This is a genomic window from Arcticibacterium sp. (genome assembly GCF_055134445.1).
The window spans coordinates 1-54,135 of the sequence record NZ_JBSRVI010000158.1; the positions used below are offsets into that span (position 1 = coordinate 1).

At 39.4% G+C, this 54,135-nt stretch carries 71 protein-coding genes (1 of these 71 only partly in view); 8 read left to right on the forward strand and 63 right to left on the reverse strand.

What is annotated here, in order from left to right:
• From ACTBZY_RS20105 to ACTBZY_RS20290, 38 genes are all read right to left on the reverse strand, one after another.
• On the reverse strand, positions 1–1,478 hold a 1,478-nt coding region (locus ACTBZY_RS20105; protein ID WP_463048167.1), incomplete at its 3' end, for a hypothetical protein.
• Positions 1,479–1,639: 161 nt separating this feature from the next.
• Complete coding sequence (locus tag ACTBZY_RS20110; RefSeq protein WP_463048168.1) at positions 1,640–1,996, reverse strand: hypothetical protein; 357 nt, start codon at positions 1,994–1,996, stop codon at positions 1,640–1,642.
• Positions 1,997–2,208: 212 nt separating this feature from the next.
• On the reverse strand, positions 2,209–2,442 hold the full coding sequence (locus ACTBZY_RS20115) for an Acb2/Tad1 domain-containing protein (protein ID WP_463048170.1): 234 nt from the start codon (positions 2,440–2,442) through the stop codon (positions 2,209–2,211).
• Positions 2,443–2,477: 35 nt separating this feature from the next.
• Entirely contained in the window at positions 2,478–2,927 is a 450-nt protein-coding gene (locus tag ACTBZY_RS20120; RefSeq protein WP_463048171.1) for a hypothetical protein, read from the reverse strand.
• On the reverse strand, positions 2,908–3,351 hold the full coding sequence (locus ACTBZY_RS20125) for a hypothetical protein (protein ID WP_463048172.1): 444 nt from the start codon (positions 3,349–3,351) through the stop codon (positions 2,908–2,910). The genes ACTBZY_RS20120 and ACTBZY_RS20125 overlap by 20 nt, the downstream gene beginning before the upstream one ends.
• Positions 3,352–3,405: 54 nt before the next feature.
• Positions 3,406–3,993 carry a glycoside hydrolase family 19 protein gene (locus ACTBZY_RS20130; protein WP_463048173.1) on the reverse strand — a complete coding sequence of 196 codons (588 nt, stop codon included), beginning with the start codon at positions 3,991–3,993 and terminating at the stop codon, positions 3,406–3,408.
• Positions 3,990–4,520: a hypothetical protein gene (locus ACTBZY_RS20135; RefSeq protein WP_463048174.1), complete on the reverse strand. Its 531-nt coding sequence runs from the start codon at positions 4,518–4,520 to the stop codon at positions 3,990–3,992. The genes ACTBZY_RS20130 and ACTBZY_RS20135 overlap by 4 nt, the downstream gene beginning before the upstream one ends.
• Complete coding sequence (locus tag ACTBZY_RS20140; RefSeq protein ID WP_463048175.1) at positions 4,501–5,340, reverse strand: hypothetical protein; 840 nt, start codon at positions 5,338–5,340, stop codon at positions 4,501–4,503. The genes ACTBZY_RS20135 and ACTBZY_RS20140 overlap by 20 nt, the downstream gene beginning before the upstream one ends.
• A 59-nt stretch (positions 5,341–5,399) precedes the next feature.
• Positions 5,400–5,600, reverse strand: coding sequence for a hypothetical protein (locus ACTBZY_RS20145; RefSeq protein ID WP_463048176.1), 201 nt, complete (start codon positions 5,598–5,600; stop codon positions 5,400–5,402).
• Positions 5,601–5,651: 51 nt separating this feature from the next.
• On the reverse strand, positions 5,652–6,635 hold the full coding sequence (locus ACTBZY_RS20150) for a DUF6712 family protein (protein ID WP_463048177.1): 984 nt from the start codon (positions 6,633–6,635) through the stop codon (positions 5,652–5,654).
• Positions 6,632–8,002 carry a hypothetical protein gene (locus ACTBZY_RS20155; RefSeq protein ID WP_463048178.1) on the reverse strand — a complete coding sequence of 457 codons (1,371 nt, stop codon included), beginning with the start codon at positions 8,000–8,002 and terminating at the stop codon, positions 6,632–6,634. The genes ACTBZY_RS20150 and ACTBZY_RS20155 overlap by 4 nt, the downstream gene beginning before the upstream one ends.
• Positions 7,983–8,321, reverse strand: coding sequence for a hypothetical protein (locus ACTBZY_RS20160; protein WP_463048179.1), 339 nt, complete (start codon positions 8,319–8,321; stop codon positions 7,983–7,985). The genes ACTBZY_RS20155 and ACTBZY_RS20160 overlap by 20 nt, the downstream gene beginning before the upstream one ends.
• A 178-nt stretch (positions 8,322–8,499) precedes the next feature.
• Positions 8,500–8,802, reverse strand: a complete 303-nt coding sequence (locus tag ACTBZY_RS20165) for a hypothetical protein (RefSeq protein WP_463048180.1) — start codon at positions 8,800–8,802, stop codon at positions 8,500–8,502.
• A 2-nt stretch (positions 8,803–8,804) separates the two neighbouring features.
• On the reverse strand, positions 8,805–9,191 hold the full coding sequence (locus ACTBZY_RS20170; protein WP_463048181.1) for a hypothetical protein: 387 nt from the start codon (positions 9,189–9,191) through the stop codon (positions 8,805–8,807).
• A 195-nt stretch (positions 9,192–9,386) separates the two neighbouring features.
• On the reverse strand, positions 9,387–9,758 hold the full coding sequence (locus ACTBZY_RS20175) for a DUF6943 family protein (protein ID WP_463048182.1): 372 nt from the start codon (positions 9,756–9,758) through the stop codon (positions 9,387–9,389).
• A 4-nt stretch (positions 9,759–9,762) separates the two neighbouring features.
• The gene (locus ACTBZY_RS20180; protein ID WP_463048183.1) at positions 9,763–10,152 is read right to left on the reverse strand and encodes a DUF7659 family protein; all 390 of its coding nucleotides are present in this window, start codon (positions 10,150–10,152) and stop codon (positions 9,763–9,765) included.
• Positions 10,149–10,331, reverse strand: a complete 183-nt coding sequence (locus ACTBZY_RS20185; protein ID WP_463048184.1) for a hypothetical protein — start codon at positions 10,329–10,331, stop codon at positions 10,149–10,151. The genes ACTBZY_RS20180 and ACTBZY_RS20185 overlap by 4 nt, the downstream gene beginning before the upstream one ends.
• Positions 10,332–10,416: 85 nt before the next feature.
• Positions 10,417–10,773, reverse strand: a complete 357-nt coding sequence (locus ACTBZY_RS20190) for a hypothetical protein (protein ID WP_463048185.1) — start codon at positions 10,771–10,773, stop codon at positions 10,417–10,419.
• A 329-nt stretch (positions 10,774–11,102) separates the two neighbouring features.
• Positions 11,103–12,749 carry a hypothetical protein gene (locus ACTBZY_RS20195; protein ID WP_463048186.1) on the reverse strand — a complete coding sequence of 549 codons (1,647 nt, stop codon included), beginning with the start codon at positions 12,747–12,749 and terminating at the stop codon, positions 11,103–11,105.
• On the reverse strand, positions 12,730–13,365 hold the full coding sequence (locus tag ACTBZY_RS20200; protein WP_463048187.1) for a hypothetical protein: 636 nt from the start codon (positions 13,363–13,365) through the stop codon (positions 12,730–12,732). Before ACTBZY_RS20200 ends, ACTBZY_RS20195 begins: the two co-directional genes overlap by 20 nt.
• The gene (locus ACTBZY_RS20205; RefSeq protein ID WP_463048189.1) at positions 13,323–13,622 is read right to left on the reverse strand and encodes a hypothetical protein; all 300 of its coding nucleotides are present in this window, start codon (positions 13,620–13,622) and stop codon (positions 13,323–13,325) included. The genes ACTBZY_RS20200 and ACTBZY_RS20205 overlap by 43 nt, the downstream gene beginning before the upstream one ends.
• On the reverse strand, positions 13,603–14,073 hold the full coding sequence (locus ACTBZY_RS20210; RefSeq protein ID WP_463048190.1) for a hypothetical protein: 471 nt from the start codon (positions 14,071–14,073) through the stop codon (positions 13,603–13,605). Before ACTBZY_RS20210 ends, ACTBZY_RS20205 begins: the two co-directional genes overlap by 20 nt.
• Before the next feature lie 10 nt (positions 14,074–14,083).
• Complete coding sequence (locus ACTBZY_RS20215; protein ID WP_463048192.1) at positions 14,084–14,803, reverse strand: hypothetical protein; 720 nt, start codon at positions 14,801–14,803, stop codon at positions 14,084–14,086.
• 93 nt (positions 14,804–14,896) lie between these two features.
• Positions 14,897–15,232 (reverse strand): hypothetical protein, encoded by a 336-nt coding sequence (locus ACTBZY_RS20220; protein ID WP_463048193.1) that lies wholly within the window; start codon positions 15,230–15,232, stop codon positions 14,897–14,899.
• 70 nt (positions 15,233–15,302) lie between these two features.
• Entirely contained in the window at positions 15,303–15,620 is a 318-nt protein-coding gene (locus ACTBZY_RS20225; protein ID WP_463048194.1) for a hypothetical protein, read from the reverse strand.
• A gap of 10 nt (positions 15,621–15,630) precedes the next feature.
• Positions 15,631–16,191 (reverse strand): hypothetical protein, encoded by a 561-nt coding sequence (locus ACTBZY_RS20230; protein ID WP_463048195.1) that lies wholly within the window; start codon positions 16,189–16,191, stop codon positions 15,631–15,633.
• Positions 16,192–16,232: 41 nt separating this feature from the next.
• Positions 16,233–16,667 (reverse strand): hypothetical protein, encoded by a 435-nt coding sequence (locus ACTBZY_RS20235; RefSeq protein WP_463048196.1) that lies wholly within the window; start codon positions 16,665–16,667, stop codon positions 16,233–16,235.
• 48 nt (positions 16,668–16,715) lie between these two features.
• On the reverse strand, positions 16,716–17,687 hold the full coding sequence (locus tag ACTBZY_RS20240) for a hypothetical protein (RefSeq protein ID WP_463048197.1): 972 nt from the start codon (positions 17,685–17,687) through the stop codon (positions 16,716–16,718).
• 26 nt (positions 17,688–17,713) lie between these two features.
• The gene (locus ACTBZY_RS20245; protein ID WP_463048198.1) at positions 17,714–18,943 is read right to left on the reverse strand and encodes a S49 family peptidase; all 1,230 of its coding nucleotides are present in this window, start codon (positions 18,941–18,943) and stop codon (positions 17,714–17,716) included.
• A 101-nt stretch (positions 18,944–19,044) separates the two neighbouring features.
• Positions 19,045–19,269 (reverse strand): hypothetical protein, encoded by a 225-nt coding sequence (locus ACTBZY_RS20250; protein ID WP_463048199.1) that lies wholly within the window; start codon positions 19,267–19,269, stop codon positions 19,045–19,047.
• 1 nt (position 19,270) lies between these two features.
• Positions 19,271–20,764, reverse strand: coding sequence for a hypothetical protein (locus tag ACTBZY_RS20255; RefSeq protein WP_463048200.1), 1,494 nt, complete (start codon positions 20,762–20,764; stop codon positions 19,271–19,273).
• A 15-nt stretch (positions 20,765–20,779) separates the two neighbouring features.
• Positions 20,780–22,819, reverse strand: a complete 2,040-nt coding sequence (locus ACTBZY_RS20260; RefSeq protein ID WP_463048201.1) for a hypothetical protein — start codon at positions 22,817–22,819, stop codon at positions 20,780–20,782.
• 1 nt (position 22,820) lies between these two features.
• Positions 22,821–24,095 (reverse strand): hypothetical protein, encoded by a 1,275-nt coding sequence (locus ACTBZY_RS20265; protein WP_463048202.1) that lies wholly within the window; start codon positions 24,093–24,095, stop codon positions 22,821–22,823.
• 4 nt (positions 24,096–24,099) lie between these two features.
• Positions 24,100–24,687, reverse strand: coding sequence for a hypothetical protein (locus tag ACTBZY_RS20270; RefSeq protein WP_463048203.1), 588 nt, complete (start codon positions 24,685–24,687; stop codon positions 24,100–24,102).
• A complete protein-coding gene (locus ACTBZY_RS20275) occupies positions 24,663–25,118 on the reverse strand; it encodes a hypothetical protein (RefSeq protein WP_463048204.1) in 456 nt (151 codons plus the stop codon). Before ACTBZY_RS20275 ends, ACTBZY_RS20270 begins: the two co-directional genes overlap by 25 nt.
• 633 nt (positions 25,119–25,751) lie before the next feature.
• Positions 25,752–26,156: a hypothetical protein gene (locus ACTBZY_RS20280; protein WP_463048205.1), complete on the reverse strand. Its 405-nt coding sequence runs from the start codon at positions 26,154–26,156 to the stop codon at positions 25,752–25,754.
• A gap of 53 nt (positions 26,157–26,209) precedes the next feature.
• Entirely contained in the window at positions 26,210–26,479 is a 270-nt protein-coding gene (locus ACTBZY_RS20285) for a hypothetical protein (protein WP_463048206.1), read from the reverse strand.
• A 137-nt stretch (positions 26,480–26,616) separates the two neighbouring features.
• Positions 26,617–26,976: a hypothetical protein gene (locus ACTBZY_RS20290; protein WP_463048207.1), complete on the reverse strand. Its 360-nt coding sequence runs from the start codon at positions 26,974–26,976 to the stop codon at positions 26,617–26,619.
• Between the two features lie 128 nt (positions 26,977–27,104).
• Here ACTBZY_RS20290 and ACTBZY_RS20295 point away from each other — a divergent pair, with 128 nt between their 5' ends.
• Positions 27,105–27,290, forward strand: coding sequence for a hypothetical protein (locus ACTBZY_RS20295; RefSeq protein WP_463048208.1), 186 nt, complete (start codon positions 27,105–27,107; stop codon positions 27,288–27,290).
• Between the two features lie 137 nt (positions 27,291–27,427).
• On the opposite strand, the gene ACTBZY_RS20300 is transcribed toward ACTBZY_RS20295, so the two are convergent.
• The 16 genes from ACTBZY_RS20300 to ACTBZY_RS20375 all read right to left on the reverse strand — a co-directional run bounded on the left by ACTBZY_RS20300 (position 27,428) and on the right by ACTBZY_RS20375 (position 35,510).
• Positions 27,428–27,937, reverse strand: coding sequence for a hypothetical protein (locus ACTBZY_RS20300; protein WP_463048209.1), 510 nt, complete (start codon positions 27,935–27,937; stop codon positions 27,428–27,430).
• Positions 27,934–28,128, reverse strand: coding sequence for a hypothetical protein (locus tag ACTBZY_RS20305; protein ID WP_463048210.1), 195 nt, complete (start codon positions 28,126–28,128; stop codon positions 27,934–27,936). The genes ACTBZY_RS20300 and ACTBZY_RS20305 overlap by 4 nt, the downstream gene beginning before the upstream one ends.
• An 8-nt stretch (positions 28,129–28,136) precedes the next feature.
• Positions 28,137–28,424 (reverse strand): hypothetical protein, encoded by a 288-nt coding sequence (locus tag ACTBZY_RS20310; RefSeq protein WP_463048211.1) that lies wholly within the window; start codon positions 28,422–28,424, stop codon positions 28,137–28,139.
• Positions 28,417–28,659: a hypothetical protein gene (locus ACTBZY_RS20315; RefSeq protein WP_463048212.1), complete on the reverse strand. Its 243-nt coding sequence runs from the start codon at positions 28,657–28,659 to the stop codon at positions 28,417–28,419. The genes ACTBZY_RS20310 and ACTBZY_RS20315 overlap by 8 nt, the downstream gene beginning before the upstream one ends.
• Positions 28,631–29,368, reverse strand: a complete 738-nt coding sequence (locus tag ACTBZY_RS20320; RefSeq protein ID WP_463048213.1) for an HNH endonuclease signature motif containing protein — start codon at positions 29,366–29,368, stop codon at positions 28,631–28,633. Before ACTBZY_RS20320 ends, ACTBZY_RS20315 begins: the two co-directional genes overlap by 29 nt.
• Positions 29,361–29,720: a hypothetical protein gene (locus tag ACTBZY_RS20325; RefSeq protein WP_463048214.1), complete on the reverse strand. Its 360-nt coding sequence runs from the start codon at positions 29,718–29,720 to the stop codon at positions 29,361–29,363. Before ACTBZY_RS20325 ends, ACTBZY_RS20320 begins: the two co-directional genes overlap by 8 nt.
• Position 29,721: 1 nt before the next feature.
• Positions 29,722–30,330 (reverse strand): hypothetical protein, encoded by a 609-nt coding sequence (locus tag ACTBZY_RS20330; RefSeq protein WP_463048215.1) that lies wholly within the window; start codon positions 30,328–30,330, stop codon positions 29,722–29,724.
• Between the two features lie 101 nt (positions 30,331–30,431).
• Positions 30,432–30,608: a histone H1 gene (locus ACTBZY_RS20335; protein WP_463048216.1), complete on the reverse strand. Its 177-nt coding sequence runs from the start codon at positions 30,606–30,608 to the stop codon at positions 30,432–30,434.
• A gap of 34 nt (positions 30,609–30,642) precedes the next feature.
• Positions 30,643–30,963 carry a hypothetical protein gene (locus ACTBZY_RS20340; RefSeq protein ID WP_463048217.1) on the reverse strand — a complete coding sequence of 107 codons (321 nt, stop codon included), beginning with the start codon at positions 30,961–30,963 and terminating at the stop codon, positions 30,643–30,645.
• Positions 30,947–31,159 (reverse strand): hypothetical protein, encoded by a 213-nt coding sequence (locus ACTBZY_RS20345; RefSeq protein WP_463048218.1) that lies wholly within the window; start codon positions 31,157–31,159, stop codon positions 30,947–30,949. The genes ACTBZY_RS20340 and ACTBZY_RS20345 overlap by 17 nt, the downstream gene beginning before the upstream one ends.
• Positions 31,159–34,233 (reverse strand): hypothetical protein, encoded by a 3,075-nt coding sequence (locus ACTBZY_RS20350; protein ID WP_463048219.1) that lies wholly within the window; start codon positions 34,231–34,233, stop codon positions 31,159–31,161. The genes ACTBZY_RS20345 and ACTBZY_RS20350 overlap by 1 nt, the downstream gene beginning before the upstream one ends.
• 9 nt (positions 34,234–34,242) lie before the next feature.
• On the reverse strand, positions 34,243–34,434 hold the full coding sequence (locus ACTBZY_RS20355; protein ID WP_463048220.1) for a hypothetical protein: 192 nt from the start codon (positions 34,432–34,434) through the stop codon (positions 34,243–34,245).
• Positions 34,431–34,901, reverse strand: coding sequence for a hypothetical protein (locus ACTBZY_RS20360; RefSeq protein WP_463048221.1), 471 nt, complete (start codon positions 34,899–34,901; stop codon positions 34,431–34,433). Before ACTBZY_RS20360 ends, ACTBZY_RS20355 begins: the two co-directional genes overlap by 4 nt.
• Positions 34,898–35,113: a hypothetical protein gene (locus tag ACTBZY_RS20365; RefSeq protein ID WP_463048222.1), complete on the reverse strand. Its 216-nt coding sequence runs from the start codon at positions 35,111–35,113 to the stop codon at positions 34,898–34,900. Before ACTBZY_RS20365 ends, ACTBZY_RS20360 begins: the two co-directional genes overlap by 4 nt.
• On the reverse strand, positions 35,101–35,244 hold the full coding sequence (locus ACTBZY_RS20370; protein WP_463048223.1) for a hypothetical protein: 144 nt from the start codon (positions 35,242–35,244) through the stop codon (positions 35,101–35,103). Before ACTBZY_RS20370 ends, ACTBZY_RS20365 begins: the two co-directional genes overlap by 13 nt.
• Positions 35,241–35,510: a hypothetical protein gene (locus tag ACTBZY_RS20375; RefSeq protein ID WP_463048224.1), complete on the reverse strand. Its 270-nt coding sequence runs from the start codon at positions 35,508–35,510 to the stop codon at positions 35,241–35,243. The genes ACTBZY_RS20370 and ACTBZY_RS20375 overlap by 4 nt, the downstream gene beginning before the upstream one ends.
• Positions 35,511–35,631: 121 nt before the next feature.
• Between ACTBZY_RS20375 and ACTBZY_RS20380 the strand changes: the two genes are divergently transcribed.
• Both ACTBZY_RS20380 and ACTBZY_RS20385 read left to right on the forward strand, forming a co-directional pair.
• The gene (locus ACTBZY_RS20380) at positions 35,632–35,991 is read left to right on the forward strand and encodes a helix-turn-helix domain-containing protein (RefSeq protein ID WP_463048225.1); all 360 of its coding nucleotides are present in this window, start codon (positions 35,632–35,634) and stop codon (positions 35,989–35,991) included.
• Between the two features lie 86 nt (positions 35,992–36,077).
• Positions 36,078–36,401, forward strand: coding sequence for a hypothetical protein (locus tag ACTBZY_RS20385; protein WP_463048226.1), 324 nt, complete (start codon positions 36,078–36,080; stop codon positions 36,399–36,401).
• Positions 36,402–37,064: 663 nt separating this feature from the next.
• Here the strand turns inward: ACTBZY_RS20385 and ACTBZY_RS20390 are convergent.
• The 4 genes from ACTBZY_RS20390 to ACTBZY_RS20405 form a co-directional block, all read right to left on the reverse strand.
• The gene (locus ACTBZY_RS20390) at positions 37,065–38,369 is read right to left on the reverse strand and encodes a TRAP transporter large permease (protein WP_463048245.1); all 1,305 of its coding nucleotides are present in this window, start codon (positions 38,367–38,369) and stop codon (positions 37,065–37,067) included.
• Between the two features lie 56 nt (positions 38,370–38,425).
• The gene (locus tag ACTBZY_RS20395) at positions 38,426–38,896 is read right to left on the reverse strand and encodes a TRAP transporter small permease (RefSeq protein ID WP_463048227.1); all 471 of its coding nucleotides are present in this window, start codon (positions 38,894–38,896) and stop codon (positions 38,426–38,428) included.
• Between the two features lie 27 nt (positions 38,897–38,923).
• Entirely contained in the window at positions 38,924–39,931 is a 1,008-nt protein-coding gene (locus tag ACTBZY_RS20400; protein ID WP_463048228.1) for a TRAP transporter substrate-binding protein, read from the reverse strand.
• Positions 39,932–40,394: 463 nt separating this feature from the next.
• Complete coding sequence (locus tag ACTBZY_RS20405; RefSeq protein ID WP_463048229.1) at positions 40,395–43,898, reverse strand: family 78 glycoside hydrolase catalytic domain; 3,504 nt, start codon at positions 43,896–43,898, stop codon at positions 40,395–40,397.
• A gap of 244 nt (positions 43,899–44,142) precedes the next feature.
• On the opposite strand from ACTBZY_RS20405, the gene ACTBZY_RS20410 reads away from it, so the two are divergent.
• The gene (locus ACTBZY_RS20410) at positions 44,143–44,289 is read left to right on the forward strand and encodes a hypothetical protein (protein ID WP_463048230.1); all 147 of its coding nucleotides are present in this window, start codon (positions 44,143–44,145) and stop codon (positions 44,287–44,289) included.
• Positions 44,290–44,600: 311 nt separating this feature from the next.
• Positions 44,601–45,743 (forward strand): cation:proton antiporter, encoded by a 1,143-nt coding sequence (locus ACTBZY_RS20415; RefSeq protein WP_463048231.1) that lies wholly within the window; start codon positions 44,601–44,603, stop codon positions 45,741–45,743.
• Between the two features lie 321 nt (positions 45,744–46,064).
• On the opposite strand, the gene ACTBZY_RS20420 is transcribed toward ACTBZY_RS20415, so the two are convergent.
• On the reverse strand, positions 46,065–47,570 hold the full coding sequence (locus tag ACTBZY_RS20420; RefSeq protein WP_463048232.1) for a sulfatase-like hydrolase/transferase: 1,506 nt from the start codon (positions 47,568–47,570) through the stop codon (positions 46,065–46,067).
• A gap of 254 nt (positions 47,571–47,824) precedes the next feature.
• Between ACTBZY_RS20420 and ACTBZY_RS20425 the strand changes: the two genes are divergently transcribed.
• Together ACTBZY_RS20425 and ACTBZY_RS20430 are read left to right on the forward strand one after the other, a co-directional pair.
• The gene (locus tag ACTBZY_RS20425) at positions 47,825–48,172 is read left to right on the forward strand and encodes an L-rhamnose mutarotase (protein ID WP_463048233.1); all 348 of its coding nucleotides are present in this window, start codon (positions 47,825–47,827) and stop codon (positions 48,170–48,172) included.
• A gap of 5 nt (positions 48,173–48,177) precedes the next feature.
• Positions 48,178–49,011 (forward strand): amidohydrolase family protein, encoded by an 834-nt coding sequence (locus ACTBZY_RS20430; RefSeq protein ID WP_463048234.1) that lies wholly within the window; start codon positions 48,178–48,180, stop codon positions 49,009–49,011.
• 21 nt (positions 49,012–49,032) lie between these two features.
• Here ACTBZY_RS20430 and ACTBZY_RS20435 read toward each other — a convergent pair whose 3' ends face one another.
• The 4 genes from ACTBZY_RS20435 to ACTBZY_RS20450 all read right to left on the reverse strand — a co-directional run bounded on the left by ACTBZY_RS20435 (position 49,033) and on the right by ACTBZY_RS20450 (position 52,458).
• Positions 49,033–49,680: a YdcF family protein gene (locus ACTBZY_RS20435; RefSeq protein ID WP_463048235.1), complete on the reverse strand. Its 648-nt coding sequence runs from the start codon at positions 49,678–49,680 to the stop codon at positions 49,033–49,035.
• Between the two features lie 65 nt (positions 49,681–49,745).
• Positions 49,746–51,275, reverse strand: a complete 1,530-nt coding sequence (locus ACTBZY_RS20440) for a PhoX family protein (protein ID WP_463048236.1) — start codon at positions 51,273–51,275, stop codon at positions 49,746–49,748.
• A gap of 372 nt (positions 51,276–51,647) precedes the next feature.
• On the reverse strand, positions 51,648–51,884 hold the full coding sequence (locus tag ACTBZY_RS20445; RefSeq protein WP_463048237.1) for a hypothetical protein: 237 nt from the start codon (positions 51,882–51,884) through the stop codon (positions 51,648–51,650).
• Entirely contained in the window at positions 51,853–52,458 is a 606-nt protein-coding gene (locus tag ACTBZY_RS20450) for an RNA polymerase sigma factor (protein WP_463048238.1), read from the reverse strand. Before ACTBZY_RS20450 ends, ACTBZY_RS20445 begins: the two co-directional genes overlap by 32 nt.
• A gap of 318 nt (positions 52,459–52,776) precedes the next feature.
• Here ACTBZY_RS20450 and ACTBZY_RS20455 point away from each other — a divergent pair, with 318 nt between their 5' ends.
• On the forward strand, positions 52,777–54,135 hold the 5' portion of the coding sequence (locus tag ACTBZY_RS20455; RefSeq protein ID WP_463048239.1) for a hypothetical protein. 90 nt of this gene lie beyond the right edge of the window; the window shows 1,359 of its 1,449 coding nt (coding positions 1–1,359); its start codon is at positions 52,777–52,779; its stop codon lies off the right edge, out of view.

A 54,135-nucleotide genomic window follows, 5' to 3' on the forward strand; every position in this document is an offset into this window, starting at 1 on the left:
GCTACATTGCTAATAAATCCACCTCTAGAATCAAAAAATGCCAACATCGAGTAACTGCCATAACTAGCCCTTAAGCTATACCAGTAATTGCCGCCTCTTTTCAGCTTCAACTTCTCGGTCATTCTCCAAGACGAGTTTGTAGTAATCGCCCCCGAAGGGCTGATATAAGCGAAAACTGGATTAAAGCCAATCTCTACTTTAGTTAATTCTAATGTAGTAGTTACCTCACGTGCTATTTTTGCCCGCTCTTTTTGCAAGTAAAAAGTTGCCAAATTACTATTATTACTACATACAATATAGTACCCCACATTCGCAGGAGCTACCATTTTATAATTTGAAAACGTTTGTCCATTCCCTGCCAGTCCAGATACATATTCGCCTGAGTGCTTGTAAAAAGACAAGACATTTACCCCGTTATTACTTAATCCAGACACCCTGAAAACATCTCCCTGCTTGATGTCAAAATGCTTAGAAGTAGAGTAAGAACCTGCTAATAAATTCCCTGCACTATTTACGTAATATCCTGACACAAAAGACAATAAAACAATCTGCAAATTGTTGTTTTCTACCCTGTCACGGACAGAGTAGTTTTCTTTAAAAACCTTTGAGTCTAATCCGTAGGAGGTGTAACTTAAAGACGAATATTCGCCAGTTGGTATGTTCGCAGGAATTATAACCATACTGCCGTTAATGTGCCTGAGTAGTATAGGTTTATCAGCCGAAACCTCGGTTGTTGTAAATACGGTAGAGGTGCCTATCCAGTCTCCACCTCCTAGATTAGGAGAAGCGTATAATGTAAGAGATAATCTATCAGCTGTTTTTGAAATAGTTGCGAAACTATAATATTTTGTATTGTCATAAGAAGACAGTAACCCTAAATCTGCACTTAGTATTGCTGTTTTTATCCAAGGCTTATCTCCGAAATTCGCAGTGGCGTGAAATGGGTAGTTCTGTATATTAGCTAAAACTACATCTCTAGCTGGCAAAACTTCACCCCTAGCACTCTCCACCGCTATTTTATCAGCAGCGGTACTTATGGCAGCTTCCACCGCAGCTTCAGAAGCTATAATGAGTTCCGCACCATTTATCAGCGTACCTATGGCACTCGTTACTGTCAGCGTTTCTGATACTACAGTAAGCTGAATCAGCACATCAGAAAGCTCATTAATTTCTGCATTAGAATAACCTAGCGACTGTTTAAAGCCAGCAAATAAAACAGGGCCAGGATAAGTGCCAAGCTCAGCATCTATCAAATACGCCTGAAATTCAATCTCACCAGTATAGCCGTTAGTTTTGTGGCTACTCATTTCTAGCTTATAAATGCCATTTTCTGCATCCACGGTCACTAGACTTTCGTCAGAAACTTTATAAGTCTGCTTTCCAAAAACCAAAATCAAGTCCTCAAAATTTTCCAAGTCAGAAACAACCTGAAAACTTATGCTTAAGCTCTTCCCTTGCTGAAAGTTAAATTGTGTCATTTTATAAATTTATAATGTTCTATCACCTTCCAAATTTCAACACATCAAACCCCATCAGAAAGGACAAAAAAAGAACCCTCAAAAAAAAAGAACCCTCCCCAACTGGGGAGGGCAGGGAGGGGTAAAAACCCAAGAACAAACCGGGCAGGGCAAAGCCCAACCTACATAGCAGCATCAGTAACTTTCCTCCAGGCTGTGCCATTGTAGAAAACCACTAAATTCAGCGTAGTATTAAAAACGGTAAGACCCGTCCTAGGAGTAGCTATAGCATTCACCTGCGTAGTAGTAAGCCGGGGCAATCCTAAACCCTTAGTGGTACTGGTCAAATCCAAAATGGCAGAACTATCTGGAACCGCAACACCGATGGCAGCATTACCATAAGGAGTGACAGACACTGCCGTTTTTACACCAGTAGAAGCACGGAAAATAAGCTGGTCATTATAGACCGCCACACCCGTTTGAGCCAAAGCAGAAAAGCCTACAAACAGCATCAAGAAGAACATTAAGAAGTTTTTCATTAGAAATTTTTTAAGTGAATAAAACTTTTGTTTCAATAAATCTGAACCAAATTTCACAATAACAAATCCGACCAGAAAGGACAAAAAAACCAACAAACAGAACCCTCCCCAACTGGGGAGGGCAGGGTGGGGTAATTACGCAAGAACAAAAAAACGCCTCATAATATGAGACGTTTTTAAATCAACCCTAAACCCTAACTCTAAAAAATATCTTATTCTGTAAAGTTCGCTTTAACTGCATACATACAAGCTGTTTCAATCTCTGTTTGAGCAATTGAAATTAGCCTAATTTTTTCACCACCAAATTTTTCTGAATGGCTACCTACTGGCTTCATAGATTGTAACATATCAATCAGTTCTGCAGACTTATTTTTTATCTGATCTACTAATTCATTTTTGGTAGGATTGAACTCTGCCTTTACCCTTCTTTGCCCTAAAGTTGACATATTATTTACGTTTAAATTATTATGAAAATTATTATCTATTCAGCAGCATTTAACCGCAACAATCCCCCATACCGAATCCCTTCCACATAAACACTATCCACCAGTTTCGGCTTAGAAAAAAGACCATCTTTATAAGTCAATTTCACCAAATCCACCTGAATACCAGTCTTCAGATTAGTAATCAAAGCATCCTTAGTCTTCACTTTACCATTCAGCCCAGCTATCACATTTTGCTTTTGAGCCGTCATTTCAGCATAATTAACAGAGTCCTCTTTCATTTTCTGTACCTGAGCTTTTACAGTTTGAGCGTAGTCCAGAACCTCAGCCTCAAACGTCTTCAGCTGCATAGCCTGTATATTATTCTCAGCCTGAATTTTCTCCAGCTTCTTTTGCTTCGGGTTCACCGAAACCAAATTCATTATAGAAATGGTAGCTATCATACAAGGAATAGCCATCCATCCACCACTAATTAACATTTTCCACATCGTCGTTGTTGTTTTTAGTATTGTTATTATCCATTCGTCTACTAATATAAGCTTTTAAGCCGCTAAAAGCAGTCGTAACCAGTTGTGGAAGGTTGTTATTACTTTGATTTAAGAAGGTTACCAGCATCTGCACTATCAGCATTCCGCTTGTTCCAGAGGCAAAATATATAGCTATACACGTAGAGCTGTGGCTATCGCAATTATAATATTCACATATAGCAGGCCCCACAAAACAGGCAAAACTAAAGCCACCGGAGGCAAACCACAGTTTATCCTTACCGCCTTTGTTTAAGAAAGTAGTTACAAATAAAGAGCCCGAAAACCCAGCCAAAATATGGCGATAGTCTGCACCTATTGTTAGCAGATTGGTTATACCGAAAAAGGCAAAGACAATGTCTATCACCACACCAGGTATTTTCTCCATTGTTGTCATAATTGTTTGTATTTAGCTAATGCCAAAAATTGATAAATCTTCATGCTAAAGTGTGTTGACCTCTTTTTCATAAGGCTTTGAGTTCACTATATCCGTAACAAGTGGCAAATACCAGCCACGAAACATTTTCCTATCATCCAGCCCATTATAGCCGCCATTAATCCTTTTGGTTTGGCCTTTAAAATCGCCACTATCAGTGTATCTATTCAGATTGTTGGTTTTCCAAAACCAAACAGTCGCCCACATAGCCAATTCAGGAATTTGGCCTATAAGATGCGGATTCTGCAATAAGTCAGGAGCGTCAGGCTCAAACTCGTGATACCAGTCATTAAATAGAGATTGGTTTTTACGTCCAGTTAATTGGATATAGCCTTTTCCCTTATGCTTGACACCATCACCGGGCTGATTATTCCCTAAATCCCTTCTAAACTCATATGCCTTCCCGCTGGCATATTCCTCCATCGTGTTAAATCGGTCACATTCATGTGTTACTTGAGCCAGAAAATCGGCCTGCCTTTCCTTACTCCATAAATCCAGTTCCGGAATAGCTATCTCAAAATAAACCCTCCAGAAATCCTGCAGTTTGCGTTTTGATGTCCTAGGGTGCAAAGCCCTAAATTCTTCAAATGTCATATCCAATTATCGTTATTCTTAACCGCCACTCTATTAAAACCTACTTGGTAATTAAAGGCTACACCATAGCCCACAGCCTTATCAAATGCCTCATCCACTACATAAAAATCAAAAGTACCATCATCCAGAATCCCAAGCGGAAATTCCCTAGCTAACTGTTCAGTCATCATATGAGCCACTATTTCCTCACACATATCAAAAGCCTCACTTTGGATATCATATTTGTCTAAATCGTTACGCTCATTAAATTTCACTATCTCAAAAGCCCCCTGAATAAACGATTTGAACTTCCTAGATTCATTTTTGCCTATTTCGGGGTCAATATCCAAAAGCGTCATGCAAAACTTCGTTAAATCCAGCCCACCCGGCTTTCTTCTGCCAGCCACCACTGCAGCTCTGCTATAAACTTCAAATCTAGGTGCTGCATCAGTATGGCCAATCGGCTTATACTTCGTAGCAATACCCTTAAAATAATCCCTATAAGCCGTGACCTTATTGGGAGCTATATTAACCTCTGTTCCTGCCATTCTTTTGTCTAGTGTTACGTTTCATATCCTCCATGGCCTTTTCTTTCAGTTTATAGTTAGATATATCCTGATTTATAAATTCCAAAACAGTTCGGGCGTTTTCATGATACATCTGCTTTTTGCGGTCTGGTGTTTTAGCATATTCCACCAGCTTAGCATGATAGCCCTTCACCATATTCAGTACCATTTTGCCCGTTATTTTCTCATCTTGTTTAGCAGGGATTTGAGTCACTTTTGGCTTAGGAAAAACATGATCGTAGTTCTGAGCCAGTACCGTCCTGCAGCCCAGGTAATATTCCAGAATCACATAGAGCTGTGGCTCTGTAAGCTCCATAATCGGCTTCAATGCCTGTTTAGAAGAATCTAAATGATATAACTTTTCAAACCTCGGTCGGTAAATAATAGCCGCCAATTTGCGTAAATGCTCTAATTCCTTTCGCATGAAAAACAAATACAGCTGCTCTTCAGCATCTATAAACTGTCCAAAAACAATTTTGTCAAGCATATCACCTGGTCCCACCAATTCCGCAGCTGTAAGGTATAACACACCGTATGGCATCCTAGTAAGTGGTTTCGTACTGTTCAGAATGGCCTCGGTCACCCTTAAGCCTATATCAGCCATTCCTTCTAAATCATAATTATTAAGAAGTTCCTGGTAAGTTTCAGCAGAGCATCCCGCAGAAAACCACAGCACTGAGAAACTTTGCTTAGAAAGCCCACACAGCTGAGATTCCTTAAGAATCTCAAGCTGCAGCTCCGTACAGTCGTTCAGTTCGTCCGGAAAGAAAATAGAAATATCACCACAGTCACTAACTATCATTAATCGAATTTGCAAGGATTAAAACCAACCAGAAAGGACAAAAAACTACTTCAGACGCATTAAACCATGTCTGGCCCTGCAATATCCTTAAGCCTATTATGATGCTGAAGAAAGGAACCGTCCATTACCATAGTCAGAACTTCCTCTACTTCCCAAGCAGGTAAAACTTTATGCATGATCTTTAAATGTGATTTCTTAATCCCCTCAGTGCTTACAGCTCTTTTTTTGAGATACTGGCTAGCTAAATTTAATTGTTCCATAATTATATTTCTTTTCAAATGTCAGTTTAAAAGAAACGGCAAGCCCATCACTCACCCAAAACTCCCAAAAAACTTCGATGCATGCGTTTCGCTATTCACATAAGGCTCAGCCTTAAAACTTTCTGGAGCCACATAGCCAAAAAGCTCCGCATTATCTTGTATAAAAGCATTCATTCTAGCTATTCGCTTATCAGCCTGAGCATTTAAATCGTTTTTTAGAGCATCCAGCCTGTTTTCGCTCAGCTGCAGATAGCCTTTTGTCAGGCCTGCCGTTGTATTATTAAATGCAGAAAGTTTGCCATCTGGCATAATATGCACCACCAGCTGGCTTAATGCCATCGCCAAAGCCCTACGGCTCACTATAATTTGAACGTAATCAGCTAAAAGTGTCTGCCACAGTCTCTTTTGCTCCGCATCATTCCCAAATTCACGGCTTTTAAGCGTAGCAAAAGCGGTGGCGGGAATCACTTCAGCTAAATCAAACTCCACCATCTCAATAGACGGCAATAGTCTTAAGAAAACCAGTCTGCTACCTTCTATAATCTTCACCTCACGTGCAGACCTTACAAAATGCTCCGTAAACTTCGTATAACCTGCAGAGTTCTTCCATTCCGTAAAAAGCACATCATTCATTTCCAGAAACTCCAGTAAGTTTTCCACCGCTTCCAGGCCTTTCTTCAGAAAACTATCAGAGAGCTCACGTTTATCTTCAGCAGAAGCCTGTTTTTCCCTGTCTACTGAGTAGCTAATACTGTCACCATCTATACTCACCTTTGCCATTGGCATATAAAGATGCATACCCAGCAGAGCTGCAGACTTTTTAACCAGGCTAAATAATTCCGTATGTTTCACCAGTTCATTGGCGATTACCGTAGCAGGGTTTTTAGATTCCTCAAACTGCTCACGACTCAGGTAAGGCAATATATACTGCCGCAAAGCAGCGTCCACATCCGGTTTAATATACTCCAGTTCAAAACCCGTATTCACAGGAATATAATTCTGAAGCTCAGCATTATTGTCAAATAACTCTATCATGATTCTTCCATTTTTTGGTTTCGCTTACTAGGCGTAACCTCATTAAGCTGAGGCAGATGTGGCGTAAGCATTTTAAGCTTTACTTTCTCACCATTAGGGCCAGTAATGCCATTGTATTTTATAATCCAGTAATACACAGAAAGAATATGGTCTACATGCCGCTGTGCAGTAGCCATCTGGATGTTGAAAGACTCACGCTTATCAGAGCCACCACCACCGCCTAGTTTACTTCCGCCAGTGGAGCCTTGCAGAGCAGGGTCTATTCCCACAGCCCTCTGTATATGCTTATCAGCAGTATCAGAGAGAGATATTAGTTTTTCATCAAACGTATCACCCTTAAGAGCAGTTATAGTCCAGTCACTATATTCTTTCTCTATAATCTTCTCTATACGTTTAGTTGAAATAATATTGTTCCCACTATTTTCTGGCCCATGTAGCATTCTATGAAAGTGCGTAAGCTCCTCCAGCATAATCGCATTTTTATCTGCAGATGTGGCCTTATCCCATCGGTCGCCATACTTCCGCTCCACATAGCTTTGGTCTATTTCTATGTGGTATTTGGGGTTCATTTGGTTGGTCAGCAAATAATCAAACGTCTTAGTCGTTTTTGCCGCTATATCCAGCCATCTACTCGTTTTTGCCGCATAAGCTGGGCTTAAAGGGTAGTAAGTACGCCATCCAGCCATTGGCGTCAGATAGTGATATTTTAAAGGGCCTTTTTCAGATTTTATTTGTTCTTTAGTATCCACCAGTGGGTCCAGTACCCACAGTCTCACCACCGTTTTATGGGTCGCATCAGATACCGTATCCCAGTTTCTGCAGAAATAAGAATTCAGGATATATCCATTTTCCTTCTGTTTGGCCAGCCTGCTATGGGTAGCAGGCAAAGCACCTAAACCTATTACCTTCTGCCTATCTGCAGAAAGATAAAACTCCGTCACCGGAAATCTGTGAATCACATAATCCCTAATCTGCTGCTCAAAAGCATGCATACCAGATGGGCTATAAAGAATTTCCTCCAGTTCCTTATGAAAGAAATCCCTAAGTTCTTTTTTGGCTGTTTCAGGGTCAATGTGCTCATAAGCGTATTGAAGCCCACCCGCATAAATTCGGCTAATCTCTCGCTCTATAGCATCCCAAAGCGTATCACTATTTTCTATTTCCTTTTCCCAGTTATTAGGAAAAAAATTATCCTCACCCCAGTAAGCTATGTCAGAAGTAGTGTTTCTATCCAGCGTTTCCACGCTTCTAGTAGGCTTTTGCTTTTTGGAGGTGCCCAACGTAGCCACAATACGCGATTGAGGCATAGAGTAACTATACCCACTCGCAATCACCTGAACAGGTCCTTTATTCAACTTTTTTCCCATTTATAAAAAAGATTAGTCGGTAATGCACCTTAATAATTTGCCCAGTATTCACCAGCTTTCCAGTCAGTTCATCCTTCGCAAACAGCACAATATTCGTAGTCTGGTTTTTCCAGTTATTCGGGTCTTTCAGCAGAGCGTTTTTGGTAGTTGTAGGGCTAGCTTCACTTTTCACATAAGCAGAAGTTCGCCTCAGATTACTGTTTTTTACAGCATAATCAGCCTTTACCCATTCGCCACCAGTCCCATGCCCACGGTCTGCAGTAAGAAAAACCAACGAAACAGGGATAGGCTTTCCATTTCCAGAAAACCTATTCATCATTAATCGCAGCTCCTTATAAGATACAGTTTCAATCACAGTACCAATTACCGAAGCATTATTGCAAGCAGAAAGGACAAAAAAAGAAGGAACCCTCCCAAACTGGGGAGGGCAGGGAGGGGTAAATAAAAAAAAGACCACCCGGTGGGTAGTCAATCATAAATGTAATTAGGAGTAAGAATTATGGAATCAAAGTTTTCAAATACTCAAGAAACTTAGAAGTCTTCCTGACCTTGTAACCTTTGATATTCTCAAAAACAGAAGATTTTTTTTTGGGATTCAATTCCCAATATTTTATCAAAGCGTTATTCACGGCAGGTGAGACGCGTAAAACGCCGTCATCGCCAAATGAATAATGAGAGTCGAAAGCACGAAGCCCAGGCAAAAAAAGAGACACTTCGTAAGGCTTACCTGCATCTATTTTTGCCGCCAGATTTCCAACAATTCGGTATGGTAGAGGATAAGGCCATTTTGAATTCAGCATACTTAAGCCATTTCAGGTTCACCCTCCAAACTCCTAACAATATTAGGGTAAGCAAAACCACCTCTCACATGCTCAATATCCCTCATGTTATTATATTTCTGTCTAGCCTGATCTATCATTGCATGATAAACATTGCGAAATTTGCCTTGATTCTTTAAAGGAAGAAACCCACCCCTCACCACTTCATCAAAACACCGGGCTTTTAATTCATCCAGAGAGCCTGTGAGTAAATAATAGTCAGTTTCAGTTTCATTGATTACGGTAAATGGCACCAGTCTATTTTTCATCTTAGGAATCAATTCTTCTAATAAATTCATAAAAGAAGCGTATCCAAAAGTTTTCTTCAAATCATCTGCAGATATAGCAGATACCTCCAAAACGATATCCATAGTTATATAGGTTTATTACACACCAAAAATAACGAAAAAAGAGAAGCAGATTGCCATAAGCAATAAAGAATAGCAAACCGAAATGCGAGTACAAGAGGAGAGGAAAGAACGAAGAGAAAAACGAAGACTCCTTTACGAGCATTTCGCCCGCGGACAAAGTTTTCCACTTTCGCAGAAAACTAAGTTTAGAGTATATTAAGAAGATTTCAAAGCACTATGAGCAGCAGTATATTTCAGCTGTTCTAACGTCTCTATTTGACGTTTCAAATTCGTAAGAAGTTGATCAGAACGAAGAACCATTTTAAGCTTGTGAGTATTATAATCAACCCTAAAAGCCTCTTCTATTAATTGCCTAACCTCTCTTAATCTTACAAAAGGAATAACAGACCCGAGAATCAAAAAGTAAAACCGTTTAGAAACATACAAGCAATACACAATTTCAAAAGCGTTCGCCTTGTCGGTCCATATAGAAAAGCAATTCGGGATCGGTTTTCTTAAAGGTCGTCCGGCATGGTTGCCGTGGCTTTGAATGTAAAAATTTGCTCTATGCTCTGGTTTATACTTCATTAGCTTAACAATCAAAATCAACGTTTTGAAGTTCTTCACAATAAATCTTATATACCTCTGCTCTGGTAACAGGGTAAGAATCTAAAGCGTCAAAAGCACTATCAATGCACCCAGTATAAAAGCTTTCATGATTATAAAGCTCTCTTTTGATAATTGCGTCTTTGCCATTCTCCGCCAAATCTTCAGCTACAGACAAATCATGACCTTTTAGCATTTCGGCTACAAATTCCTTTTGGTGTACAGCTGGGCATATTAACCCAGCAGTTAAAGAAACATAATCAATACCAGGCTTTTTACTTCTATCAAATTGCTCATTAGAAAAAGCAAAGAAAGCACCGTATTTGTTCATCGTATCAGTAATACGCTGTTCTGAGTAATCGCATAAATATTTCATGATTCGCTAGATTTAGAAATTATCACACTATTACCATTTATTGAGATCGTCACATTGTCGCCAATCTGAAAACCTGCAGTCTCTAAAAGATTGCTTTTAATTCTAATCTGAGGGGTTACCGTTACGGCTTTGCAGTTCGGGCAGTTCTGTATATCTGCCGTTATTATGAAATTTTTCATGTAAATTTGAATCTAAGTTGAAAGACTTAATTAAGTTTTAGAACCCCGAAGCATTACGAGTGCAACGGGGTTCTTTCATTTAAGATTAAAGCTTTAGGCTTAAAATCTCCTCTTCCATTTTTTTACGCTGCTCTTCGCCTAAGTTCACAGCGTTATCAATAAAAGAATTAATCATACTTAGATTTTTGAACTCAATACTTTCCCCCTCTTCATTAGAAATGACTAGGTTAAGGGCAGCACCATCAAGATTATTCCTAAAGTCCTTTACAGCATCAAAACGGCTGCAAAACGAATTGTAAAAACTAACCTTTGAATTTGTTTCCCTTAAAGCTTCCATAACATCAGATACCGTTCTAATGCTTAAAGTTTCGGTCTTGGCAGGAGTGCCATTTTTCGGAGTTTCAGCCACAGCAGAAGCCGAGCCATTTTTTTGATTGGACATTGAAATAAATAATTAAGTTTTATAAAAAATTACTCTGATTCGCCACCGTTACGAGCGGTATTATCTAGCGTTTCATTACATAAATTTAACTAAAAACATCTGATTTTCAATAGATTATGTCATTTATTTTTAGGTAAATTATTGAATTTCAGGCACTTATCAGGATTTCAAAAAATCCTGAAAAAAGCTTCGCTTAGAAGAGGACGTAGCACGCCCTATACACTCTAGGCGAACGCCCGTCCAAAAGACGATATATGATTATTTATAATGATTACAAATAGGGCGAGCTGTGCCCCTTATAGAAATGCTCGACGATAGGAGAGAGTCCTTTATCCTGATACGATTACGCTTTCGTATTGAGATACATCCGCTTGCTGTGCTAGGTATTGTATGAAGGTGTCAGGGCCTTCTGTTGCGTGCGTTGCATCACGTGGTAGTATGCCTGAGTTAGGCTTCTCTGAAGACTTATCCTTTTTGATTTGAGTACCGCTTCTGCCATCCACCATTCTGACACCAGAATCCTTACAGCACTCATACCATTGTTCGCAGTTCTGCACGTTGAATCGGAACCTCCATTTGGACTTATTAGTAAAGATATTATTCCATTCCTTTTGAACAGCATCATGACTTATTGCCTGACCTACATATTCGCCAGTAACCTTGAATTCGGCATCCTTAAAGGCTTGCATTATTTCCTTTGATCGAGAGTCTTTACCCCATTTTTCGCCCTCTATAAGCGTATTGTTATAAATGAATACTATCTTCTTAAGACCTGAGCCTTTATAGTATTCTGTCAACTGTTTAGCTACTGTGAAGTGGTCAGTGGGTGCCCCTGGATAAGACTCTGCATAGAAGTAATTGACCTTTAGTATTGTGTTACCCTTTAACTGAAATACATTCAAACAATTGTGTGATAGGTTACAATCTCCTACTACATATAGAGTCCTGGATGGCTTGAAATCCTTATCCCATCGCCAATTCTGTTTAGTGCCTGCAGGTAAGGTATCAGCATAATCATAATCAATAGCATTATCATAGCCATGGCGTTCTTTAGACAAGGCAGAATAGAAGCAGCTATCCACCTCTTCTTGCTCTATCCCCAATATTGATATGTCGTAATCTACGGGGGTTAAGTTTCGCCTGAGTTGCTTGATGGCATTAACACCCAATACATGTATATTATCAAGTGTTGAAGCCTTACCTACATACGTAAGGTTTTTTCGCATTTGATAAAGCTCAGCATCGATTTCTTTGACATCCTTTTTTGAGAGCTTTGGTTTAGCTATCATTTTGAGCCTTTCTAGATTCAAAATGTCCATGACGGTTTTCTTATCCATCATTTTCTTATAGCTCAATATCCAACGTTCTTCCGGACGCTTAGGCAAATCAGACTCAATTAATAAGCTACCATGCTCTATGTGATCCTGAAAAGTACTTTCAACTTCTCCGGTTATTGGATTTAAAATAGGATGCTCACGACCACCTCGAATAGTTGGAACTAAGTCATCTCTAACTGAGGTGGCTTTACATTTTCTACCCTCACATATTGCACCGTAATCAAATGATTGTGAGTTCACGAGAGCTTGACGGTCTAATGAAACTAATTTAGTAGCTGAGCCATTCAGCCAAAAGATGAAATATTTAGGATTATCAATAGCCTTATGAGGCTCAGGAATACCCAATTCAGCTGGAGGCTTTTCATATTTCCAGTAATGCTTCCCTTCACGTAAACCAAGGCTCTTCCAACCGTTCTCCATTTCCGGTACGATTGTATCCTTCAAATGGGTATAAGTAGGCGAACAAACAAAACCCATAGAGCGAGGCAGCATTTTGGCTCTCAAATAAGTCCATGTTGCGGTTACACCATAGGTCTTTCCAACGCCCCTGGCATAAAGGACTATTGTGTTTTTAGCTGCCACCAAGAATGCAAGCAGCTGCGGAATGTTCCTATGAATTTTATTCAAAAATTTCTTCATAGTCGATATCTTCTGCTTCAAGTTTTTCTTGTCTCCCTTTTCGCTGCCTAAATCCAGCTATTATTTTTTTGAAATCTGTTGTTTCTACAGGCGGAAGGTCTTTAAATAATTCTGGATGGAACCCCTGCTGTATATCTGGAAGGAACAAATCTTCTGGTTTCAGCTGTTGTGAATCACCTAAGAAATCCTTGATGGCCTGTGCATAATTCTTATCACAAGTTGATGCTGTTCGCCAGTCCTGAGAGGCTATTGCGAGCCTCCTAGTCTGCTGTATTTGCTCTAGCAGTATATCTACATGAAATTCTCTTGTAGACTCCCTATAGACGGTAGAATAAAGCCTTGGCGTAATGTCCACTAATCGCCACGCTTTGCGTTCTTGTACATCATGCTCATTAACGAGCTTATCAACCACTTTCGAGCGAGAGGTATATCTAACAAAAAGATTTCGGGTCAATCGCATTAAACGCAAAGTGTCTTCTGCCTTTTCAGTCAGTAGAAAACTCTTCTTATTTGAGGTAATAAGTTCTATTAACTTATCATCAGGAGTTTGAGTGGTAACTATCTCAGGATCTACTATTCGTTCAGTAGCTCCTCTATTTTTAGCTTGTTTAGCCATTTTTCTATCATTTTCTGAGCTTCACTACTACCTGCCTTGGCTTGCTGAACTACCACAAATCTTACTGCAGATTCTGTAATGAGTTGCCCCTTCTTAACCTGCAGCTCAAATGTGTCCGGCTCTTTATTCAGAATCAAATCAATCTCATATGCGGAAAACAGCAATTCGCCAAGCTGCTCTGGTGTGTCAAAACCCTGAACAAACTCTTCAGCATCTTCAGGGCCTATACCTGCATCATCATTCATGTTCTTTGCCATCCATCCAGCTTTTATGAAACTTTACACTTTCTGCAGAGCAGATTACATTTCCTACCTCAGTTCGCCTATTTACAGTCCAATTGGCCGAACAGATAATTGCCACTTGCCAATCCTCATTTGTAATGAGCGTAACCTTTGCATGACACTTGCTAAGTTCAACTCGGTCAAAAACCTGCTGAACAAAGCCAAAGGCTTTTGGATTATGATGAGATATCTTCCTCTCAATTACCCCAGTTAGAGAAAGTATCTTACCTGTAGATTTCAATCGCTCCAAAACACGAAGTGGCTTATCCGTAATTGCCCAGGTACTTAGCTGCACATGAGCAGGCCCCGTCTTCAGTATCACCTTTTCAACCAAGTGATGTAAAGACCAGGCTCCATGCGTCACAAATTCAATCATAGTACCCATTTCAAGCATATCCGGCAATTTTGACAATTCTTCTTGTGTCATTGTTTGCGACCTAATCGCTAATTTCTGTTTCCTCAGTCCGGCTATCGAGCTCGTCAGCTGAGGGGATTTTAAGTGTTGTGTGGAAAAAAGCATCTTTCTTCTGAAGTGTGGATTTGATAGCGGAAGAGGCTATTATTCTTTCGATAACTACTTCTCGCTTTTTTAAGTTGTGTTGGTACTTCTTGACGTATTTATAATTATTCAAGAAGGCCTTATTAAGAACATCTGTGGGCCAGGTACTGTAGTCGGTTTCCTGCTGGACTTTTTCAGGTAACCTTTCGTATTTGTCGTAAAAATTCGTGAGCTCCCAGCACTCACGTATGCCATCCCAAGCATCCAAGATTTGATGCCCCAAAGCATTCAAATTCAGACCAGACTCATTGTCTGTTAGGTAAGCTTCAGCCAGTTGGTCACGATTAACCCTAACCACTGCATAGAGAGATTTCCTTTTACTGATAGCTGCTTTAATTTCTGCAGGAGCTTCAGCAGATTCAGAAGCAAGAGTATCCTTTTTGTTAGTGTCAGAAATTGCAGCCACAGCCACTACAGGCTTAGAATCTGGAGATATCATTAACCGCTTCAGCTCTACTTCTAACTTAGAGCTATTGTAGCTATCTGGACCACTCAAAAACAGCACCTTTAAATAGGCATCACTGCCATATCGGCGGTATATCTCTACACCCAATTGGTAGTCTTTAGTTCTAAGCCAGCTTTGAATGAGTTCTAACATGATATAAAAAAAGGCGTTCGTTTGAACGCCTTCTCGGATTAGGTGCCCTGGTATGTCACCATTTGAGGGCGTGTATTTTTGGGGTATTATTTCCTATGCCTTTAGTTGCCTAAATCCCTCGTAGTTTTTTAGTGAAGGAAGTGGTTTACCTATCATAAAAGGTACATGATGTTTTATTCGCTGTCGTACCATCAAATCATTAGCCAGCAAAACAGCATTAAACTTCTGATGAATTTCCGTTCCTGGAGAAGAATGATACGTCACCGTATTATCTACCAGAATAACTGGAATTTCGGCTACCTCATAAACAGCATTGAAAGAAGCATCATAGCTTATTTCATCCACATCTAAAGGCTTTTCTTTCGTTGGCATACTGTAGACCGAAAGGAATACAATACAGCTCAAAACAAGTGTTAAAAATGATTTCATTTGATTGAAATTTTAGTGAAAAACTAATTGAACCTAAATTTGATTAACAAGCCTTACTTCAGAAAGGACATTAACCTATCAAAAGAGCAATGATTTCATCCTTTTTCGTGAGGTCTTTATAAAGCTCTTCATCAAGCCCCTTCTCTGCTGCCAGTGCTTTTAATTCGTCCAGTTTTAGTTTCTTGAAACTATCTGGCGTTGAATCTTCCACTACCTCAGCATCCAGCTTCACCACATAAGGAAATTTCATTTCCACCAGTTCAGCCGCTTGCTCAGGTGTTAATTTCAGTAGATTCACATAACGATTCCAGCCAGGCACCCAAGCTGCATTTTCTCCATTTGTGCCTTTAAGAGCATAAGCTCCGCTTGCAATTTTAATTTGAGGCATAGCTTAAATTTTAAGAGTAAACAATAGCAAAAGGATAATCCACGGGATGTTTTGGACTGCAAACTATCGTTACATCAATGAACTTATCATCGGTGTATTGTTTTCCAAACTCCTCTAATACACCATCATCTGCCACTTCACATAAGAAGCCTACAGATACACCGTCAGACTGACCTAGCAACTTGATGCCCCCCTCTATTTGAGGCACAGCTGCAGAAAATCTTGTTTTGCACAGCTGATGAATCACACCCGCATTATGCGTTGTGTTTTGAACTCTTATTTTAAGTTCAGCCATCCAGCTCCTTTTTCCTTCCTTCTTAATCTGCAGAGAGTTCTCCTCCATAATGCAGTGAAGTTTCGTAGGAAAAGTAGCCTCTTTCATTGTGATAGCAGCTGCTGCAGTTAATAGAGCGGCACTTGCCGTTAATTCGCCTGCAGGTGAAGTTACATAAGCCGGATAAGTAGCTACATCTGTGTGATTGAAAATAGAAATCACCTCACTCAGTCCAGCCTGCTCTTGCTCTTTTTCATCGCAATAAATTGCAGATGCTAATGCGATTGGGGTACACATAATATATTTATGTTTTAATTATTAATCTTCTGAGTAGGCACCTATTTGACCTCCTTCAAAATGCCAGACTTGATGCTCACAAGCTGCTCTATCACCTCAGGAATAGCCGCAGCTTCTTCTGCAGTATATTGCCTACCAGGAATAGTCTCACCAAAAGCCGGAAGCGTAAATTTCGGCACAGCAAAACGGTAAGTCTTACCGCCACGTTTTGCGGTCACAGTGCCCTTAACGTCTTTCTTAGCCTCTGCCTGAGACTTAAGTTCTTCCACCACCTTATTTTGCCCCTTAATCACCTCTAGTAGCTCTTCTTTGCTTAATTGCTCAAAATCCACTGCCTTAGAACCAGAAGCACTTAAAGCAGAATAAAGCTCCACCAGAGCAGGTTTCAGTAAACCTTTAAGTTCCTCTTCAGTTTTCCCGTACTGCAGTAAAGCGGCTTTCAGTTCTACCACGGTTAAGTTATTTAAATCTTCCATTGATATCGTGTTAAAAGGGGTGATTGCTCACCCCTGATTGTTTATTTCTTAATCCTCTAAATCTTGACCATTCGTAATAATCCAAGCAGGATTAATAAAGTCAACACCCGTATACCAATCAGTCGCCAGCTGGATAAGGTAGATATCCTTCACGCCTAGGTCAAAAACCCCAGCGTTACTTGGATTCTTTCTAAAACCGATTCTATTGGCGGGCATCGTTGTCCAAATCATGTCAGAGGCATTATGAGACTTATATCCCTTGATTTTCACCTCAGTATCAATGATGGTGTCATTCTCAGCTTTCAGGTCATACTGCTCTTTATATTTCAACCTAAAACCACGCTTATAACGTGTTCTAAGCGTTCGAGACATCACAAAATCCTTAATGGTATCACGCAAATCTTCCTCTATAGCATAGTAGAAGTTCTCCATGTAGGTTACAAATTCCACAGGGTCTGTCGGTACAGCCCCAGCTGCTATATCCACTGTTTTACCAGCTGCAGAATAAGCTCTAATTTTCGCCTTAATTCCCGTTACAGCTCCACTTGGAGTTCCAGGTACACCTAGCAGTTGGTTTTGTGCAGAAGGCAAAGCCCTCACGCCCTTAAAGACTCCGAAGTCTTCGTGGTCCTCTTTAGCTTTCATAACCAAGTATTTGGTTATAAGAGAAACGATAGGGGCACCTTTCCTTTCCACGCCTTGTGCAGCTAAAAAGTCTAAGGCAGTTGCAGCCAAATCATCAGGCTTTAAAGCCACGTTGATTTTAACACGGTCTAAGAACCAAGGATTAGGATCGAAATCGAAACTTCCAAGGTGAGAAAACGTGCTATAAAACGGCTGAAATACACTCGTGATAATGGTGTTAACCTTATCTATACGCGTGTCATTCGTTTTACGGAAAGTAAAGAGCTCTTCCGTGTCAGACTTCGTAAATATCTGGTCGTGAAGGTCTTTAGAATTAATATTGCCTTCCTTATACCAGGCTCCGTATTCGGCAATCATTTTTGCAGGTGTCAACATGCTTTTTTTGAATTTAGTATAAAATGCTATTGAGCATCATAATCATCGGACATCGTCATCACGATTTCCGCTTCCGCTTCAGGAGTTTCTGGAGCTTTGTCGTCACCCTCTTGTCTTGCAGCACTACGCTGAGCAGCTGGGTTATTAGATAGTGCCTCTAGAGATGCTTTCATCCCTGCCACTTCTTGGTCTTTTTTCTCTAGCTGAGCCGTCTGTGCAGCTACCTGAGCTGTCAGTGTATTCACCGTAGCTTGAAGAGGGTTTACCGCTTCTGCTTCAGGTGCTGGAGCTTGAGCTGTGCCCTCCTGGGCCTGTCCTTCATCTGCATCAGTTTCTGGAATTTCAGCTGTAGGTGCTGTGGCTTCCACCACTTCTCCTCCCATCAGCTTTATTCCTCCCACAAGTGCATTAGGAACCAACATGGTTACTTTTGTGCTCATTTGAATTGAATTATTAATTGATAAATCGTTTGAAATCCTATCTAGTAAGTCTTGAAAGTTTCCAAGGCTATCCACTAGTTTATGTTGAAGTGCAGTTTCAGAGAAATAAACTATCCCGTCCTTATGTTCGTCCTGAAGAGATGGGCGGTATCTGCCTACATCTTTCACAAACATCTCATTGGCTGGGTCTATAATTATTTCACGGATTTTGGTATAATCTCCTTTCTTAGCATCTCCAAATCCTAAATCTTTTCTGGTGGCCATAGTGCCAAAAACCTCTATCTTTTTTGCACCAAAATTTTCCAAAATTCCCACAATGTCCAAGGTGCCTATCTTGGATCCTATGTTACCAATCATGCTAGAACGCTTGGTGGTCATAATGTGGCTTGATGCAGCTGCTAAATAGTAAGCAGCTGAAGCCCCTAAGTCATTGATATAAGCATACACAGGTTTTGTAGAAGCATGAATAATATCAGCAGCTTCTGCCAGTCCAGAAACACTTCCTCCTGGAGAGGATATGTTTAGAATATGAGCCACCACATCAGGGTTATTTTCCCCTTCAGCATGGTCTTTTATCATATCCACATATCCATAAATCCCGTGTTTTGCATATGATTTATTCATCAGTACGCCTTGCACAGGTATCACATTGACCTTATGCTCAGCCACACCAAGTTGCTGCAGCTCAGATGATGGCATTTTTGAATTGTCATCTGGGAAGATTGCAGCGAGCATAAAAGATTCCAGGTGGTTTGGAGCAATACAGAATAACTCTTTGCTCATTTCTGCCACAATGGAAGGAATACGGATGTTCATGCATCGAAGTAATACAATCATTAAGCAAGCAGAAAGGACAAAAAAAAGCCTAGAGCATCACCCTAGACCTTTAAGTTCTAATATTAAAAACAAAATAATTCCTAACAATGAACCACCACCTCTAAAACATTGCCGCTATTCCATGCAGAATTCACAGCCCTATACCACACATAATAAGTCCCGTTTTCTAAGCCCAAAAAGACATTACTCATCTGAGATACCACAGGTGGCACTACCTCACTCTGCGTAATCCCAAACTGAAGCCCTACAGGCGTATGTGGTTCGTCTTCAGCGTCCAGCTCACTAATGGTTATTTTTCCTGACATTTTATTTATTTAACGTTTGAGTAGGATTAGAAACATTCGTTGGGTTGTTCTTATCTCTAACAAAAACCCACGGATATACCCCATTTTGCACCAGCACATCAGTCTCTAAGCCATCTTTCCATACCGTTACGTCGGTCACGGCAGGGGCTAAGCTCGTATAATTATTAGTAATACCCACCTGAACAGTAGCGGCGGTGGCACTACAGAAATTCAGAACATTTACCTTTATCCTTTCAGTAGTATTCGTGCCAGTATCACCACCAATCGGCTGATAAACGTTTCCTACCAGTTCATAACCTGCAGGCATCGGAAAACCAGTTGGAGGCAGAAGGCCATCCACACCAGTCGTATTTCCAGACAGACAGTCCACGCTGGCAGTACTTATCCCAGCTGCCAGTGTCACATCAGAGCGGTTCAGAATATTCTTACCTCTTAAAATAAATTTCAGAGGTGCATCAGATACTATTTGAGCTGGCCACGGGTAAGACCCAGAATTTGAAAACTTTACACCTTTAATTGTAAATGACCCTTCCGTTGGTTCATTCCATGTGCATAAAGCGTCCAAATGTTTCAAGTGACAAAAGCCACCTGTACCACCTGCAGAAGTCACTTTGAGTATAGCAGATTTAGCAGACTCACCTGCACCGTTTGAGATAGAAAAAGAAAACTCACCAGTAGCCAAATTGCTTGGTGTATAGTTTACTGGGCTGGTTTGGTTCGTAATGGTCTGCCTTACAGAGTTTCCTTCATATACCTTTATCGTCACCGGGCTACCACTAAAAGTAATCTGAACAGACTCAGAGTTAAGTATCTGTGTTTTGTCTAAAGTAGGTGCAGTTGGAGGGGGTACTTCGCAGTCTGTAAAAGCAATCGTCAGGTTTTTAGTTTGCCCAGCATTGTCCTTAAAGTAATAAGTTACGCTATCACCCACAGGCCCCTCTCTATAAAAGCCATTGGGGTTGAAGATAAAAAAACTCACATTGTCTGTGCTGAAGCTTAAGGGAAGCGTATAGTTTGAAAAACCAAAAGATACCCTTCGCATTTTATCGGGAGCCACGCCAGTGCATATGCCCATCGCGGAAGTAGCATCAAATGCAGCCACCGGAGTTTGGCTCACAAAGTTGCTACTCTGATAAATCTTTAAATTAAACCATTCATTAGATACAGAAGAAGCTGGGGAGGTGTAAACCTTATTGTTTTCGTCCAGTGTACTGCCACTGTTGAATATGATATTACCCACCACTTCATCCACTAGCATTACAGATAACTTACCTGCAGTTACAGTATCCAAAATCGTAAGCTTGAATACATAGGTTCCGGCTGTCACAGGCAGTTCAAAATCCGTGGTTCCGACAGGGTAAATAACCTCATACAGCTTGGTAGTACCTGCAGCATTAAAAAGCTCTACTTTCAAGGCCGTCTGAGTACTTGCTAGAGCAAAAGACCCATCCGTCTTGTATTTATTTATTCGTTGAAATGTAACTTTTGAAGGCATAATGCTCTATTTATTTTATATGAAAAGTCTCACACAGCTGGCAAAATCACCAACCTGAATAATATCATGAATTTTAGATCCAATCTTCACTTTATAAGAGGCCTGTACCGTTGCGTTTTGCCAAGGATTAAAAAACAAAAGCAAACCTACATTCCCGTTATTGTCTGCCTTAAATACCACCACCGCCTGTTCATTGATAAATGTTTTGCTTAGTAAGGTATCTGGAGAGCTAATATATGTAGAGCCGCCATCCATGCTAAATTCCGGAAACTCCCAAGTGGTATTGGATTCTATAATATCGCTACTTTCGGAGATAGCCAACATCGCAGCCACATGCCAGTCTATGCCTTTTTGGCTTCTGGCTTCTGTAAAATACCTGCCGCCCAGCCCTCCATTAGGGTATTGCTTAACCCTGCCTTGCGTAAACATATCTCCATTTTGGTCTAAAAAACCATGGGCATAACCATACCAGTATGGATCATCATGTTCTATAAGAGGCACATTCCACAGTCTAATACCATCCGCAAAACCAACCCCAAACAATGCCCGCGTAAATCTTTGACCTGGAGATGTAATAGGCTTTGAAGGCCACTTAATAATAGCCCCCGTTACAGGGTGTTTTACCTCTATAAAGTCTACTGGCCCCGTCAGTTGATATTCCATCACATGAAAGTCACAGAAGATACTTTTTTTATTAGGGTAAAATTTCTTATTCATCACCACCATCATAAGAGCTTGGTGCAGCCATCCAAAATCATCAGGCCTCACTTGATAGAGGTCGTTGCAGTAAAAAGCAGTAGCCACGGCGTGGTATACATAATAAGTATGACTAAATAAAGACACAGCACTTCGGCTGCCTATCCAATCATTATAGCTTCCCGTAAATTGTAAGTCTGGAGTCATCCGGCTATCATCAGTTTCTGCATAAAGCTGAGCACGGCTGCACCTTACAGCTCCAGAACCGTGAGCCCAAATACCTAAATCAGCCGCAGGGTTAGCATCCGTCCACTGTCTTAGCACGTTAATCATTTTTTGGTCGTTCAGGTTCAAGCCTACAGCTGGCTCAAAATTCAACTCCACAAAACCACGCCCTTTATGAGGATCCACCACTAGGCTCTTGAAAGAGTTCTTCAGTGTGGTCTCAGGTATACTATCCCATTTTGCTTGCCGCTCTGCATCAGTACCACTGTAAGCAGCTGGGATACCATTGTCCAGCATCCACCTATCAAAATCCATATAATCGCTTTTTTCATATGGCATCGTTCTCGTAGATGTAAAACCTTTCTTATCCACCCTATGAGCAGGATAATCATCTTCCCATCCCAGCTGCAGACCTGCTATTTTCTTATTGGGCAGTGCAAAATCTGGGAAATACTTATAAAAGCCAGGATACATGCTATTATCAAAAACATGACTCTCAGGCATCCAGAAGTAAGTCTTATCGCCATTCTGCCATTTACGGCGGTTCTTCTCTGCAGAGGCTTTGATATGTATATAAGTTTGGCTGTACTTCTTACCCGTATAAATAGTAAGCGGAGCGATATCCATTCCCTGCAGTGCTGTAATATCCAAGTCATCCAGCGTTCTAGCTGCCGCCACTGCAGGCTTATCTGCACCTATATATACACTTCGGGTAGCTCCACTATCAAATCCGGTATCCCAGTTAGTGTCATTCAAAAGCACCTGCCCTCCAGATTCCGTAATAACCCATGCAGACCTCACACCATTCTGCACACCAGAGCTGTTATAGGTCACATCCGTAGCCGGGTTTATTTGGTTGCCATCCGTTGTAGGGTTCACCACCTGATTCACCAGATTCATTACCGCTATATCAGAGTTGGCGTTCAGCTGAATTTCATACAGCTGCCCATTCACCACCAGTCCATAAAATGGTAGAGGATCAGCTTTTGCAGTAAGAGCCAAGTTGACATATAAAGTAGTGCCTATACCAGGAGTTACCACCTTAGCATAAAATTTAGAATAAATAATGCTCTGAGGCTTCGTCTGAGTCATCACTAAAATTTCGCCTGGAGCTCCAAAAGATTGTACCGCCATCTTATTCCCAATTATCTATAAGTAGTTCAAAATCCGCCCAGTCTGTGCCCGTGCCCGTAAAACCAAATGTGGCCGTTACATCTGCAGTCTTCACGCCTAGGTCATAGCAGCATTTAAAAGCAGTCATATTTGCATGTGTCACACCACCTATTTTCAAGTAAGAAGCCACATCTATATCACCTGCAGTAGTGCATACATATACTTTATTGTCTCGCATTCGCGTAATACTGCACACCGTAGCATAGTGCCCTCCTAAGCTCCATCTTCTCACCACATAGCGGTCATAAGTGGTTCCGCCATTTTTGCTTATATCCAGCACAAAATCTTTAGGGTAAGCCTCTTGAATGCTAAATTCCGTTACAGGAATATTCACAGCCGTCACAGGTATATTATTCACACTAGGCACATAGTTCTTTTCAGTGCCATATTTCCAAGAGCCAGAATTTATGCGTAAAGAATAGCCCTCACCCACACCAGCCAGCCATATCAGAAATACATCTGCCGGGCCTTCGCTTGCTTGCCTGCCATCCAAGTGAGTTGCTATTAAAATACCGTTCAAATCAAAATCAGCAGGACTGGCAGAGTCCGTAGGAGTAAGGGCCACTTTATAGCCCATATCCGCCGTAAAATATTCTGTATTTCGGTGGTCATTATAGCTTGAGCAGGCATTAGAAGTCCTTAATAAAGGATTCACAGGAGTAGTATAAGGTAACTTATAACCAGCAAAACGCCTTCCTATGCTATCAGTTCCTAAGGTAGTTAGAGCAGTCCAGGTAGCCCCATTATCCTTACTCACCTCTCCAGCTTGACTAAATACCGTCCCCACCATCTTCGTTTCAGCCACTATCGCATAATGATGCTGTGCACGTGCTTTAGCTTCAGAAATCTCAGTATGAGGATTCGCCAAGATTTCACAGGCCAGCTGTTCTTCCACGGCATTAAAACCCGTAATCGCGGTAAACTCAAAAACAGCTGCTGCAGTAATTTTAGTAAAACCAGCAATCACCAGTTTACATACAGGAGTAATATTAGTAAATCCGCTTATCTGCAGCTGGCATTCGTCATCACCTACATTTATTTTCAGCCTTAGCCAGTCATCTTCATTGCCAAAAATGGGCTTCGCAAAAATATAATAAACACCATCATCTAAGTCCAGAAAGCTATTATTGCCTTCCTGCCAATTCTCCACCGTGTCAATGTCATCCGTAAAGCTCCAGCCAAACGAATACATCTTAGTTCGTCCGGAAAGAATCGGTACCTGTAAACTTTTCGCCATTATTCTATACTATTATACATTCCACCGTACTTATAAACCTTCTTGGAGATTCGGGCACCGCTGGCACCACCTCAGAGTTTTGCAGAACTGGTGGTAAAAAGTGATCAAGATTAACCATCATGTCAGAAGGATAATGAGAAGCCCTCTTAAAGCTGAGCTGTACCTTATTATAGCCGTCGTTATCATTAACCACTTTCGCTTCAGCTATATAGGGGTTATAGCATTGCACCACGCCAGCATCATCGGTAAGTTCTGCAGCCAGTCTTCGGTTCTTCAACGTCTCAGAGTACCATCTTGTAATTTCTTCTTGCGTCTTGAAACTCACAAACTGCAGAGAAATCTGAGCGTTCTCATTAATACTAAAATCAGAATTAGAAAAACTGGCCTCCATACCAAATCCTTCAAAATCGCCAATCCTAAAATCAGCAAGCCAGTTTTCAGCCTCTAAAAACACCAGCCCCGTGCCTAAATAAAAGTCCTGAGAAAACAGCTGTTTCTTAATAATAGAAGAAGCCGCTAGGCGAACCCTCGTAATCCTTCTGTCATCGCCACTGTCGTTCCGGTGGTCTAAGATGCTTCTTTGGCTTCGCATTGTTTATTTCGGTAACGTCGGTAATTCCTCAGTAAAGTTTGAACATTTACAGCGTCTTCAGAAAGACCATATTTATCCATAAAGTCTCTGCTAAGCGTTATCAGCTGTTCATCTGAAAGAAGCAAGGTCTTTTCGTCCATAAAATCAAAATACTCCGCATAAAACAATCCCCTGATGTTGGCATTAAAACCCATCAGAGCATTTTCAGAAGGTTCCTTAAGCCTCAGCCTCAGCAGCTTCTTAAAACTGACTGTAAAATAGACCTCATATTTAAGCAGAGATATGTCCACATTCTTTATGGGCATATAATTTTTACACTGCCCAAAAGCCAGCATGCCAGGGATGCTCTTTCTAATCAAAGATGTTTCAACATCAAAACGTTTCACGTAGTACTTAAATAGGTATTCTTCCAGTCTAAAAGTTAGCTTCATTTAAAGAGGACAAATGTCTGTATCTAAAACTCATATAAATTTACAAAAATTTATCGTACAAAAGGAGTTCGAACCCTTAATTGTAAAAAATAAAGATTCTCCATCTTCAGGCCATTTTCCTGCGGTCTACTTCACGCCGTGCGGTTTTCCTTTTTAGCTCAGATAATTTATACTTTTCATACTATTCATACTTTAGCCTGAAAATCAGATACTTACAAACATTCTTTAAGCTTATAAATTCATACTAGTACCCAAAATAATTTATACTACCAGAAATCAAGCGAAACCAGAAAACAGTATAGTATGAATTATTTATACTATACTTACTATTTAGTAAGAATTACAATAAACTCTTACTAGTATTAAAAGCTTGGTTTGCAGGCTGTTAAAACATTCTATTTCTATTTAGTATAAATAGTATGAATAATACTGGTTTTTTAGATAGTTGGGGTTTGGGGAAGGGGGAAATCTGAAAATCGGGTGGAGTAAAGCGGTGAAACCCTATCGGGTTTTGCATTAAAACAAGAAACCCGCCACGTTTCCGTGACGGGTTTCCCTTTCCAAAAAAAATGCCCCTAACATCCGCTTAACGAAATGCTACCGCACTTCGCGAAGCTCGGTGTTATGGATAATTTAAGATTCTGTCAAGCAACAAAATCCCACACCATTTCTACCTTCATCTTCATCAATTTCTTCACCGCAAACTGTGCATCTTGGATAGCTGCCTAAACTATCCATAACACTAGATTTAAAATCATTGTTATTTACTACATTCTCCTTATTTTCAATAGAAATAGCTATCCCTTCCTTTTTGAAATGTTGCATTATTGCATAAGAGACTAAACGGGCTTGCTTGTGTAGCATATTCTTTGTTCTTGTAGCTGAAGTAATCGCATAATCTGATTCTGGGTTTTCATAGTGCCAAGGTTCAGTTTCGTCTAATGTGAGTTGCATCCCTTCTTCTAAATTTCCATCTGTATAAATAGATGCTTTCATTGCAGCAATTGCCGCTATTCCTAATTCTAAATATTTGTCCATATTGAATTTTGTTTATGTAAGACCGTAAATAAAAACGCTTTAAATCCCTAACGTTAGCACCAATTTATCCCGTCTTCTAACAGAAATTGAACGCTTTTAGTTTTTTTGTTGTACCTAACTATTTGCCCAAGTGAAATCATTTTGTTTTGTTCGGCTGTTAGAATACTACGCTCAAGAGTTAACTCTTCATCAAGTTCATAATCTTTCCTGAGTAAGCATTCTGTCCACTCATTATCAAACTCTACTACCCAACCGCACTTTAAAAAGGTGCTAACACTATCTATAGTGCATGGCTGTTTGGTATTTGATTTTTCTGTACTCATATCTAAGCTTTTAAGTATTTGTAACTATGTAGCTTTTATCAGGCAGCCACGACACCATAGATTCAACGTTAAGTGGCATTAAAACGGGCAACGCTGCAAGCCAACGCACCCACCTAACACCGTATAGATAACATATTTTAATTTTTGCCAGCCGCACAAAATGAAATTGTTAAATCTAATTCTAGCAAGAATAAATCAGGGGTTTTCCCCTTTATTTTTGAATCCCAATCAATCAATTTATCAGTTCCAAAAAAATCTGCAAGACTATCCCATATAAAATGTGATATATCAGAATCATATCCAAAAAAATCTCCTACACTATAACATTTACCATTAGGTGGTATGTGCCAGCCATAAGTACTCAATCCGTTCATTTCTGAATCTTTCCACGGCTTGTAATACATATAGCTTGGCTCTTGTAGCCAGAAATAAACCTTCCCTAACCCCCTAGAGTATAGCCCACCAGAATTTTGAAAAGTAACCCATATTTTTTCCATCGCTCAAAAATTAAAATACGTCATCTATACTATTTCGTTATAATTAATAGGTGGCTGTTAGTCCCTCATTTTTACTACCTGTCCATTTTTCAAGACTTCGCCTCATTTAACACAGAGCCTCACTATCTATGCACCACCTACTAATTATAACAAAATATATAATTTTTAAAGAAACCCACCACCCAATCGGGCAGTGTGGGGTTTTACTCTTTCAGCAGGGTCCACATTTTAACGCCATACAGCTGGCACAGCAGCCCCATTCATCTATAGCCACCTTGGCCACTTGGTTGCCACAGGCAGGGCACGGTGCCTGAAATTCACTGACCCTAATAGGCATCTCACCAAAGACCCTAAGCTTATGATTGAAGTACTTCAGGAAAATGAAAAGTACAAAAGCATAAACCACCTGCATTGTCACCAATATTCCAATTGCCATTTCTATAGTCATAGCTCAATATGTTAAATCTGTCCAGTGAATAATTTGACCCTTAAAATCTTCTTTAAAGTATTCGAAGAATCCATTCACGTCATCAAAGCCATCATTCAACGCAATTTGCTCTACAGTATAAGACGCATTTTTAAGTTGACAGTTAACCCAAACAGCTTCACCCTGCTCTATGTTGTCAATAAAAACACGAGCTCGTGTTTCGGAATGGCTCGGTCTGTGGTATTTTATCTTAAAAGTTTGCACAGCCTTACATGTCATCACTGGGGCAAACTGCAGGCGATTTTTAGTCCTGTTGTTTATCACCATATGTATTTTCATTCCTGGTCGCCACCTGGAGCCAGAGCGGATAGAATGCTTCTTTGGCGTAAAAAAAGGGTCTACCGCTTTTTTATAAAAAGCAGAATGCATGTAGTTTGCTAACTCCGCAGTTATAGGAGAATTAAGCGAACGCCATATCTTCTCAGGAAACCTAGTTTCCCAATCGCCTATTTTTTGTTTAAATGCTAGCGTCATAGCTCGTCAGTTTTAATAATTTCACTAGTATCAGAAAGCTCCCTTAAATCATCTAAATAGGGAAACTCCCTCATCTTGTCGCCTCTCATAATCATAAACTCGTTAAGCTCACCTTTAAGCTTAAAAACCACTACCTCAGCTTCCTGTATTTCGTCAAGCTTGTTTTTTATTTCTGTTTGTAATTCTTCCATGTTATTTATTAAGGTTTAATAATTCTATAATGATTCTGCTTCACATGCACGGCCTTACCTTGCTCCACCATGGTGTCCATAACTATTTTGTAGTTCTTAGTAAGGCATACATGGTTTAGCCCAAATTTCTTAGCGTCTTGAAATCGCTGCCATACCTCAGAAAAAAATATAGGCCCAGGCACTTTAAGTCGTAACTCTAACAAGTCACAGAGAAGGTTTTGATAGTCTAAATCTCGCTGCTCATACTGTTGTTTTCTACGAGTCATAGCTTGGCTGTGAGCTGTTATTTTACGCATCGCTTTGAGCTTTCAGTATAAGTGCAGCTGCAGATATTTGAATCTTGGCCACATCCATTACTCTTCCGGCTATTTGGCACATAGCTTCACTTACAGGCACTTCATTGGGGTTGCCTTTTTGTTTCTCCATTTGCTCCATAAGCATGTTGCTTACTTTCGTAAGATCAGGCATTGCAGCTATTGTTTGACTTGCTATCACAAGACCGTTACTGGTTATTTCTGTGTTGTTTGACATGTCGATTGAGTTTTATTTGATTTCGTTTTAATTCTAATAATTCAGGGTATTGCTCTACCTCTTCTTTCAAGTCCTCATTCACTTGCCTCCCTTCTTTCGCTAGCAGGCTAGCTATATAATTATCATTCAGCGTAGACCACCCAGCATTTCTAATTCTGTTCTCTTTCATGCTGATGGTAGTAAGGTTTGATAATTCGCAGTTAAGAGAGTCACCGTCTTTAAAAGTGACAATAGTCTTCCGGTCTATATCCCCATGCTTTCTTTCCCAAACCACCCTATGAAGTAATTGCCATTTACCCATGCTCACTTTTATCCATTTATATGAATTTCCGGTACGCTTGTCTTTTCGGATCGTAATATGCCCATCACCAGATTTTGTATTATGTGGGAGCCTTCCTGGTTTAAAACGAGTTGGCTTAGTTCGCTCAATCTTCTCTTCAGACATGTAAGCTGTCTGCTTTAAGCCTTTATTGGCAGGCTCATGACCTTTAGGGAATCGATAAGCTTTGCCAGCATTAGAGAGCTTCTTAAAATTATCCTTCTGATGTTCTTTAATAAACGCCTTAGACTTACACAGTCCAAGATTTCTAGCCCTTTGATAAACAGAGATAGGGCTTCTTTTTAAATGAGTTTTCAGCTCTGCAGTAGAAGTATCGGCATAATGAGCCACCATATACTTGTCCTCAGCATCTGTCCATAACCTACCCATTACCCACCTCCTTTTCTTTAATTATTACAGTTTCAATGGATTCTATCGTAACCGCTTCATAATACTCTTCTAGGTCTACATAATAGATACCTTTAGTTAGCTTATTAGGGTCTATGTTTTTAACCCACCACGCCCATTCGCCATTCTTTTCTTTTTTGGGTATGATTCCAAAGCCTTCTACGGTCATCCCTTCGCTATTATTAATAATGCAAGAGCCTACCGCCACAGCTAATTCTTCGATATCAGCAATGTCATAAAACACGCTATTCCATTCTTTCAAATTAGTTTCATTCCAAATATCCGCATCTATAAATAATTGAATCTTATGGGCTTGCTCTGTTTCTAAATTCATCTTAGTCATTACCCACCTCCTTTTTTGATTGCGTGTAGGCTTCTCTATTAACTAATAACAAAATCGGAATAACCTTGTCGGAGATAATATTGAAGATTGCCGCTTCCGGTGCACCCATGGAAACCTTGGCTCCCCCTTGTACTTTGTCTGCAGATATAAAAGAATAGCATGCACCTACACGTCCCTTGGAGTCTTCTATATCTAATCGGTTTAGTTTCTCTAAGTTTTGAAATAGACTTAACTCCTCACCAGAATCCGCCACCTCAGAAAGCAAAGCTTCCATTTCTGTAGGCTTTTGAACATCATCTATAGCAATGACATCTGTACCCACCCCCTTCCCATGATAAAACGCAAAATGAACCACATCATAAACCGCAATAAACATATCTGGCTCAGATATTTCATGTTGCCAAATTGACAAACTCAGCGGCTTGCATCGCTTATATTCTTGATTAAGAAGTTCTATTTGGTATTCTATAGAAGTTTGAAAAACCAAGATCTCCTCTTTAGTATGAAATACGGTCCTATCATGCTCCGCCAACATCTCATAAACAGCATCCTGAAGCCTATTTTTGCAGCTATAGCTGCTCGTTTTTACTAGTATATACATCTTTTAATTAAGGTTTTGATTGATTAAATATTCAGGTCGCAGCCCTTAGTGCTGCAGACTCCATTTCGGAGCCTGCGACACCCAGAACCACAAGAAAGCTTTCAGCTCTTCTCAGCCTTTTTGGCCTGCACCTGTTGTCTCAAATGTTGAAGATCATGTTTCATGTTTTGGGCAGTTACCCGCACACGAGTTCCGGCGGCTTTATTACCACCTTCAAACTTCTGAAAATCCACCTTTAGGCTGTCCAGTTGCTCTTGTAATAGATTGATTGTTTCCATTTTTGAAAAATTGATTTATTGTTAAAAAATTGATTTACACTTTCTTGAATACGCTCGCCCAGGCTTCCTTCACCCAAGCCTCGTAATTTTGGATCGCCCTATTCCATGCATCTTTATTGGTAGGTAAATAGCTTCCATTTTTACCATTATAAAGCTCCGTTATAGTAGCTGGGTCTGTAGACCTTAAGGAGTAGTTAAAGAATCTGTAGCAGAGCTTGCCCGGTGTAGCACATACCACATCTTCCATGCTTATTATTTGCCCGTCACATTCATTTTCTAAGCGTATGTATTGCTTAATGCTCTTGTGCACATAATATTTCGGAAACTCCATGCTGGGCTTATTGGTCTTTTCCATGCTGCATAATTGTTAGAATTTCCTTTCTGCCATTTTTGGCAGCCAACTCTATTTTCCTTAAGGTTTTACGTACCCTCCTTCCGGCGGCTTTGTTTCCTGCATAGGCCTTTTTGATGTCTTTATTAAAGCCTAAGTCTATCGCTAAGTCTGCAGCTAGTTCTGCAGGTCTGGGTTCTATAGATAACTGTCTACTCATTATTGAAATAGATTTTGGGTTTCAAAACTCGAATGATATTTATTCCTCACATGCAAAAATATTTTGCTGGTGTATTCGCTCTGAGAGCCATCTTTAAGCACATTCTTTTTAATAAAGCCGTACTTGCTCCGCTTGCCACCTTCTGTCCATCCGTCCACGTCCATGGGGTTCAGCTCGTATTCGTTAAACTCACACCAGGCTATCATTTTCTTCATAAAAGAGTGGGGGGTAAGCTTTTGCATATTGGCCACCTTCTTGCAGTCTTCCTGAGCAGCCACTTTATCTACCTCAGCATTAAAGTTGTTTTCAAAGAAAGTGTCAGCCCAGCTTTGGAAGTTTTCGCCCATCAGTGCCAGATTATTACGTTTCGTAATGTTGCTAAACGGCGGGTCTATCTTTTCATCTACGCTTAAGTAAAACTGCAGGCACTGTATCATGAAGTTGTAAAACCTGTTCCACTCGTCTGTATCCCAGTCACGCTTGTCATAAAGTCGCCTTCCTAGCTCCGTTATGGGTGTTCTTACTTCATTATATTGTTCCAAGTCCTCATGAAAATAATCAGAGAAAACAGAGTAGATTTTACGCCCCTTACTAGAGCCATCGGTGTATTTATCCGCAAAATTCGTATCTATCAAAAACTTCCCGTACTGAGGGTAAGAGTAACTCACCTGTTGTTTCCCCTTTGGGTTACTGGTTAAGCTAGAAGTAAGCGGCGTAAAAAGCCTAGGAAACGGCTGATAGTGGTCCCAGTCTTCCAGGTGTATCAGCTCGGTGTTTTCGTCCACACCGTCCCATATATGCTCATAATCTAGCAGCCCCTGTTTACGGCCATCTCTATGAAAGTGCTTTAAAAACCTATATAGAGCTTTAGCTATAAGACCCTTTCCGGCACGGCCATTGCTGGCACTTTCGTCAGAAACCTTGTAGTCCATTAAGAATGCAGCCCATGGTCTAGCGTCGTCTTTATGGCGGTGCATCAGGTAGCCTATAACATACACTCGGTTAATATAGCAGAGCTCTTGTTCAGCCACTTCGTCAGCCGTTAAAAGAGGGCCATCTAGCCGCCATTTATACTTTTCAGTGTAGGCTTCCTGCTTCTTTTTGTTGCCAAAGCTCAGCAGGTTTTCTATATCTTCCTCTGCCAGTTCGTTGGCTTTGGCATAGTTTAGGCGTTCCTCATCATTCAGTTTGTAAAAGTCCATGCGTTCTTCCAGTTCCGCTTGCCAGTGGAGCTTAGAAGTACCTATCAGAAACTTCATAAAATCACAGCTATCTTCAGAGAGCTCCAGTTTCCATTCGTCGTTTTCCTTGTAAGCCTTAAAAAACGGATCCATTTGCTTAAAACTTCCGGTGCTTATTTTGCCCCTCCTTTCGGTTTCCATCTTCAAAATCTTATGCTCCCAGAAGTACACGTCAGGTACTTTTACAGGCTCCAATGTGGTAGCAGTAGCCTTATAAATGGTGTTTTTACCACTCGGCTCTTCAAAACAGAAGTATTGGTAATCCGCACTGTAGTACTTAAAATTAGGCTTGAAGTATTCTAGGTTGGCTAGAGACTGGTCATTCAGATAAGGCGTTTTATAAATCTTGTTTCTTAAGTCCTCAGGCATTTGCCTGTCCTTTAAAAAGCCCGTTATATAGTCCTTAATCGCCTGAGCTTCCACTTTTTTAATGATCTGGTCTTGAATCTGTATAAATTGAAAACCTGTTTTCTCTTTTGGCTCTTCTAGCCTCCAGAAGCCATTCATCTGCAGAAAATTATAACCACGTACCTGGTTAAACTCATAAATCCACAGCGGTCTGCCAAACCTCATTTTCTGCGTACCACTTTCATTCACGGCTTTCATTTCGTCCCAAAACTTAAATGGCAGAGCCTCGTCAGCCAGTTTCTTAAAGTTGTAAGGCGTCCATTTTCTCAGGTAATCCCTCACATCTTTCATTCGCTTGCCATTATTGCTCGCAAAATTCAGCAGCTCCTTAGGCAGAATAATCGTATGAATATCCAGATACTGAGAAGCTATCTTAAGAGCATTCGCCATGCCCGTAGCGTCCAAATCCTGCAGCTGCATTACCTTATGTGCTATTTTGCGTAAGGCCTTCATCTGGTTAAACTCTAAATCATCCGATTCCGAATTTTTCCAAACAGTCCTAAAACCACAGCCAGCCATATTAATTGCATCGGTAAAACCAGATCCTAAAATCACTTCAGGAAATCGTTCTGGCAGTAGTTCTTTTTGTTTCTGCGTTTCAGTTTCACCATCTGCAGAAGGGTCTGCAGCTTCCATAGCCGCCGTGGCCTTATTGTTTTTGGCCTTATTATCAGCCAAAAACTGCTGATGCTGCACTAAACCATGCAGGTATCTGTCAGGCTTCTTCCCGGCATACATAAACCGCATTTGAGTAGCCAGCGGTCTGTATATTTTCTGAAACTCCGTTTCATCAATCGCAAACATCGGGTAAGTCTCAGTGGCTTCCCAGATATGCACCTTAGAGCCATCTTTGGCCACATGCTCATAACTCACCAGGGCTTTGCATCTGTAGTAGGTAAATAAGGCCTTCGCATGTTCGTTTCGGGCTTTGTCATCCTTAGCAGCCACGCCATTCCATTGCAGCTCTTTCCACACTTTGTCAGAAAATATGAGTCTATAGTCCGTTTCCTTCAGGTCGCGGTATTTAAGGCTTTTAATCTGTCCGGGTTGGTCATCTGCAGTAGCTGGGCGTGAGCTGTAGGCAGGTTTAGCCTCTGTAATTTTGGCATTGGTAAGGTTGTGGCCATAAAACTTTGCTAAGATCTTGAAAGCTTCAGAGCCGTCACAGTTCTCATGCTCCATACACAGAGATATCGCAGATTTTGCTTTGTTCTCTCCGCCACCAAAATCCTTAACCATCCAGTGGCCACTTTCTCTGTGCTTAAAAATACCAGTAGATGCAGATTTGTCATCCTCCCTAAGTGCCACTTTCACTTTCTTTGGCCATTGCGTAAAGCATGGCAGAAGCTCAGGCATAATCTCTAGGATATAGCTTTCGCCATGATCTGCAGACAGAATGTGGTCAAATGTTAGATTTTGGGACATAATAGGGGTTTAAGCTTGCAAAAAATCTTCTAGGCTAGTAATCTGGTAGGTAAGCTGCTCAGCTTCTTGCTGGCTACTTAAGTTTTTCTGGAGATGTTTAAGACGCTCTAGTCTAGCTTCTAGTCTAGCTTTAAGTTTCGGATGTTCATCCAAAACCACCTCACCCGCCACCACGGCTTCTATTATTTCTTTTTCGGTCATTTCTGTAGTTGCATTTTTATGCGTGATAAATGCTTGTAACTTTCATTAATCACATCATCCATTTTCTCAAATCCAAAATTCAGCTTAGGCATACCAGGTATATCCTGAAAAGCCTTTGCCACACCAGAGCTCAGGCTCTCTGCCATCAAGCTTACTTTTACCATGTCTTGGAGTTCAAAATCTATCAGCTCCACTATCGCTTTTGCATCTTCCGTGTAAATGTGTTGATCATATTCAGAGCAGTTGCCGTTAGAGCAAGGCTTAGTGCATTGTTCGCGTAGTTGGGCTATCCCGCACACTATTCTTAAATGGTCTAGTTTATCGTAATGCTCTTCAGAAATATGGCAGTAAACTTTATGCAGCTTCCTCCAGTCACAGTTCTTAAGTAGAGCGGGTTTCTTTTGTTCAAGAAACAGAATCTTCAGAACTTCCTTAAAGTCAAGAAAGAGGTTATTTATCGTTTTCATATAGATTTAAGTTTGGTTAATGCTATGTTGTATTGCGAACGGTAACCCTTATACTCTCTCCTTACATGAAATTCCGTCTCAGGATCCTTTATCACCTCATCACATTGAAATATCTCCTCCACCAGATGCTCTATTGCGGCTGGCTTTTCGTGTTCCGGTAGTTCGTTCGCCTTAATGCTCAGTAAGAGTTTTCTCGTATTTATTTTGTCCATAACTTCTCTTTTGGGTATCGGTTTTTAAATTTCCTGTTATGCTGCTTGGTTAAAAAAGAGTGGGCCAGTACGCCTGCAGTAAAAGAAGCAAAGGCCACTATCGCATAAATGGGTATCATAGGTTTTTTCATTTAGTGTTAAGATTTAAAAGCCTGGTCACAAACTCCGCAGAAGAAGCCAGCCCCGCCCTTTGATTCATAATGTTTTGAAGTTTTGATTTCATAAGGATAGAATCCTTAATGCCCATTGCTTCATAATAAAGCCTTGCAGTTTCTGTTAAGCCACCATGCTTTTCACAGAAGTCTTTAGCATTGGCTGCCCAGTAAGACTTCCTGAGCTCATTAGGAAGCACGTCCTTTTTCTTTTTAGGAATAATCATTTTTTGTTTTATAGACATTTGGTGTAATATTTGCTGCTGTAAAATTTACATATGCAAACATAATTCCTAATCAGGGAAACTTGCAAACGATTGGGAATTATAATTCGTAAGCAAGTCTAATTTATAAACATTCTAAATTATGACAGGTAATAAGGTTAATAAAATCGTGAAGGAATTCTGGAGAACACAAAAGGAAGCAGCTGCAGAACTGGGCATCTCCGGCACCAAACTATCTGAAGTAGTATCAGGTAGACAAAAGTTAACAGTAGAGGCCTTGGGTATACTTTTAACTAAATACAGAATAGACCCAAATTGGCTTTTTTATGGCGAAGAAAACGAGCCTCTAAAAAAGGTGGGGGATGTCATCACTAAGCCCGAACTGTACGACAAACACATAGAAGCCTTAGAAAAAATCAATGTCCTGATGGAAGAGAAGGCAGAGTACTTTGGAGCAAAGGCCGCGAAAAAAAATTATACAAACCTTCCTACTGAGCAATAGAAATTAGCCCGACATATATGACTTTTTTAGTCTCATAGTGTCCGGCTTTCTATCTGAAAAATCAAATCAATAATATGAGAAAATCCATGAGCAAATTTCTAATTCTGACGTTTTGCTTGCTTTCGTCGACGTTAAAAGCACAATCACTTTATTCTGAGAATATTAAAAAAAGCGTCATTGAAGCATCTCCGCCTATAGAAATAAATGAAGAGCAATTCAAAACAGTAAGAGCAGGAGGCGGATTAGTTGCTGCAGGAGCATTGGTTTTGGGAGGAAGCCTTATTTATGCTCAATCCAAATCATTAAGTTATAAAGCAAGCAAGAACGTGTCAACATACGGAGTAGCAGCCGGAAGCTTAATCATGGCCATCGGCGGCCTAATAATAGCCGAAACAGGCAAAAAGCACTAAAACCTGTCAACAATGTGTCAACATGGTTTCATAACCATTTAGTTATCAATAAAATATAAACTTTACAGGAGTCCTGGCGAGGTCACATAGTTGTTTTATAATAACCTGCTAATAAATATTTTAGCAGGTTATTTTTTTGTATGTAACTGGGGTCAAGTGCAAAATTTGGGGGATGAATTCTTTAAGCATAAATTTGACATAGTCTAAAAAGGAAGAATTCAATACTCCTGACACCTCTAAACCTAGATCTAAAAGCTTTTATCTTAGCACGCTGCGACGCCTCGCTTGAAAGATTCTGCTGAAGCGTTGTTTCTTCTGTTGGACCAAAACCAAAAGTTGGGGGATAGCTGTTAAATTCTGAATTTGGGCATAACTCTAAAAATCAAGATTTGGAAGATTTAGTAAAGTTATTATAGCCAGAAATATGTGAAAATTTCTGGCTACAGACGAAAAATAGCCTTTTAGATGTAGAACTCTATACCATGCTGACCTACAAAGCTGCTAAAGATAAAAAAGAGACTGTCTCAAAAGTGTGAGACAGCCTCTTTTTACATGGACTCCTATCTGAGAATATTTTCAAATAAGTAATTCTCACAGCTTACTTTTTACTGATGAGACTTCCTATTCACAGCAGGTACTAAAGCGGCTCATATCATGAAAACCTTACTCAATCAACCCGAAAAACCTTGGCAACCAAAGTGATATAGCAGGAACATACGTGATGATTAAAAGAACGATGGTCATTGCCCCGAGAATCGGCATGAGTTTCTTTATAACTTTGGTCACTGGCACTTTTGCCACGCCACTGCCTACGAATAAAAGTGTACCAACTGGTGGCGTACAAACGCCAATACAAAGATTCAGTACCATCACCATACCGAACTGAACAGGGTGCATGCCCAAGGCCATTACTACTGGTAAAAAGATAGGTGTAAAAATGAGTACAGCGGGTGTCATGTCCATAAAGGTACCTACAACCAGCAACGTAATATTAATAACCAAAAGCACCAAAAAGGGATTCTTTACAGATTCTATGAGAAAGTCGGTAAACATTTGTGGGATGCTCTCAAATGAGAACAACCAGGACATCGCCATAGATGTGCAAATCAAAAACATAACTATGGCAGTTGTTTTGGCACTTTTAAGCAAAATGGATCTAAAATCTTTTAGTTTTAATTCTCGATTTATAAAGCCTAAAATAACGGCATAAACTACGGCAATTGCGGCAGCCTCTGTTGCTGTAAAAATTCCGCCAACTATTCCGCCTACAACGATAAAAAGCAGCGAAAGGCTTAGAATAGAGTTTTTAAAGTCAATAAATAATTGTCTCAAACTAACACGTTCACCCATCGGCAGTCCATTGCGTTTACCATATAGGTAAATCATAAGCATAATGGTGGCTCCTACTAATAAACCTGGAATATAACCTGCTATAAATAGTGCTGCTACAGAAGCTGTACCACCACTAGCCAGTGCGAAAATAATGAAGACATTGCTTGGCGGAATTAGCAAACCAGTGGTAGAAGAAGTAATATTTACGGCAGCACTAAAGTCTCGTGGATAGCCGTCTTTTGCCATTTTTTCGGTGAGTGTACTGCCAATAGCTGATGCCGCAGCAATGGCCGAACCCGAAATGGCTCCAAAAAGCATTGCAGCAAGTGTATTTACATAGAGCATTCCACCGGGAAGACTTCCAATTAAAGATTTTGCAAAGGCAATTAGTCGGTTGGCAATCCCTCCTCGATTCATCACCTCTCCCGCCAATATAAAAAACGGAATGGCCAGTAAGGCAAAATTATCAATCCCTGTTGTCATGCGTTGGCAAGCCGTAGTTATGGCAGGCATAAACGCAATATTGAGCAGAAGTGTAGATGTTGTCGAAATTCCAATGGAGTACGCCACTGGAACGCCATAAGCCAGTAATCCAAAAAATGTAATAAATAACAAAATAATGCTGATAGTTTCGATACTCATGTTTTTGTTTTTTCAGTTAGCAGTAAGTGATGGACATTAGATATTGAGTCTTATTCTTTATCTTCTAAAATTCGATGAACACAAAAGAAAATAATAAGTAAGCCGCTGACTGGAACAATGGCATAAACATAACCCAAAGGCACATGTAAAGCTGGGGATGTTTGTCCAAGTTTTAAAGTGATATATACAAGATTACCACCACCAATAACCATAACAACAATGGCAAATAATATCATAAATAATTGAATGTTTTTCTTGCGTGCCACTTGCTTCTTTGGAGGCAATTTGGTGACAAGAAAATCCATGGATAGGTGTCCTTCTTTTTGTCCGTTTATATAAGCTGCACCTAAAATGGCAAGCCAGATCAATGAAAAACGGGCAAATTCTTCAGTAAAAGAGCTCGATTGCCCAATGATATAGCGAGAAGCCACCTGCCAAACCACGTCTATGACAAGCAAACCGAAGATGGCCACGAGCATGTTTTCGATGGATTTACTAAGAAAAGTATATGTTTTTTGCATTTTGAATTATATGTTGATAATTGGCTATTATTCTTGAACACCAACAGCTCTGATACGCTCAATCATTGCTTTCTTTTTAGGATCTTGCATCAAAATTTTGGTAAGAGCTTCCGCTTGATCGGAAAACAAGGTTTTATCAGGATAGATAAATTGAACATTAGCTTCTTTAAGCACTTTCATGTTTTCCTCTACGGTTTCTTTCCAGTATTGTTTTTCTTTAACGACACTTTCGTTGGCAGCATCTTGTACCCATTTTTTTTCTGTTTCGCTTAATGTTTTCCAAAAAGTAGAACTCATAACCACTACGTCAGGTATCATGCTATGCTCGTCAAAAGTATAGTATTTGCAGATTTCATAATGGTTTGAAGTCACAAACGATGGGATGTTATTTTCTGCTCCATCAACAACTTTTTGTTGCAGGGCCGTATACAATTCTCCGTAAGCCATTGGCGTGGCAGAACCGCCTAATGTGTTCACCATATCCACCGACATTTTATCGCTCATCACCCTTATCTTCATGCCTTTCAAATCGCTAGGTGTTTGAATAGCCTTTTCTTTTGCATAAAAACTGCGGCTCCCTGCATCATAAAAACATAAGCCTCGAAGTAAGTACTCGCTTCCTGCAGCTAAAAGCTCTTTTCCTATTTCACCTTCTAATACACGGAATAAATGCTCCGAATCTTTGAATAAATATGGGATTCCCAAAACTTCATATTCTGGGGCAAAACTCGACATAGATGCTGCACTCACTTTGGTCATAGCTACGCTACCAATTTGCAGCAATTCAAGTACTTCACGTTCACTTCCCAACTGAGCATCCGGAAATATTTTTAATTGGAGTTTACCCTCCGATTTTTCATTCAACGACTCCTGAAATGCCAGAATTCCTTTATGCACAGGGTGTGTAATAGGTAAGGAATGAGCAAAATAAAGTACTTTTTTGTCTTTTATTTCGGAACAAGAAGAAGCCCCGAGAAGTAAGAAAGTTACTATAAAAGGTAGCAATACAGAGCGGCGAAATTTGGATTTCGTCATAAATTTATTCTTAGGTATCTTTTCAATAGGATGCTAATTTATTCGGAAAGTATGAGCTTTACAAACCTTATAACGAGCTACTTTTCAAAATGGTCAAATAAGTACCTGCTTGTTATTGGCATAATATCAGAAGTGCAAACATTTAGTTCTAATCCTTACAATTTAATTGAAAATTCAAAGAAAAATATCCCTTTACGGTGGTCAATGTGACATTATTTGGTGACACGCAGAGAAAAGTGGCAGGGAACCAGAATTTGCAAGACTGTTTACCTCCTCATACATCACTTACCTTTTTCAATCTCTATGTGATAGGATGAAGACACCTTTCTAAAACGGGCAAAGAAGACATTATTTAAATATTTTGACTTCCAGATTCATCTGAAAAGAATGAGCGTTCGATATCAAGATATCGAACGCTCCTAAAAATTAGATTAATCACTCACTTTTTCGCTAGTCGGATTTTTTAAAATGAGTTTATAACTAATTTTATTTCATGTTTTCCTGGGCTCAAACGGACTGAGCTGAAAGCAGCATTTACTTTTTGGCCGTTGTGCATCAACTCTTTTCCGGGTTCAGGAGCTATCTCAAACTCAGCAACCATATTTGCAGGAATTTCAATTTCAAATACCTGTAAACGTGGGTTTATAAATTCATAGCTCCCTTTGATGGTTCCTTTTATGGTAGGCACTTCAATTTGACTATTTTTCAATTTACTCATTTGTGGTTTAATGCTGGCAATGCCAAAACCCGGAGTTTTAGGTTGAATTCCCCAAAGGCCTCTTGGTATTACATTGGCAGGTACTGCTCCCCAAGCATGATTCCAATCGAGATTATTTTTATACTTCAAATCCCATGCTTCTAAAGTCATTGTTGAGCCTGCTCTAATCATATTATACCAACTTCTGTCACTGGTATCTACCAAAAGTTCTAAGGCATAATCGCTAGCTCCTGCATTATAAAGACCATCCATTAAATATTGAGAGCCATAAACACTGCAGGCCATCCCTCGAGATTTCACATGTTCTACCACAGATTGAAGATGCTCCTCAGGAACCATATTAAAGGCAAGCGGAAGCATATTGGCATGTAAGGCCGCGTGGTCTGTACCTATGCCATCCACGTAGACGCCACGCTTCGAGTCAAACATTTGATCATTCACCGCTTTTTTAGCCTTTAGAGCACGCAATTCAAAGTCGGTTGCCTCTTGGGTTTTGCCCAAAACTTTGGCAAATTCTGACATGATTTTCATGTTTTGATAATAAAAAGCATTCACCACGGTGTTATAATCTTTAAAAACATAGGCATCACGTTCACCTTTGTTGGAAGGGTCACCTCCCCAGCCGGCAGAGGGCCAATCTACAATATCTCTAAAAGTCTCCTTCATGGTTTCAGGGAAACCAAGGTTTGCCATTAATTCTGGAGTCATCTTGGTAGAAGTTATCAGGCCATCTTCATTTGTCAGCTCATAAAGTGTTTTGAATTTTAGTTTTTCGTAATACTTCGCTATAAGCTCCGTGTTTCCTGTATACATATAATCAGCATGGAACATCAGTGCCACGTGCTGTTGCCATTCGGTAGGCCAGGTGGGATGCTCCATAAAATACTCTATGGTTTGCCTTGCAATGGCATATTCACGGTCGGTCGTGTAATGACTTAATTGATTCAAATAAGCATCCGCCTCATAAGGAATTCGTTCTCGGTCACCATCTACGTAAAGCCCATTAAAAGTGGTGGCTTTGATGGTGTATTTACATATATCCCATACTTGATTTAGGATATCGTTTGAGCTTATAAAAGCACTGGCAGACTCATCCCAATAACTGTGATAAGCTAACTGTGTAAGGTTTTGAGGACCTAAGGGCTCTTTTGCACCTTCTATTTCGGCATACCTAAACGGCATCATAACTGGAAACCCATCTGGGAGTGGTAGAGCTTTACCCGGCAAGGTATTTCTTCGGTCTACTTTTATAGGAAGCTGGTATTCGGTTTGGCCAGGCTTAACCTGAATTTTAATTTCTTGATACCTGATATGGCTTTTAGGAAACGGCGTCCTGTTTATGTTTTCGCCGTCCAGTTGTTCCCCAATTCTAAAGGTTAAGACATGTGACTTTTTTGCCTTATATGTAAAATCAATGGTGCCAAAAGCGGCTTTCCCGAAATCTACAAAGTAGGTTTTGTCACGCTTTTCGAAAACAGAAGGTTTGATTCTATCAATTTGGAAACTATTAGCCGTTGTGATGGTCTTTCGTGGACTACCCATTTTAAAAGATTGAATCTCTGAATATCTGGAAAGTCGATTGTCTTGATCCCAAATACGTGATTTCCAGTAGTATGTTTTTCCAGGAGTTAAAGGTTGACCTTGGTATTCTATTTCAATAGATCTATTGGAACGCACTTGCTGACTATTCCAAACATCACCAATGTTATTGTTTATGTTTTCTTCAGAAGAAGCCACCAAAACTTGATAGGCAGATTGGGTAACGGCACCATCTGGCACGACCCAACCAAATTCTGGTTTGCTATCTATTATTTCAACATCTTTAGTATCTCTTATCCACTCCACAATCAAATCGCGAGGCCCTTCAGAATATTCATCAGAATATGCTAGAATAAGTTTATTCGTTTTTAGACGAAAGGCCTTTAGCTTTTCTTGATACTTAAGATTTTTAGCCAGGTTGTTTATCTCCTTAGGATCGTCTTTGAGATTGTACAGTTCTTCAATGGATTGGTCATTGACATATCTAAAATATTTCCAGCCTTTGGTACGAACACCTTCACTAGGCGGAATGTTTTCAAACTCCCAAATATGTTCTATTAACACCGTATCTCGACCAAAGTCTTTATTTGAGTTTTCTACAATGGACATCAAGCTTTTACCTTGCCAGCCTGCAGGTTGTTTAATACCAGCAAGCTCTAAAATAGTAGGGGGTACATCAATATTTAATGCCATTACGTCACTGTCCTTTTGCTTGACTTGTCTAGGGTCAAAGACGATAAGTGGCACCCGAATAGAGTTATCATAAAGCAGCCACTTTCCGGCTAGTTGTCGCTCACCCAAAAAATAACCATTATCACCCATAAGAATGATAACCGTATTTTGATCTAATCCCTTTTTCTTAAGCTCCGCACGAATTTTGGCTATTTCGAGGTCAATACCTGAAATCATGCGGTAGTAACCCTTAACGCTATGCTGATATTTTTCTGGAGTATCGTAACGCCATGTCCAGCGTAATCTGTTAAAGCCATCACGCACTATTTTTGGTAGAGACTCAAAGAAGCTATCTTCGCCAAGGTCGGGATCGGGCATTTCGATTTCTTGAAGCAATTCATCTGTTTCCTTCTGCCAAAAGTATTGATCCTTTGCGGAGTCATGTGCATGAGGAGCACTGAAGCTTAGCGAAAGACAGAAAGGTTTATCTGCTTCTGATCTGTCAATAAAATCAATGGCTTGCTGTCCTGTATAGCGAGTAAGATGTACGGTGTCTTCTCCAATGGTTTTATAATAATAACCTCTTCTATCAGGAAAGGCATTATTCCGGTCGTAGGATTCGTATTCATCAAACTGGCTTTCTAAATTGTCGTATCTAACACCATATTTCCCATAGAAACCTGTTTTGTAACCATTCTCTTTTAGAATAGTGGGATAAGAATTCATCATATATGATTCTCGAATATTTCCTGTTTGGAAATTGAAATTGTGTTTACGCTCATACATCCCAGTAAGTATACTTGCCCTACTTGCCGCACAAATAGGCGTGGTTACCATAGCATTTTGAAAGTAGGTACCCTCTTCAGCCAATTTGTCCATTTCGGGCGTAGAAATCAGTTTGTTCCCCGCATAGCCTAAAGCATCAAATCGCTGGTCATCAGTCAAGATGAATATTATGTTCGGCTTTTGGGATTGTTGTTTTTGAGCTTGCAAAGGAAACAAGTGAAGGCAAAACAGTGCTAATAGTAGTAGTCTCATTCTTAAAGATTCATTTTTTTACTTTAAATTATTCGGTATTAAAAAGGAATAATTCCGGTTTTTAACTTCAAACATATGCTTAAAAGTACCAAAAGGTATCCTGTACTGTGATGTAGGCGTTTAATAAGAAGCGTAAAAAGTTGTCTTTTTCAAAGTGTTTCTGGTAAGTAAAAACAACTTGCTAAATAAATTTAGGGAAGCGTTCTTGTCATTCATTCATACATTCCCGAAGCATATATTTTGAATGTTAGAATCCGTAATGGGAATAGTACTCGCCAAGAAAGTAGCACTAGAAATTTTGAATATCAGCCTTAAAGACATTGCCGATATCCTTGTTCATAATTCAGGGTTAAATATTGAAGAGCATATTCTGTGCTTGCGTCATATATAAACTGTGTGTACGTTCAGATAGTTTACATGATATAAATTAAAACAATACGAAGATTTTATTTCATTAAAGTAATTAAATCGTAGCCATGTTAATGATCTGACATATTATTTTAAATAAGCATTTAGTATAATCACGAACTTATATCAACATTCGACTTTATAAGAAGCTTTGTTCATAAGGACGATATGCGTTGAATAAAATTTAATAACCCAAAGTAAGAGCGGTAATGTTTCTTAGATATTCAAGAATCTTTTTATCCATATAATTTTTTGTGTATGACTGTAATTATTACGATTTGTATACTGATCTTAATGGCTTATCTCTTTGATATTACTTCAGCCAAAACTCGAATTCCGTCTGTCATCCTACTCCTAGTATTGGGCTTTTTGACCAAACAGGTAGGAGATTTTTTTTCAATAAATATCCCTGATCTTACGCCAGTATTACCCGTTTTAGGTACTGTGGGTTTAATCTTGATTGTTTTAGAAGGTTCTTTAGAGTTAGAGATTAATAAATCCAAACTTCAAGTCATTAGAAAGTCATCGCTTCTCGCTTTAATTCCTTTAATACTTTTAAGTTTTGGTCTTGCCTATGTCTTTCAGTATTTTGGACAGGTTCCTTTCAAGATTGCTTTGGCCAACGCCATACCCTTTGCGGTCATAAGCAGTGCCATTGCTATTCCAAGTGCAGTTAATCTCTTGGCAAAAGACAAGGAATTCATTACTTATGAGAGTAGCTTCTCGGATATATTTGGCGTTATTTTTTTCAATTTCATAACGCTAAATGAATATTTCAATACAGAGTCTATTCTGTTTTTCGTAGTGCAAATTTTGTGTATGCTTTTTGTTTCTTTTATAGCCACTTTAGCTCTTGCTTTATTCTTACATAAAATAAAGCACCACATAAAATTCATTCCTATTATCATCCTACTGACACTTATTTATGCCTTTTCCAAAATATTTCATTTACCAGCACTCATATTTATCTTGTTATTTGGTTTGTTTATGGGAAATATAGATGAATTAAGGCACTATAAATTCATTCAGCAGTTTCACCCAATCAACTTCAATAAGGAGGTACATAAATTCAAAGAGCTGACTACTGAAATAACATTCTTAATAAGGGCTTTGTTCTTTCTCTTATTTGGATTTCTTATTGAAATAGAAGAAATATTAAATGTAGATACCATTTCTTGGGCGGTCTTGATTACACTTGGCTTATTTGTGTTAAGAATGGTTTTCTTAAAGTTATTCAGATTGCAAATAAGTCCGCTCGTTTATCTGGCTCCTCGGGGTTTAATTACTATCCTTTTGTTTTTAAGTATTCCTGTAAGTCAATCCATTGACTTGGTGAATAACTCCTTGGTGATACAAGTAATTATTTTGACAGCCTTAGTCATGATGGTGGGTTTAATGCGAACGAAACCCAAAGAAGAGCTGGCTAAGGCAGATTAACCCGATTTATACGGGGGAATCGTTATGCGTTTTAAAGTGCAATAAATGAGACAATTAAAGGAAATTAGCATCGCGTTTACCCTGAGCTAATGTCTAAGGGCTATGGTGATTGAGTTTAAATGGATGTTGCCTGTGCTGAGCTTGGCGAAGTATACTAATCTGAAGCAATTTAGCTACGGTCCTGATAAAATCGGGAGATTGCCTTATGCATAAATCGGGTTTAACGATCTTAGCTAATTGCCAAAACGAAAGCCCTCAAGATCTCCTTAAGGGCTTTCGTTAATTTTTGAATTGATATTCAAAAAAATGATAGAACTAAAGCTATTTGCTGCTATTCAAAAAAGGACTTAAATCAAGTTCGTCATTAAGCTCTTTTTGTTTTGCAATTAGGTTTGTTAGGAGTTCTTGTTTCTTATCTTCAAAGGCAGGGTCTTCTGAAAGGTTATTCATCTCCAACGGGTCTGCGGTCATATCAAATAAGAGCGTTTGCTTGGCTTTGGGATAGACGATCAACTTGTAGCCATCTTTTCTCATCATTCTTTGAAGACCCAGATAGGCTCCATAAACGCCGTTAAGTTTAGACTTTTCTTCAGGATTTTTAACTTTAGATAGTAAACTGTTAAATTCTATAAAAGCTGGTTTCTCTATTTGTGCTAATTCTAGGCTGGTGGCCATGATGTCTTGAAGAAAAACGTCTTGGTCGTTGGTCGTGCCTTTTGGCACGTCTGGTCCAGCGACCAATAAAGGAACCCTCATGCTATGGTCATACATATTTTGTTTTCCTAGTAGACCATGTTTACCCATAGCTAATCCATGATCTGCTGTAAGGAAAATATAAGTGTTTTCCATCAAACCTTTTTCTTCTAATTCGTTCACTATTTCTCCTATCTGATGGTCAAGATGAGATATTAAGGCATAGTACTCTTTTAAGTGCGTTTTTATGGCAAATTCAGTTCTAGGAAACGGTGCTAAAGCTTCGTCTCTCAGTTTTGGTCCTACACCAATCTCGTCATGTAATGGATAGTCTGCCTGAAAGCTTGCTGGTATTTCTATATCTTCCACGTTATATAAATCTAAGAACTCTTGTGGTGCTTGACGTGGGTCGTGAGGAGCGTTAAAAGCCAAATACATAAAGAAGGGGTTATCTTTGGTAGAAGCTTTGTTAATAAAGGTTTTGGCGTCGTCTTTTAAGACTTCACTCCAGTGTTTTCCGCCTTGCCAATATCCACCTTTGCTGGTATCTGTTGGGCTCCAAGAATTATCGGTAGGACTTAATGGTCTGTTATAACCATTTGGCATCACCTCGGCAAAAGTTTTTTTACCTGTTGCTACTTGCTCTTTAAAAACTTGTCCCATGTTAGCATTTTTGTAGGAATCATCAGGCATGCCTGGTCTTATATGTACCGTGTTCTGGAAAATTGATTCGGCTGGAACGTCCACGTGCCATTTTCCGGTCATGTAGGTGTCGTAGCCTGCACTTTCCATGAGCTTTGGCCAAGTCTGTGCTATAGAAGCTGAGTCTTTTTGGTGCCAATTTTCTCTGTTTTTGTTGGCGTTCCAAACAGACATTCCAGATATGATCATAGAACGAGAAGCCGTACATACAGCACCACTCCATGAACCCATATTGTACGCATGTGAAAAAGTGGTGCCACTTTGAAAGAGCTTGTCTAGATTGGGTGTTTTAACTTGTTTGTTTCCGAGCCCATTTACAGCATCGAAAGTCTGGTCATCTGTAAAAATAAAAACTATATTCGGTTTGTCTTTTTCTTTTTTGGAGCATGAGAAACATGCTAACAAACAAAGAATAATCGCTATTTTCTGCATTTCGCTATTAAGGTTAAATGTATTTTAAAGTAAATGTTGTCTGAAATTAATATAATATCATAGTAAGTTTTAGCATCCATAATGGACATTGCCAGTTTAGTATTATGTTTTGCTTTCTTTTTAGGATTAATTTCGTTGAATTAGATGAAAATTGCACGGGACTTATTTTTTGAGCATCTTAATTTTGATAAATGCTTTATGAAATGGCTTAACGCTGACCTAAAACAATAGTAAACCGATTGAAACAAGTAGAAATGAGTAAAAAATATTGCTTAGCATTGGATTTAAAAGATGAAGCGGAATTAATTAAAAAGTATAAATGGCATCATGCACCTGAGAATCAATGGCCAGAAATTAATGCAAATATTAAGGCGGCGGGAGTGCTAAATATGGAAATTTATTTATTCGCCAATCGCATGTTCATGATAATGGAGGTGGATGAAAGTTTTAGTTTTGAAAGAATGAATGAGATAAATCAAAGTCCTAAATCTGTGGAGTGGGAGAACCTGATGTGGGGCTTTCAGCAAAGTATTCCTGGTGCTAAGGCGGGAGAAAAATGGGTTTTAATGGAGCAAGTTTTTAAACTACCTCAAACCATTTAAAAATTATGAAAATAGATGCTCATCAGCACTTCTGGAAATTTGATCCTATAAGAGATTCTTGGATTTCAGAAGATATGTCTGTTATCCAAAAAGATTTTTTACCTCAGGATTTAAAGCCTGTTTTGGCTCAAAACGGAATAGATGCTTGTATTGCGGTACAAGCAAGTCAAAGTGAGTCTGAAACGGCGTTTTTGTTGGATCTGGCACAAAAGAATTCTTTTGTGAAAGGGGTAGTAGGCTGGGTAGATTTGAAATCGGAAGACTTAGAAAGTCAATTGGATAGATATGCTTCAAAAGAGCTGATAAAAGGTTTTAGGCATGTGCTACAAGCAGAGCCAGATGATGCCTATATGCTTCATCCAGACTTTAAAAGGGGCATTGGGCTTTTGGGTGATTATAATTATGTTTATGATATTCTCATTTACCCCAAGCACCTTAAAAATGCATTGAAGTTGGTTCAAGATTTTAAAAACCAACCTTTTGTTTTAGATCACATTGCCAAACCATATATCAAAGATGGTCTGATAGACGAATGGGCAAATGATGTGAAAGCACTAGCCCAGATAGAAAATTTGAGTTGCAAAGTGTCTGGTATTATTACAGAGGCAGACTGGGACAAATGGAGCTACGAAGAAATAGTGCCCTATTTAGATATTGTCTTTAATGCCTTTGGAACGGAGCGTTTGATGTTTGGCTCAGATTGGCCGGTTTGTCTTGTTGCGGGAGAATATGGCAAAGTAAAAGGAATTTTAGAAAAATATTTAAGCGATTTTTCAGAGAATGAGATTTCTAACGTGATGGGTGAAACGGCTCAAAGGGTATATAAGATTCACGGATAAATAGATATATCATGGATTTAGCTATTTCGAATAATATGATTTGTTTAGGTTTTTTCCTTGTGTGCCACGAAACCTCTTTCTAAAAGATTCTCTTTCCATAATAGAAACAAAGTCTGGATTATAGGCCAAAGTATCTTCTATTTCTGGGTTTATCATGATCGGCTCCAATAGAGACAGACTGTCGTAAACGAACGGAATTATCCCTACGGAAGAATCCACCTTCTTTTTAATAAATTTTTTCAGCATTTTGGATTGAAAAGGGTCCGTGGCGAGTGCTATTTTTTCATAACCTAATAGCTTTGCCTTTTTAAACCCATAATAGATATTTTCTGTGCTATGTTCAGCTTTCGTTTCGGTATAAATGACGTTTTCTGGCAAGCCTATCTCTTTTGCATATAAGGCCATTATTTTTGACTCGTAATAAGGCGTGTAAACGGAACTGCCAGAAAACATGACATTTTTGGCTATGCCTTGATCATATAAGTATTTGCCCCAATATACCCTCCATCTTAAAATTTTGTCCCATTGTTCTCCATTATGCGGTGTTCCTGGTACAATAACCATATCGTAAACCCTATTTTGAGCCGCTTGAAAAAGTTTTTGACTTTTTTTCTGGGTGATGGTACAGCCAGATAAAAGGATGAAGGTAAATAACAGGTATTTAGTCATGTATAATTTGCTATGAAAGAAGTCTCGGTTGAATAATAGGTACGATCGTAAAGTGAATTTGGCTCTTAATTTTCACATTGACCGGTATAGCTAGAAAACGTAGAACCCTGTTCAGTCCTAAATCCCGGCATTAACATAATGTAATCTTTGGCTTGTAAATCAACTTTTACATCGGATTTAATGAGTGAAGAAGATTTTATAAAATCTATACTTTGATATTTACCAGGGACTAATATTCCATTTCCTAATATCAGTTGACTTTCGCATGGGTAAATTCCCCAGTCTTTATTTAGGGCAATTATTATGGCAGCATCCTTTTCAAAAGCTATAGGAACCCCTCTTACATCACGTTGTGAGCTAGAATTATTAGCTCCTGAAGGGTGCTGAATAGACATAAACATAAATTTATTGTCTGGCGAAAAGGTAAGCCCAGTAGGTTCGGAACCAGCTGGAGTTCTCATGAAAATTTTAACGTCGGGGCTGGATTGTGTGTGGTTTAGGCCTATCGTCCAAACATAGTTTTTGCTGCCGTCTTGTAGCACCCACAAATTGCCAATATTATCAAAAGCAAGGTTATCATTTCCTGTACCCCAAGCTTCAGATATGACTCCCTGCTCTGTGCTTAAATTGTAGTATTGACCTGTACCGCCTACAAAAGTTTCAAAATTATTAACGGTAGTTCCTGTAATGGGGTCAGAATCTTGAAATCTATAAACGGCACTTTCTCCTTTTACGGCCACATAAACTTTCCCGTCTATTGGGCTTATTTCTACATCCTCAATTCCCGCGAAACTTGTGGCTCCTAAATTTGCGGCTTGGGTCATGGTCGAATTCCTTTCGGCTGCTGTGGTGTTGTTTAACAAAAGCCAATTACCTGACCCACTTTTTGATCCCACAAAAACATACAGTTTTCCTGAATGCAAGTTTTGTGCAGTATCTGCTACAAATTTAAAGAGATAACCAGGACTACTGTCAGCACCTTGATAGGCTGTTCTTTGGTTGGTGTGAACCACTAAGTTTTCGTGTGCAAAATTTCCTAAAGCCCATATTTTTTGATTTTTGACTATGGTTTTGGACACAGGGTCAATTTCAATAGCCCAGCCAGCATCATTATAACCATTATGGTCATAATCTGTTTGACTAATAATTTCTTCGCAAGTAATAATAGTGTTCCAAGGCGTGACCGTACCAGAACAGTTGGCTATTGTGCCTACAAGAGAGCTAAAGTCAATGGCTTTTTCGTTAACTCTTTTCCAGCTATGTGTATTCGTGTCCAATTTGATATCCATAACAGAAACACCCCCAGGAACATATTCCGAATTGATGGATAAGTACCCATTTTGGCTACTTCCATTAATAGGGACGTAGCCAGTGAAATCAAAATTTGCAGGAAAAGTATTGCCATCAGTCATAGGTTCTCCTTTTTGTGCAATGGCCTGAAAGGAAAATCCCTTCGGAATAAAAAGAGAATCGGATTGGCTTGCGGGTACCAGAGAAGTGAAGTCTGCTATCGATGTGCCACGCCATTGGGCAGAGGCACTAAAAAGACCGCTTAACCATATCATTAAGAAGAAAGGGAAACTTAATACTTTCAAGGTTTTTTGAATTAAAAGTATAATAAACTTACCAAAAAAATAGATTTATGAGTCTTATTTTAACCCGGTTTATGCATTGGAGAATCGTAATGAGTTTTAAAGTGGAATAAATCAGACATTTAAACGAGATTATCATAGCAGTCTGCCCTGAGCTTTTTGTCGAAGGGTTCTGGTGATTGAGTTTAAATGGATTTACGAACTGATTTGAAGCAATTTAGCTACGGGTCCGATAAAATCGGGAGATTTTCTGATGCATAAAGCGGGTTTAAGGTATTTAGATTAATTTATAACAAAGGCATGCCCTACTAACCCTTAATTGAATTAAAGGATAATTTTTTAAGAAGGGATGAAATAAAAAAAACCAGTCTGTACTTAAAGTACAGGACTGGTTTTTCTAGAAAATGCCAATATTTTACTAACCGACTGTTCCGAAGGAATCATTTTTATGTTTTCCATTTCTGCTTTAATACTCAGACTATCTAAATAGAAGTCTAGCAGATTAACATCTCTAGCAAGAGACGCTTCGATTTGAACATTTTCTTTTTTAGATGTTTCGTTATAAATGTAACGAACTACATCATTCAACTGTGTTGTAAAGGTTTGTGTCATACGCATATACAGATTTACTCATCATTTTTCTTAAGTTAATGAGAGCATAACGCATACGACCTAAAGCTGTATTAATGCTAACCCCAGTGGCATCAGCGATTTCCTGAAAACTCATGTCTTCATAGTGTCTCATTATGAGCACTTCTCGCTGCTGATCTGGTAACTGCTTAATTAATCCTCTTAGATGCTCGTGAGATTCCTTCTTAATCTGTTTGGTCTCTATCGAGTTCTCAGAAAAGTTAAGCGTGTTAAATACATTGCTTCCGTCTTCAAAAACCACCTTAGGGTAGCGTTTTGCTCTACGGAAATAGTCTATAGCGAGGTTATGACCTATTCTCAGTATCCAAGGAAGAAACTTTCCTTCTTCATTATACTTACCATTTCGTAATGTCTTTATCGCTTTGATAAAAGTATCCTGCATAAGGTCTTCAGCCACATACTGGTCTTTCACTACGAGATAAATGGTGGTATATATCTTTGATTTGTAACGCTCTACTAGCGTGTCAAAAGCCGCATCATCCCCATGGATATATGCTGATACTAGTTCACTCTCGTTAATCTGAACTTTTTCCATTCTTACATGTCGTTTAGTTAACGTCGAGGTTTGTATCTATATTGTTCGCTTTTGGTTTAATTGATAATTAAGAGTTCGAAAGATAAAGCAATGTTTTTGATAATGTCAAGTTCTGAGCTTTAAAACTTAGTTAACGGTTAGTTAAGCACTATCAAACTTTCGCCTTTCTTACTTACATACGTGCAAAATACGTTCCAAGATTTATATTAGCTATTAATTTGTAATTTCCATTTGAAAAGAAAAAATGATGCAACGGTATAATAGCGGTATAGTTTTTGCATTCTTAAGTTATAAGATAATTTAACGTGCTAGTAGAACATGCTTACAGCTAATAAACAGTTTATAATAAGGAAGGTAATCAAACTTAGGGCTATGGCCTTTTTTAAGTTCATGATTGCTTTAGTAGTGTTCAATGCTTTTTTCATTTTGGATGCTACGGCTCAAAGGGATGTTATTGTAACACAGGCAAACGAAGAAATTCGCTGTAGAATATTGGATGAAAGTCCTACCAGGTTTGTATATGCTTATGTAGGACTAAAGGGTACAATACTCAGAAATGAAATATTTAAGAATTTGGTCAAAAGCTTTAGCTATAATAAATATGATAGCGATTTGATTTTACTAGATGCTAAAACAAAAAAGAGAAACAAGAAAAAATCTTTAAAAGAGGATAAAGAAGAAGCCACGAAGGCTGAAAAGATACAGGAAGATTCTAAAGACAAAGCAGAGAAGCTTACCACGGAATTGGCAAATATTCCTGTTTTAGAGGATGAGTCAATAGAGAATTCTCCCGCTCAGGAGATTGAAAGCAAAAGGGAATTGAGGAAAAAGGAGAAGGAGCTAGAAAAAGAGAATAAAAGGATTGAGAAAGAAGCTTTGAATTTAGAGAGTACAAAAATATCAAAAGATAAAGCAAATCCCAAGTTAGATGAAGCACCAAAGACAGAAGAAAGTACGGCTGATAAAATTGCTCCTAAGACATCAGAAAGGAAAGATTTAAAAGTAAATACTCCAAAGACTGAAACGAACAAGGAAGTTGAAAAGCAAGCAGTTCCAATTCAGAAAAGTCCTGCACCTGTTATCTCCTCTAATCCAGTAGTTTCTACGGGAGAATTTAAGAATTATTTAAAGTGGAGAGTAGGCGTAAAGGCGGGTATAGGAAATATTTTGGATAATGGATTTGAGGCAACTAATGCTTACGGTTTATACCAAGAGAAGCTTCTGAAAGGATGGACTTTTGGTGCAGATTTAGCATTTTTCCCAATGGAAAGTTTTGGACTTGGAGTAGTTTATACCGATTTTAAATCTTCTAACGCTGCTGATAATATAACTTATTTGAATAAAATCACGGATGCTGAAATGACAGGAAGTATTTCTAATAAAGTTTCACGAAAGTTTATTGGGCCAGCAGTTTTCTTAAGAAAAAGCATTGATTTTAAGACTTTTGTGGTCTTTGGTGTAAGTCCTGGGATGTACTTTTATAGCGACAAGGGAGACTATAATGGAGCTAATTTTAACTTTACCGGCAAACAATTTGGTGCTGCAGCTACTTTAGGTCTAGATTTCCTTTTAGGCAATGACATCATAGGGAGAGATATTATTCTTAGCCTCGAGGCAGGATATAATTCTGGGAAACTAAATGATATAGACTATGGTGATGGCAAAGGAATGCTAACG

Excerpts from the sequence above, each read along its gene's own strand:
- ACTBZY_RS20110 (WP_463048168.1), bottom strand. The coding sequence starts at position 1,996 with ATGAAAAACTTCTTAATGTTCTTCTTGATGCTGTTTGTAGGCTTTTCT.
- ACTBZY_RS20115 (WP_463048170.1), bottom strand. The coding sequence starts at position 2,442 with ATGTCAACTTTAGGGCAAAGAAGGGTAAAGGCAGAGTTCAATCCTACC.
- ACTBZY_RS20120 (WP_463048171.1), bottom strand. The coding sequence starts at position 2,927 with ATGTGGAAAATGTTAATTAGTGGTGGATGGATGGCTATTCCTTGTATG.
- ACTBZY_RS20125 (WP_463048172.1), bottom strand. The coding sequence starts at position 3,351 with ATGGAGAAAATACCTGGTGTGGTGATAGACATTGTCTTTGCCTTTTTC.
- ACTBZY_RS20130 (WP_463048173.1), bottom strand. The coding sequence starts at position 3,993 with ATGACATTTGAAGAATTTAGGGCTTTGCACCCTAGGACATCAAAACGC.
- ACTBZY_RS20135 (WP_463048174.1), bottom strand. The coding sequence starts at position 4,520 with ATGGCAGGAACAGAGGTTAATATAGCTCCCAATAAGGTCACGGCTTAT.
- ACTBZY_RS20140 (WP_463048175.1), bottom strand. The coding sequence starts at position 5,340 with ATGATAGTTAGTGACTGTGGTGATATTTCTATTTTCTTTCCGGACGAA.
- ACTBZY_RS20145 (WP_463048176.1), bottom strand. The coding sequence starts at position 5,600 with ATGGAACAATTAAATTTAGCTAGCCAGTATCTCAAAAAAAGAGCTGTA.
- ACTBZY_RS20150 (WP_463048177.1), bottom strand. The coding sequence starts at position 6,635 with ATGATAGAGTTATTTGACAATAATGCTGAGCTTCAGAATTATATTCCT.
- ACTBZY_RS20155 (WP_463048178.1), bottom strand. The coding sequence starts at position 8,002 with ATGGGAAAAAAGTTGAATAAAGGACCTGTTCAGGTGATTGCGAGTGGG.
- ACTBZY_RS20160 (WP_463048179.1), bottom strand. The coding sequence starts at position 8,321 with ATGATGAATAGGTTTTCTGGAAATGGAAAGCCTATCCCTGTTTCGTTG.
- ACTBZY_RS20165 (WP_463048180.1), bottom strand. The coding sequence starts at position 8,802 with ATGCTGAATTCAAAATGGCCTTATCCTCTACCATACCGAATTGTTGGA.
- ACTBZY_RS20170 (WP_463048181.1), bottom strand. The coding sequence starts at position 9,191 with ATGGATATCGTTTTGGAGGTATCTGCTATATCTGCAGATGATTTGAAG.
- ACTBZY_RS20175 (WP_463048182.1), bottom strand. The coding sequence starts at position 9,758 with ATGAAGTATAAACCAGAGCATAGAGCAAATTTTTACATTCAAAGCCAC.
- ACTBZY_RS20180 (WP_463048183.1), bottom strand. The coding sequence starts at position 10,152 with ATGAAATATTTATGCGATTACTCAGAACAGCGTATTACTGATACGATG.
- ACTBZY_RS20185 (WP_463048184.1), bottom strand. The coding sequence starts at position 10,331 with ATGAAAAATTTCATAATAACGGCAGATATACAGAACTGCCCGAACTGC.
- ACTBZY_RS20190 (WP_463048185.1), bottom strand. The coding sequence starts at position 10,773 with ATGTCCAATCAAAAAAATGGCTCGGCTTCTGCTGTGGCTGAAACTCCG.
- ACTBZY_RS20195 (WP_463048186.1), bottom strand. The coding sequence starts at position 12,749 with ATGAAGAAATTTTTGAATAAAATTCATAGGAACATTCCGCAGCTGCTT.
- ACTBZY_RS20200 (WP_463048187.1), bottom strand. The coding sequence starts at position 13,365 with ATGGCTAAACAAGCTAAAAATAGAGGAGCTACTGAACGAATAGTAGAT.
- ACTBZY_RS20205 (WP_463048189.1), bottom strand. The coding sequence starts at position 13,622 with ATGGCAAAGAACATGAATGATGATGCAGGTATAGGCCCTGAAGATGCT.
- ACTBZY_RS20210 (WP_463048190.1), bottom strand. The coding sequence starts at position 14,073 with ATGACACAAGAAGAATTGTCAAAATTGCCGGATATGCTTGAAATGGGT.
- ACTBZY_RS20215 (WP_463048192.1), bottom strand. The coding sequence starts at position 14,803 with ATGTTAGAACTCATTCAAAGCTGGCTTAGAACTAAAGACTACCAATTG.
- ACTBZY_RS20220 (WP_463048193.1), bottom strand. The coding sequence starts at position 15,232 with ATGAAATCATTTTTAACACTTGTTTTGAGCTGTATTGTATTCCTTTCG.
- ACTBZY_RS20225 (WP_463048194.1), bottom strand. The coding sequence starts at position 15,620 with ATGCCTCAAATTAAAATTGCAAGCGGAGCTTATGCTCTTAAAGGCACA.
- ACTBZY_RS20230 (WP_463048195.1), bottom strand. The coding sequence starts at position 16,191 with ATGTGTACCCCAATCGCATTAGCATCTGCAATTTATTGCGATGAAAAA.
- ACTBZY_RS20235 (WP_463048196.1), bottom strand. The coding sequence starts at position 16,667 with ATGGAAGATTTAAATAACTTAACCGTGGTAGAACTGAAAGCCGCTTTA.
- ACTBZY_RS20240 (WP_463048197.1), bottom strand. The coding sequence starts at position 17,687 with ATGTTGACACCTGCAAAAATGATTGCCGAATACGGAGCCTGGTATAAG.
- ACTBZY_RS20245 (WP_463048198.1), bottom strand. The coding sequence starts at position 18,943 with ATGAACATCCGTATTCCTTCCATTGTGGCAGAAATGAGCAAAGAGTTA.
- ACTBZY_RS20250 (WP_463048199.1), bottom strand. The coding sequence starts at position 19,269 with ATGTCAGGAAAAATAACCATTAGTGAGCTGGACGCTGAAGACGAACCA.
- ACTBZY_RS20255 (WP_463048200.1), bottom strand. The coding sequence starts at position 20,764 with ATGCCTTCAAAAGTTACATTTCAACGAATAAATAAATACAAGACGGAT.
- ACTBZY_RS20260 (WP_463048201.1), bottom strand. The coding sequence starts at position 22,819 with ATGGCGGTACAATCTTTTGGAGCTCCAGGCGAAATTTTAGTGATGACT.
- ACTBZY_RS20265 (WP_463048202.1), bottom strand. The coding sequence starts at position 24,095 with ATGGCGAAAAGTTTACAGGTACCGATTCTTTCCGGACGAACTAAGATG.
- ACTBZY_RS20270 (WP_463048203.1), bottom strand. The coding sequence starts at position 24,687 with ATGCGAAGCCAAAGAAGCATCTTAGACCACCGGAACGACAGTGGCGAT.
- ACTBZY_RS20275 (WP_463048204.1), bottom strand. The coding sequence starts at position 25,118 with ATGAAGCTAACTTTTAGACTGGAAGAATACCTATTTAAGTACTACGTG.
- ACTBZY_RS20280 (WP_463048205.1), bottom strand. The coding sequence starts at position 26,156 with ATGGACAAATATTTAGAATTAGGAATAGCGGCAATTGCTGCAATGAAA.
- ACTBZY_RS20285 (WP_463048206.1), bottom strand. The coding sequence starts at position 26,479 with ATGAGTACAGAAAAATCAAATACCAAACAGCCATGCACTATAGATAGT.
- ACTBZY_RS20290 (WP_463048207.1), bottom strand. The coding sequence starts at position 26,976 with ATGGAAAAAATATGGGTTACTTTTCAAAATTCTGGTGGGCTATACTCT.
- ACTBZY_RS20295 (WP_463048208.1), top strand. The coding sequence starts at position 27,105 with ATGCACCACCTACTAATTATAACAAAATATATAATTTTTAAAGAAACC.
- ACTBZY_RS20300 (WP_463048209.1), bottom strand. The coding sequence starts at position 27,937 with ATGACGCTAGCATTTAAACAAAAAATAGGCGATTGGGAAACTAGGTTT.
- ACTBZY_RS20305 (WP_463048210.1), bottom strand. The coding sequence starts at position 28,128 with ATGGAAGAATTACAAACAGAAATAAAAAACAAGCTTGACGAAATACAG.
- ACTBZY_RS20310 (WP_463048211.1), bottom strand. The coding sequence starts at position 28,424 with ATGCGTAAAATAACAGCTCACAGCCAAGCTATGACTCGTAGAAAACAA.
- ACTBZY_RS20315 (WP_463048212.1), bottom strand. The coding sequence starts at position 28,659 with ATGTCAAACAACACAGAAATAACCAGTAACGGTCTTGTGATAGCAAGT.
- ACTBZY_RS20320 (WP_463048213.1), bottom strand. The coding sequence starts at position 29,368 with ATGGGTAGGTTATGGACAGATGCTGAGGACAAGTATATGGTGGCTCAT.
- ACTBZY_RS20325 (WP_463048214.1), bottom strand. The coding sequence starts at position 29,720 with ATGAATTTAGAAACAGAGCAAGCCCATAAGATTCAATTATTTATAGAT.
- ACTBZY_RS20330 (WP_463048215.1), bottom strand. The coding sequence starts at position 30,330 with ATGTATATACTAGTAAAAACGAGCAGCTATAGCTGCAAAAATAGGCTT.
- ACTBZY_RS20335 (WP_463048216.1), bottom strand. The coding sequence starts at position 30,608 with ATGGAAACAATCAATCTATTACAAGAGCAACTGGACAGCCTAAAGGTG.
- ACTBZY_RS20340 (WP_463048217.1), bottom strand. The coding sequence starts at position 30,963 with ATGGAAAAGACCAATAAGCCCAGCATGGAGTTTCCGAAATATTATGTG.
- ACTBZY_RS20345 (WP_463048218.1), bottom strand. The coding sequence starts at position 31,159 with ATGAGTAGACAGTTATCTATAGAACCCAGACCTGCAGAACTAGCTGCA.
- ACTBZY_RS20350 (WP_463048219.1), bottom strand. The coding sequence starts at position 34,233 with ATGTCCCAAAATCTAACATTTGACCACATTCTGTCTGCAGATCATGGC.
- ACTBZY_RS20355 (WP_463048220.1), bottom strand. The coding sequence starts at position 34,434 with ATGACCGAAAAAGAAATAATAGAAGCCGTGGTGGCGGGTGAGGTGGTT.
- ACTBZY_RS20360 (WP_463048221.1), bottom strand. The coding sequence starts at position 34,901 with ATGAAAACGATAAATAACCTCTTTCTTGACTTTAAGGAAGTTCTGAAG.
- ACTBZY_RS20365 (WP_463048222.1), bottom strand. The coding sequence starts at position 35,113 with ATGGACAAAATAAATACGAGAAAACTCTTACTGAGCATTAAGGCGAAC.
- ACTBZY_RS20370 (WP_463048223.1), bottom strand. The coding sequence starts at position 35,244 with ATGAAAAAACCTATGATACCCATTTATGCGATAGTGGCCTTTGCTTCT.
- ACTBZY_RS20375 (WP_463048224.1), bottom strand. The coding sequence starts at position 35,510 with ATGTCTATAAAACAAAAAATGATTATTCCTAAAAAGAAAAAGGACGTG.
- ACTBZY_RS20380 (WP_463048225.1), top strand. The coding sequence starts at position 35,632 with ATGACAGGTAATAAGGTTAATAAAATCGTGAAGGAATTCTGGAGAACA.
- ACTBZY_RS20385 (WP_463048226.1), top strand. The coding sequence starts at position 36,078 with ATGAGCAAATTTCTAATTCTGACGTTTTGCTTGCTTTCGTCGACGTTA.
- ACTBZY_RS20395 (WP_463048227.1), bottom strand. The coding sequence starts at position 38,896 with ATGCAAAAAACATATACTTTTCTTAGTAAATCCATCGAAAACATGCTC.
- ACTBZY_RS20400 (WP_463048228.1), bottom strand. The coding sequence starts at position 39,931 with ATGACGAAATCCAAATTTCGCCGCTCTGTATTGCTACCTTTTATAGTA.
- ACTBZY_RS20405 (WP_463048229.1), bottom strand. The coding sequence starts at position 43,898 with ATGAGACTACTACTATTAGCACTGTTTTGCCTTCACTTGTTTCCTTTG.
- ACTBZY_RS20410 (WP_463048230.1), top strand. The coding sequence starts at position 44,143 with ATGTTAGAATCCGTAATGGGAATAGTACTCGCCAAGAAAGTAGCACTA.
- ACTBZY_RS20415 (WP_463048231.1), top strand. The coding sequence starts at position 44,601 with ATGGCTTATCTCTTTGATATTACTTCAGCCAAAACTCGAATTCCGTCT.
- ACTBZY_RS20420 (WP_463048232.1), bottom strand. The coding sequence starts at position 47,570 with ATGCAGAAAATAGCGATTATTCTTTGTTTGTTAGCATGTTTCTCATGC.
- ACTBZY_RS20425 (WP_463048233.1), top strand. The coding sequence starts at position 47,825 with ATGAGTAAAAAATATTGCTTAGCATTGGATTTAAAAGATGAAGCGGAA.
- ACTBZY_RS20430 (WP_463048234.1), top strand. The coding sequence starts at position 48,178 with ATGAAAATAGATGCTCATCAGCACTTCTGGAAATTTGATCCTATAAGA.
- ACTBZY_RS20435 (WP_463048235.1), bottom strand. The coding sequence starts at position 49,680 with ATGACTAAATACCTGTTATTTACCTTCATCCTTTTATCTGGCTGTACC.
- ACTBZY_RS20445 (WP_463048237.1), bottom strand. The coding sequence starts at position 51,884 with ATGACACAAACCTTTACAACACAGTTGAATGATGTAGTTCGTTACATT.
- ACTBZY_RS20450 (WP_463048238.1), bottom strand. The coding sequence starts at position 52,458 with ATGGAAAAAGTTCAGATTAACGAGAGTGAACTAGTATCAGCATATATC.